49 protein-coding genes (1 of these 49 running past the window's edge) are annotated in these 57,671 nt (G+C 69.1%); 30 read left to right on the top strand and 19 right to left on the bottom strand.

Going from position 1 to position 57,671, the window contains the following annotated elements; all coding sequences use genetic code 11:
* Window positions 1-146, bottom strand: the beginning of a protein-coding gene (locus AB6N24_RS06370; RefSeq protein ID WP_412868583.1) for a hypothetical protein. The gene continues 148 nt to the left of window position 1, outside the view; only the first 146 of its 294 coding nucleotides appear in the window; its start codon is at window positions 144-146; the stop codon falls past the left edge of the window.
* A 975-nt stretch (window positions 147-1,121) separates the two neighbouring features.
* On the opposite strand from AB6N24_RS06370, the gene AB6N24_RS06365 reads away from it, so the two are divergent.
* The 3 genes from AB6N24_RS06365 to AB6N24_RS06355 all read left to right on the top strand — a co-directional run bounded on the left by AB6N24_RS06365 (window position 1,122) and on the right by AB6N24_RS06355 (window position 3,896).
* On the top strand, window positions 1,122-2,198 hold the full coding sequence (locus tag AB6N24_RS06365; protein WP_412868582.1) for a hypothetical protein: 1,077 nt from the start codon (window positions 1,122-1,124) through the stop codon (window positions 2,196-2,198).
* A gap of 361 nt (window positions 2,199-2,559) precedes the next feature.
* Window positions 2,560-3,486: a hypothetical protein gene (locus tag AB6N24_RS06360; RefSeq protein WP_412868581.1), complete on the top strand. Its 927-nt coding sequence runs from the start codon at window positions 2,560-2,562 to the stop codon at window positions 3,484-3,486.
* A gap of 80 nt (window positions 3,487-3,566) precedes the next feature.
* A complete protein-coding gene (locus tag AB6N24_RS06355) occupies window positions 3,567-3,896 on the top strand; it encodes a helix-turn-helix domain-containing protein (protein WP_412868580.1) in 330 nt (109 codons plus the stop codon).
* A 467-nt stretch (window positions 3,897-4,363) separates the two neighbouring features.
* Here the strand turns inward: AB6N24_RS06355 and AB6N24_RS06350 are convergent, their stop codons facing one another.
* Window positions 4,364-5,410, bottom strand: coding sequence for a 5'-nucleotidase (locus AB6N24_RS06350; protein WP_412868579.1), 1,047 nt, complete (start codon window positions 5,408-5,410; stop codon window positions 4,364-4,366).
* A 740-nt stretch (window positions 5,411-6,150) separates the two neighbouring features.
* Between AB6N24_RS06350 and AB6N24_RS06345 the strand changes: the two genes are divergently transcribed.
* From AB6N24_RS06345 to AB6N24_RS06320, 6 genes are all read left to right on the top strand, one after another.
* Window positions 6,151-7,314 carry an MFS transporter gene (locus tag AB6N24_RS06345; RefSeq protein WP_412868578.1) on the top strand — a complete coding sequence of 388 codons (1,164 nt, stop codon included), beginning with the start codon at window positions 6,151-6,153 and terminating at the stop codon, window positions 7,312-7,314.
* A gap of 62 nt (window positions 7,315-7,376) precedes the next feature.
* Window positions 7,377-11,135 carry a nitrate reductase subunit alpha gene (locus AB6N24_RS06340; protein WP_412868577.1) on the top strand — a complete coding sequence of 1,253 codons (3,759 nt, stop codon included), beginning with the start codon at window positions 7,377-7,379 and terminating at the stop codon, window positions 11,133-11,135.
* A gap of 3 nt (window positions 11,136-11,138) precedes the next feature.
* A complete protein-coding gene (narH, locus tag AB6N24_RS06335; protein WP_412868576.1) occupies window positions 11,139-12,944 on the top strand; it encodes a nitrate reductase subunit beta in 1,806 nt (601 codons plus the stop codon).
* A complete protein-coding gene (narJ, locus tag AB6N24_RS06330) occupies window positions 12,941-13,618 on the top strand; it encodes a nitrate reductase molybdenum cofactor assembly chaperone (RefSeq protein WP_412868575.1) in 678 nt (225 codons plus the stop codon). The genes narH and narJ overlap by 4 nt, the downstream gene beginning before the upstream one ends.
* On the top strand, window positions 13,615-14,373 hold the full coding sequence (gene narI, locus AB6N24_RS06325; protein ID WP_412868574.1) for a respiratory nitrate reductase subunit gamma: 759 nt from the start codon (window positions 13,615-13,617) through the stop codon (window positions 14,371-14,373). Before narJ ends, narI begins: the two co-directional genes overlap by 4 nt.
* A 432-nt stretch (window positions 14,374-14,805) precedes the next feature.
* Complete coding sequence (locus tag AB6N24_RS06320; protein WP_412868573.1) at window positions 14,806-15,903, top strand: diguanylate cyclase domain-containing protein; 1,098 nt, start codon at window positions 14,806-14,808, stop codon at window positions 15,901-15,903.
* A gap of 271 nt (window positions 15,904-16,174) precedes the next feature.
* Here AB6N24_RS06320 and AB6N24_RS06315 read toward each other — a convergent pair whose 3' ends face one another.
* Window positions 16,175-17,689: a sensor histidine kinase gene (locus AB6N24_RS06315; RefSeq protein ID WP_412868572.1), complete on the bottom strand. Its 1,515-nt coding sequence runs from the start codon at window positions 17,687-17,689 to the stop codon at window positions 16,175-16,177.
* A gap of 26 nt (window positions 17,690-17,715) precedes the next feature.
* Window positions 17,716-18,453: a response regulator transcription factor gene (locus tag AB6N24_RS06310; protein ID WP_412868571.1), complete on the bottom strand. Its 738-nt coding sequence runs from the start codon at window positions 18,451-18,453 to the stop codon at window positions 17,716-17,718.
* Between the two features lie 162 nt (window positions 18,454-18,615).
* Here AB6N24_RS06310 and AB6N24_RS06305 point away from each other — a divergent pair, with 162 nt between their 5' ends.
* The 5 genes from AB6N24_RS06305 to AB6N24_RS06285 all read left to right on the top strand — a co-directional run bounded on the left by AB6N24_RS06305 (window position 18,616) and on the right by AB6N24_RS06285 (window position 24,337).
* The gene (locus AB6N24_RS06305) at window positions 18,616-19,245 is read left to right on the top strand and encodes a DUF4956 domain-containing protein (protein WP_412868570.1); all 630 of its coding nucleotides are present in this window, start codon (window positions 18,616-18,618) and stop codon (window positions 19,243-19,245) included.
* A gap of 23 nt (window positions 19,246-19,268) precedes the next feature.
* Window positions 19,269-20,090: a polyphosphate polymerase domain-containing protein gene (locus AB6N24_RS06300; protein WP_412868569.1), complete on the top strand. Its 822-nt coding sequence runs from the start codon at window positions 19,269-19,271 to the stop codon at window positions 20,088-20,090.
* A gap of 139 nt (window positions 20,091-20,229) precedes the next feature.
* Entirely contained in the window at window positions 20,230-22,107 is a 1,878-nt protein-coding gene (locus AB6N24_RS06295; RefSeq protein WP_412868568.1) for a carbohydrate-binding domain-containing protein, read from the top strand.
* Between the two features lie 164 nt (window positions 22,108-22,271).
* Window positions 22,272-23,255 carry a phosphodiester glycosidase family protein gene (locus tag AB6N24_RS06290; RefSeq protein ID WP_412868567.1) on the top strand — a complete coding sequence of 328 codons (984 nt, stop codon included), beginning with the start codon at window positions 22,272-22,274 and terminating at the stop codon, window positions 23,253-23,255.
* 5 nt (window positions 23,256-23,260) lie between these two features.
* On the top strand, window positions 23,261-24,337 hold the full coding sequence (locus AB6N24_RS06285) for a GtrA family protein (RefSeq protein WP_412868566.1): 1,077 nt from the start codon (window positions 23,261-23,263) through the stop codon (window positions 24,335-24,337).
* Window positions 24,338-24,605: 268 nt separating this feature from the next.
* On the opposite strand, the gene AB6N24_RS06280 is transcribed toward AB6N24_RS06285, so the two are convergent.
* Window positions 24,606-24,803: a hypothetical protein gene (locus tag AB6N24_RS06280; RefSeq protein WP_412868565.1), complete on the bottom strand. Its 198-nt coding sequence runs from the start codon at window positions 24,801-24,803 to the stop codon at window positions 24,606-24,608.
* 116 nt (window positions 24,804-24,919) lie between these two features.
* Here AB6N24_RS06280 and AB6N24_RS06275 point away from each other — a divergent pair, with 116 nt between their 5' ends.
* Complete coding sequence (locus AB6N24_RS06275; protein ID WP_412868564.1) at window positions 24,920-25,564, top strand: ANTAR domain-containing protein; 645 nt, start codon at window positions 24,920-24,922, stop codon at window positions 25,562-25,564.
* 867 nt (window positions 25,565-26,431) lie between these two features.
* Here AB6N24_RS06275 and AB6N24_RS06270 read toward each other — a convergent pair.
* Window positions 26,432-26,914: an IS30 family transposase gene (locus AB6N24_RS06270; RefSeq protein ID WP_412868591.1), complete on the bottom strand. Its 483-nt coding sequence runs from the start codon at window positions 26,912-26,914 to the stop codon at window positions 26,432-26,434.
* A gap of 17 nt (window positions 26,915-26,931) precedes the next feature.
* Window positions 26,932-27,138 carry a DUF8691 family protein gene (locus AB6N24_RS06265; protein ID WP_412868563.1) on the bottom strand — a complete coding sequence of 69 codons (207 nt, stop codon included), beginning with the start codon at window positions 27,136-27,138 and terminating at the stop codon, window positions 26,932-26,934.
* A 486-nt stretch (window positions 27,139-27,624) separates the two neighbouring features.
* Between AB6N24_RS06265 and AB6N24_RS06260 the strand changes: the two genes are divergently transcribed.
* From AB6N24_RS06260 to AB6N24_RS06225, 8 genes are all read left to right on the top strand, one after another.
* Window positions 27,625-27,768, top strand: coding sequence for a hypothetical protein (locus AB6N24_RS06260; protein WP_412868562.1), 144 nt, complete (start codon window positions 27,625-27,627; stop codon window positions 27,766-27,768).
* 152 nt (window positions 27,769-27,920) lie between these two features.
* Complete coding sequence (locus AB6N24_RS06255; protein ID WP_412868561.1) at window positions 27,921-28,643, top strand: ATP-binding cassette domain-containing protein; 723 nt, start codon at window positions 27,921-27,923, stop codon at window positions 28,641-28,643.
* Window positions 28,644-30,233: 1,590 nt separating this feature from the next.
* Complete coding sequence (locus AB6N24_RS06250) at window positions 30,234-30,449, top strand: hypothetical protein (protein WP_412868560.1); 216 nt, start codon at window positions 30,234-30,236, stop codon at window positions 30,447-30,449.
* 437 nt (window positions 30,450-30,886) lie between these two features.
* Window positions 30,887-31,465, top strand: coding sequence for a substrate-binding domain-containing protein (locus AB6N24_RS06245; protein WP_412868559.1), 579 nt, complete (start codon window positions 30,887-30,889; stop codon window positions 31,463-31,465).
* Window positions 31,466-31,533: 68 nt separating this feature from the next.
* The gene (locus tag AB6N24_RS06240) at window positions 31,534-31,860 is read left to right on the top strand and encodes a PadR family transcriptional regulator (RefSeq protein WP_412868558.1); all 327 of its coding nucleotides are present in this window, start codon (window positions 31,534-31,536) and stop codon (window positions 31,858-31,860) included.
* Entirely contained in the window at window positions 31,857-32,729 is an 873-nt protein-coding gene (locus tag AB6N24_RS06235; protein WP_412868557.1) for a hypothetical protein, read from the top strand. Before AB6N24_RS06240 ends, AB6N24_RS06235 begins: the two co-directional genes overlap by 4 nt.
* A 114-nt stretch (window positions 32,730-32,843) precedes the next feature.
* The gene (locus AB6N24_RS06230; protein ID WP_412868556.1) at window positions 32,844-34,322 is read left to right on the top strand and encodes an outer membrane protein assembly factor BamB family protein; all 1,479 of its coding nucleotides are present in this window, start codon (window positions 32,844-32,846) and stop codon (window positions 34,320-34,322) included.
* A 1,100-nt stretch (window positions 34,323-35,422) separates the two neighbouring features.
* Window positions 35,423-36,037: an HAD family hydrolase gene (locus tag AB6N24_RS06225; RefSeq protein ID WP_412868555.1), complete on the top strand. Its 615-nt coding sequence runs from the start codon at window positions 35,423-35,425 to the stop codon at window positions 36,035-36,037.
* 173 nt (window positions 36,038-36,210) lie between these two features.
* Here the strand turns inward: AB6N24_RS06225 and AB6N24_RS06220 are convergent, their stop codons facing one another.
* The 6 genes from AB6N24_RS06220 to AB6N24_RS06195 all read right to left on the bottom strand — a co-directional run bounded on the left by AB6N24_RS06220 (window position 36,211) and on the right by AB6N24_RS06195 (window position 43,618).
* A complete protein-coding gene (locus AB6N24_RS06220) occupies window positions 36,211-36,552 on the bottom strand; it encodes an ATP-binding protein (RefSeq protein WP_412868554.1) in 342 nt (113 codons plus the stop codon).
* A 52-nt stretch (window positions 36,553-36,604) separates the two neighbouring features.
* Window positions 36,605-37,030, bottom strand: coding sequence for a GAF domain-containing protein (locus tag AB6N24_RS06215; RefSeq protein WP_412868553.1), 426 nt, complete (start codon window positions 37,028-37,030; stop codon window positions 36,605-36,607).
* Between the two features lie 722 nt (window positions 37,031-37,752).
* Window positions 37,753-39,288, bottom strand: a complete 1,536-nt coding sequence (locus tag AB6N24_RS06210) for a histidine kinase N-terminal 7TM domain-containing diguanylate cyclase (protein ID WP_412868552.1) — start codon at window positions 39,286-39,288, stop codon at window positions 37,753-37,755.
* A gap of 666 nt (window positions 39,289-39,954) precedes the next feature.
* On the bottom strand, window positions 39,955-40,401 hold the full coding sequence (locus AB6N24_RS06205; RefSeq protein ID WP_412868551.1) for an ATP-binding protein: 447 nt from the start codon (window positions 40,399-40,401) through the stop codon (window positions 39,955-39,957).
* 33 nt (window positions 40,402-40,434) lie between these two features.
* Window positions 40,435-43,041: a SpoIIE family protein phosphatase gene (locus tag AB6N24_RS06200; protein WP_412868550.1), complete on the bottom strand. Its 2,607-nt coding sequence runs from the start codon at window positions 43,039-43,041 to the stop codon at window positions 40,435-40,437.
* A 268-nt stretch (window positions 43,042-43,309) separates the two neighbouring features.
* Window positions 43,310-43,618, bottom strand: coding sequence for an STAS domain-containing protein (locus tag AB6N24_RS06195; protein WP_412868549.1), 309 nt, complete (start codon window positions 43,616-43,618; stop codon window positions 43,310-43,312).
* Window positions 43,619-43,842: 224 nt separating this feature from the next.
* Between AB6N24_RS06195 and AB6N24_RS06190 the strand changes: the two genes are divergently transcribed.
* From AB6N24_RS06190 to AB6N24_RS06180, 3 genes are all read left to right on the top strand, one after another.
* On the top strand, window positions 43,843-44,316 hold the full coding sequence (locus tag AB6N24_RS06190; protein WP_412868548.1) for an ATP-binding protein: 474 nt from the start codon (window positions 43,843-43,845) through the stop codon (window positions 44,314-44,316).
* A 157-nt stretch (window positions 44,317-44,473) separates the two neighbouring features.
* Window positions 44,474-45,262, top strand: a complete 789-nt coding sequence (locus tag AB6N24_RS06185) for an ANTAR domain-containing protein (protein WP_412868547.1) — start codon at window positions 44,474-44,476, stop codon at window positions 45,260-45,262.
* Window positions 45,263-45,619: 357 nt separating this feature from the next.
* Window positions 45,620-46,312 (top strand): GAF and ANTAR domain-containing protein, encoded by a 693-nt coding sequence (locus AB6N24_RS06180; protein WP_412868546.1) that lies wholly within the window; start codon window positions 45,620-45,622, stop codon window positions 46,310-46,312.
* Window positions 46,313-46,908: 596 nt separating this feature from the next.
* Here the strand turns inward: AB6N24_RS06180 and AB6N24_RS06175 are convergent.
* Window positions 46,909-47,457, bottom strand: a complete 549-nt coding sequence (locus AB6N24_RS06175) for a hypothetical protein (protein WP_412868545.1) — start codon at window positions 47,455-47,457, stop codon at window positions 46,909-46,911.
* A gap of 311 nt (window positions 47,458-47,768) precedes the next feature.
* Window positions 47,769-48,416 (bottom strand): hypothetical protein, encoded by a 648-nt coding sequence (locus AB6N24_RS06170; RefSeq protein ID WP_412868544.1) that lies wholly within the window; start codon window positions 48,414-48,416, stop codon window positions 47,769-47,771.
* 273 nt (window positions 48,417-48,689) lie between these two features.
* Here AB6N24_RS06170 and AB6N24_RS06165 point away from each other — a divergent pair, with 273 nt between their 5' ends.
* Together AB6N24_RS06165 and AB6N24_RS06160 are read left to right on the top strand one after the other, a co-directional pair.
* A complete protein-coding gene (locus AB6N24_RS06165; protein ID WP_412868543.1) occupies window positions 48,690-49,445 on the top strand; it encodes a GAF and ANTAR domain-containing protein in 756 nt (251 codons plus the stop codon).
* A 588-nt stretch (window positions 49,446-50,033) separates the two neighbouring features.
* Entirely contained in the window at window positions 50,034-50,297 is a 264-nt protein-coding gene (locus AB6N24_RS06160) for an ANTAR domain-containing protein (protein WP_412868542.1), read from the top strand.
* A 19-nt stretch (window positions 50,298-50,316) separates the two neighbouring features.
* Here AB6N24_RS06160 and AB6N24_RS06155 read toward each other — a convergent pair whose 3' ends face one another.
* Both AB6N24_RS06155 and AB6N24_RS06150 read right to left on the bottom strand, forming a co-directional pair.
* A complete protein-coding gene (locus AB6N24_RS06155) occupies window positions 50,317-50,997 on the bottom strand; it encodes a GAF and ANTAR domain-containing protein (RefSeq protein WP_412868541.1) in 681 nt (226 codons plus the stop codon).
* A gap of 146 nt (window positions 50,998-51,143) precedes the next feature.
* Entirely contained in the window at window positions 51,144-51,881 is a 738-nt protein-coding gene (locus tag AB6N24_RS06150) for a GAF and ANTAR domain-containing protein (protein WP_412868540.1), read from the bottom strand.
* A gap of 371 nt (window positions 51,882-52,252) precedes the next feature.
* Here AB6N24_RS06150 and AB6N24_RS06145 point away from each other — a divergent pair, with 371 nt between their 5' ends.
* Both AB6N24_RS06145 and AB6N24_RS06140 read left to right on the top strand, forming a co-directional pair.
* The gene (locus tag AB6N24_RS06145; protein WP_412868539.1) at window positions 52,253-53,359 is read left to right on the top strand and encodes a diguanylate cyclase domain-containing protein; all 1,107 of its coding nucleotides are present in this window, start codon (window positions 52,253-52,255) and stop codon (window positions 53,357-53,359) included.
* Between the two features lie 262 nt (window positions 53,360-53,621).
* Window positions 53,622-55,157: a diguanylate cyclase domain-containing protein gene (locus AB6N24_RS06140; protein WP_412868538.1), complete on the top strand. Its 1,536-nt coding sequence runs from the start codon at window positions 53,622-53,624 to the stop codon at window positions 55,155-55,157.
* 87 nt (window positions 55,158-55,244) lie between these two features.
* Here the strand turns inward: AB6N24_RS06140 and AB6N24_RS06135 are convergent, their stop codons facing one another.
* On the bottom strand, window positions 55,245-55,700 hold the full coding sequence (locus AB6N24_RS06135; RefSeq protein WP_412868537.1) for a hypothetical protein: 456 nt from the start codon (window positions 55,698-55,700) through the stop codon (window positions 55,245-55,247).
* Window positions 55,701-56,172: 472 nt separating this feature from the next.
* Entirely contained in the window at window positions 56,173-57,594 is a 1,422-nt protein-coding gene (locus AB6N24_RS06130; RefSeq protein WP_412868536.1) for a putative bifunctional diguanylate cyclase/phosphodiesterase, read from the bottom strand.
* Window positions 57,595-57,671: the final 77 nt, after the last annotated feature.

Raw genomic sequence — 57,671 nt, 5'->3', positions numbered from 1 at the left:
ACGCGGATCACGCCTACGCCTTCACCACGCACGGACTCCACGGACACCAGCGGCACCCATGTGCCGTCGGCGATCCCTAGTGACGATCCTGGACCGGTCTGCCGGAGCAGCGCCCGCGCGTCGGCGTCCACGTAGTACACCGTCACGCTGCTCGTCCGAACCGCCCAGACTCCTGACGCCTCTGTCAGATTCAGCACCTCGACGCCGGCCACGCTCATGGTTGCCGCCGTTCCACTCGGGTACGAACGGAGGGATGCCACGGTTCCGGGGTCGGGTCACCATGCACGATGGCTCGCACCTCGGCGCTGGACGGCCGACCTGAAGCACGCTCGACGATGTCCTTTACTGCGGTCGTGAAGCCCTCACGCCATCCGCGGCGGAACTCCTCCCGCAACCGCAGCGTCGAAGCTCCGCACGAGAGCGTCAGGCCAAGCAGCATGACCACGACGCCGGGGCGATCACCACTCACCCACGATGACGCAGCAGTCACCAGCCCGAGAGCGGTCACGACCAGCGCACCGCTCCACCATCGCAGACCAGCGAGACGGTCGCGCCGCACCTCGGCGCTCTCGTCTCGGCTTTCCGGAGCTGCAGGCACGTCGGCCGCCTTCCCTCGTCGGATGCGCCGCTCGCGACGGCGCTGTGCCGGATGACCGTCGCCACCGCACGACGGCTCGACTCTGAGTCTCATAGACCGTGGTCGCTTTGTAAACATTTCCGAGGAAGACGCGCGCAGGGGCGTTCACCATGGAGGTAGGCGGCGCCCGTACCGCTCGCCCTCGGACGCCCCGAGGGCAAGGCGCCCACTCCGGCCGCGTCCTGCGGGGCCCGCACCAGGCGGCGAACCGGCGCTGTAGCCGGCGATGGCACCCCTCATCACGGCCGTTCGGTTCGGGCGCTTCAACGTCCGGTGGACCTGGCTCCGCGCTCAGGTGGCGGTCGACGATGATCGAGCACGCGTAAGACGCGGACGTGGGCGCGCGTTCGGCGGTTGACCGCCTACCGTCACCTGGACGTCGTTGGTACGCACACTGTCGACCACACGACGTCCCTCGCAATGGCGGGTGACAGCCTCGTGCACGACTCGCGCATCCCGATCACTTGCGGTGGAGGTGTCATCCATGTCGACGACGCGACTCGTCGAGTATCCCGCCGTCATGCCGAGCGGCGACCCGGCTCCTGCACATCAGGCTCCGCTGTCGATCGCTCCGACGAGCTTCCACCCAGCGTTGTGGCCGCTGGCGAACTTTCACTACGCGTCGCCGTGGCGTCCTGCCCGCCTTCTCAACCTGCTCGCCGAGGGTGCCTACCTGCTCGCCTGTGTTGAGCATCGACCTGGCTACACCATGTCGTGGACGCCGTTCGGGATGGCGTCGCCGCCGCACCTGTTCCGCTTCATGTCGGAGTCGATCGGGCTCGCGACATGCCTGGAGGTTGCACATCAGCGCTACGGCTGGCGCCCCGTCGCGGACCCGATGGTGAACATCGACGACGTCTCGTTGACCGCCGATCCCCCGCTCTGGCGCACGCTGCACCCCAAGTCGGCGACGCCGCCTGCGCCCGTGGCCATCACCACATCTCGCTCGACGCGTCCGTTCACGCCGACCGGCAACGCCGTTCCTGACCTGCTGTTCCTCTTGGGGGGCCAGCACCTGCTCGCGGCCGAGGCTCGCGGCCGGTCCCGGCTCGCTGGCGTTCATCCGACCCCCGAACAGCAGGAGCGGTGCGCTCAACTGCAGGACTGGAGCATCCGGGCAGGCGGGATGCAATGGTTCATGTCCTGGACGGAGATGACTGGTACCGAAAGCCAGGTCACTCTCTTCGACCCAGGCGAGCCGCTGCTCCTGACGGAGGACCAGGCAGCCGTCGTACGCGACGCAGACAGGGCTCGCTACGACTACGTCTTTCTCTCCGCTGCCCAAGATGAGCTACCGGGACACGACGTCGCGGGAGTCGTCTTTCGCCTCGCACAACAGGCGGTCCCGGCAGGAGGACGCGATGAGTGGCTCACCCTGGCGGTCTCTGACCAGAACCTGCGCGGATCAGCGACTGTCATGGCCCCAAGTCGGGAAGCGCCGTGGGACGACAGCAACCCCGTCATCTCGACGGCATCCACCTCACGGATGGTGTCGTTGCTGACGCACGGGCGCCCGAGCCGCGGCCTGGTCGATGAGGTGCTGTCCCGGGCCGTCGGATGACCCGGGGTTGCCGGGGCAACGCCACTCGCCTGCCGTCTGCGTGCACCGGACGCCTCGGATGAGCCTCGCCGCGACGATGCGGTCGCGTCGCGCGCTCGCACTCAGCAATGGACGTCCGTCCCAACGACGGCGAATCGGCCTCGCTACAGTTGGCACGCGTTGAAGACCATTTCGCCGCCGGCGCCGTGACAACGCGATCGGATCGCAATCAGCCTGCGATTGAAGGCCCGCGATCACTCGTCGACTCGACGCGCTCTGAACCCAGCTTCCGCGGGAGCGTCATACGCGATTGCTCGCCACCTTTGAATCAGTCCGGCACACGGAAGCCCGGACGTACGCGACTCGTCAGCGAGGGGACCACGTGCCCGAGAACGGTGACTACGAGCGCTACTTCCCCACGTTCAAGCAGTTCTGCGGCTCACTATCGGACATCAAACTCGCTGCCGCGGGGCGGGTCGACGCGCTGTGGCTGCTGTACCACGAACACGTCCGGTCGATCATCGACCCGATGTGGGACGACCCGAACTGCCCGTGTTCTCCCGGCCGGCTGGTGGTTGCGATCCCTCACGCTGTGATCCGCGACCACCTCGGCGTGACGTGGTTCGAGCGGAACATCGCCAGCACGCTCGCGGCCGGTCGCGGAGACCACCTGCTCACCCGGCTCATGTACCACCACCGCGCCAGCACCCTCGCCCGCAGCCTGTACGAGCTGCAGAGTTACGACTGGTTCGACGGCCTTCTGAAGAAGTTGCGCAAGGACTCGTTCTCCGGCGTCGCATTCGAAATGGAGGTCTTATCGTTGCTCCAACAGATCCCGGCGGCGTCTGCACCTCAGGTCGAGACAAACGCCAAGGGCAAAGACTTCGACGTCCTGGTGAACTATAAGGGACACAGCGTTCCGATCGAAGCCAAAGCCAAGGCGGACAATACGCACTGGAACCCGCGCACCGTGATCGACACCCTGAAGAAGGCGTCGAAACAGCTCCCGCCGGGCGAAGCCGGGGTCGTGTTCCTCCGCATTCCACCCACATGGGTAGGTCCGCGGCTCGAGGCCGAGTACACAGACGCCCTGCATGAGGGAACGAGGCAGTCGCGCAGGATCGAAGTCGTCTTCAGCGTGATCGACAAGCCGCATCTGACGTCCGAGTCGACAGGCAACGTCTCGACCCGGTACCACCTCTTCCGCCGATCGGCGCCCGTGTCTGATACACCGTGGGAGATGTGTCTGCTGCTCGAAGAACTTCTCGGCTTCGAGGAGTTCCGACTCGGCCCTCGGGCGCCGTTCTGAGCAAAGATGACATCGACGAGCCGAACTCGGATCGCTCCTACCACCAAGCGCGGCGTATAGACATCGTGGTATGAAGTGACGTGCCCCGTGAGCAGCCCAACATCTCGTGGCCCGACGGTCCGCACCCTGCCGGGCCACCGCCCCCCGACTTCCCTGCGGCGTCCGCGGCTGAGTCCCAGCTCGCTCAACGCCGAGCTTTCGGCGCGAACCTTCGAGCGCTGCGCAAGGAGGTGGGCGTGTCTCAGGAACGACTCGCCCAGCTCGCCAACATGGACCGTGCGTACGTCGGCCATGTCGAAAACGGACGCCGGAACATCTCGCTGCACGCCATGTGGCAACTCGCCGCCGCACTGCGCGTCTCGCCTGCACTCTTCTTCCGTCAGCCTTCTGGAGCCGAAGAAGGGCAATGAACTGGATGGCCGATCGCTCTGGCACGGCGTACCGGTCGCGTAGAGGTTCAGCGACACGCGAGAAGCACGCAGTCGCGAAACGCGGCACCCGACTCTTCGTTACAGCGCGCACCCGTGGCGTACCGGGATGCCCGGCGTGTGTGCGCCGATGCGCCAAGACGGCCCGACATGCCAGGCGACGTTACCCTCGCTCCATGGCGAGCATCCCTGTAGCGTGACCACCGCGATGCCCCGGCGCCCGCCCCCCTGCGTGCCGGGGCATCGCGCGGCTTCCGGAAGGATGCACTCCCCAAGCTAGGCTCCGCACTTGACCGGGTCCGGTGCCCCGGTTCGGCGTGATGCCAAAGTCGCCGCGGGGCCCGCGTCGTCAGGTCACGCCCCGATACACGCGCTAAGGCGGCGCCTTCACTCGTGCCCTTGCCTCGCCGCACACCGCGACACCCGGGATATAAGCCTGCGAGCTCGATCTAGTGATCGAGCGAGGGGCTCATCGCGCCTTTGGCGCCCCCAAGGCCGGCCTCCCCGCGCTCCGGAGCACTGGCCGCTTGCGGCGAAAGGTCAGCGTCAGCGTCGTTCTGAGGCTCCGAACTGGCGCGCGCGGCGTAGGGGACGAGGACGCTAGCGACGGTAGCGCGTGCATGTTGGAGGTGATTGATCTGATCGTCGAAGTAGATGTGCGGCCTGAGCACCGCGAGGACGTGCGCCTTGCGGACCCCGCCAAGGAAGAAGGCGTCATTGACCTCAACGGCCCAGGATCGAAGCGTGCGGACAGCGCGCTCATGCGCCGGTGCCTGCCGGGCCGTCACCAAGGCAAGCCGCACTCGGGGCTTGTAATCGGTGAAGTCCTTGCTGTGCTGACGTTCAGCCTCCTGGATCCGCCCGAGCGCTACCAAGAATCGCTTCATCGGACCGGCACCCAGGGGTGTACTCGCATGGTCGCGCTCGTAGGCGAGGTACTCATCGAACGTCGTCGAAAGGTATCGCGCCTCCGCCTCGCCATCGGCGAGGACCTGGTCGAAGTCGAGAGCGACGAGTAGCCCGTTGGGGTCATCCGCGTCAGTCTCGAGCGCTGTGCGGCCCAGCACTTGCCCGGCGGGGTACCCCGCCGAGGACGCAGCCTCGGCGTCGGAGGCGCTGCCCGACAGGAACAAGCAGACGTTCAAAGCATCGATGTACTCGTACGGCGCCCTGCCACCCGTGAAGACCGCGCGGGTGATGTCGAGACCGTAGTGCGCGATGGAGTTCATGATTCGCAGACCGGTAGTCGCGTCGTCCTTTGCGAGGACGATGACTTCCACGAGCGGATCGCCGGGTCGCAGGTCGTTCAGACCGAGGAGGCGTTGTACGAACGGGAACGCGGCTCCTCGGGGAAGAGGATCGTCGATGTGCTCGTCCTGGTAGCGCCGGTACTCGTCGAGCCCGCGGGTGAACGCGTCATGAGAGTCGCGCACGTCGAACAGTGCACTCGGCGCGATGCCGACGACGAGCTTGTTGGTGAGGTCGTATTCCGCCACCGGCCCAGGCTAGAGCCACAACGCCGAGCGCGAGTGCTGGCGCGGCATTTCCGGCGTTTTGCGCGGGTCGACCGTTTCAGCTATCGCTGGCGTCAGATTGCTGGCGAGCACGCGCCAGCCACCGGCGCTTCTTCCCCATGATTCAGGCGGCGCCTGCCCGCAACCGCGTGCGCCACCACGAGCTGGCGCCGGCTTTGAGGCACTTCAACGAGCGTGCTCACGGCGGGCCGCCGTCAGCACCCGCTTGACATCCGCACCGCCCTCGCGGCACGGACACTCGCACCCCGGACGCGCACAGTGAACTCGGCCCGGCCTGCCGAGCAGTTCATGGCACAGATCAACCCGACACGGCACGTGAAGCGCTGGCCTGATGGGCCGGACCTCGCCAGCACAACCGCGGCGCCAGCCGGCCGCTGCACACGGCCCGCCGGGCACCCGGGCCTGTGACGTCGCGGTCCCATTGGAGCTGCCGGCGTAGGTCGTTTGCGCGCCCTGAGGCGAGCGCGTCAAGGGTCCTTCGGCCCGCTTTCGACCGAACTCGGTGCTACGTTCGCTGGATCCTGCCCAGGTGTCACGACGAGGTGACAAAGTTGCGAGGGGGCCCTATGTCGGGACGCAACGATCAGCAGCGCAGACGCGTCACGTCGGTCCCGCCAGCGCACGCTGGAGGTCCGGGCCGAGCCCGGACCACAGCCGCCGCATCGCCGCCCGCGACACCCACTGGGTCGACCCGCAACCTCGTGCTCGCGACGCTCGGGTTCCTCGTCAACTTCTGGGCGTGGGCGCTCATCAGCCCGCTCGGCGCGGCGTACCGGGAGCGGCTCGACCTGACCGGGTTCGAGCAGGCGGTGCTCGTCGCGGTGCCCGTCGTGGTCGGGTCGCTCGGGCGGATCCCGGTGGGCGCGCTGACGGACCGGGTCGGTGCGCGGGTCATGTTCCCGGCCGTGAGCATCCTGACGGTGCTGCCGGTGCTGGTCGTCGGTCTGGTCGCGGAGAGCTTCGCGGCGATGCTCGTCGGCGGGTTCTTCCTCGGGCTGGGCGGCACGGCGTTCGCGATCGGCGTCCCGCTCGTCAACGCGTGGTACCCGCCGGCGCGGCGCGGGACGGCCCTCGGCATCTTCGGGCTCGGCATGGGTGGGACGGCGATCTCGGCGTTCACGACCGTGCGGCTGACGAACGCGGTCGGTCCCGAGGCGCCGTTCCTCATCGTCGCCGGCGTGTTGACGGTGTACGCGGTCGTGTCCGGCCTGCTGGTGCGCGACGCCCCCGGCCGGGTGGTGCCGCAGGGCTCGTTCCTCGCGCGGACATGGACGACAGCGAAGCTCCCCGCCACCGCGCAGCTCGCCATCCTCTACGCCGTGGGCTTCGGCGGGTTCGTGGCGTTCAGCGTGTACCTGCCGACGTACCTCATCAACGCGTTCGACCTGACGCAGGAGGACGCGGCCCTGCGCACCGCCGGGTTTGTGGTCCTCGCCGTGCTCATGCGCCCCGTGGGCGGTGCGCTCACGGACCGATTCGACGCGACGACCGTGCTTGTCGTGTGTTTCGTCGGGGCAGCGGTGCTCGCCGGTGTCGCGGCGCTCGAGTTCCCGCTTATCCCGGTCGGCACGGTCGCGTTCCTGGGGCTCGCGGCGCTGCTCGGCGCGTCGTCGGGCGCGACGTTCGGGCTGGTCGCGAGCCTCGCGCCGCCCGAGAAAGTCGGCGCTGTGACGGGCCTCGTCGGCGCAGCCGGCGGGCTGGGCGGGTTCGTGCCGCCGCTCGTCATGGGTGCGGTCTTCGACCTCGTGGGCGACTACAGCCTGGGCCTCGCGCTACTTGCGATCGTCTGCGTCCTCACGGCCTGGTTCACGCGTGGGCCCGTCCGGCGCTCGGCCCAGGCGAAGCGCGCCGCGACCACGACCTGATACGCCCACCCGCGCGACCCGCACGACCCGCTGGACCCGACCACCCGGAAGGACCGCGCACCGTGACCCTGCAGAACGACCCGCCCCGACTCGACGGCGACGTGACGGAGGCCCTGCTGCGGACGCGGCGGTTCCTCACGAAGAGCTCGGTGTCGCCGGACCTGCGGACGCTGCACCAGATCGGCGGGCGCGACGCCGACACCTTCTACCGGGACCGGTGGAGCCACGACAAGGTGGTCCGCTCGACGCACGGGGTCAACTGCACGGGCTCGTGCTCGTGGAAGGTGTACGTCAAGGACGGCATCATCACGTGGGAGTCGCAGCAGACGGACTACCCGTCGGTGGGCCCGGACTCCCCGGAGTACGAGCCGCGGGGCTGTCCGCGCGGTGCGGCGTTCAGCTGGTACACGTACTCCCCGACGCGGGTCCGGTACCCGTACGTGCGGGGCGTGCTGCTCGAGATGTACCGCGAGGCGAAGGCGCGGCTCGGGGACCCGGTGCTCGCGTGGGCGGACGTCGTGAACGACCCGGTGAGGGCCAAGCGCTACAAGCGGGCCCGCGGCAAGGGCGGTCTGGTGCGGGCGACGTGGGACGAGGCGGTCGAGCTCGTCGCCGCGGCGCAGGTGCACACGATCAAGGAGCACGGGCCCGACCGGGTCGCGGGGTTCTCCCCGATCCCGGCGATGTCGATGGTGTCGCACGGCGCCGGCGCCCGGTACCACGCACTGATCGGCGCCCCGATGCTGTCGTTCTACGACTGGTACGCGGACCTCCCGGTCGCGTCGCCGCAGGTGTTCGGCGACCAGACGGACGTCCCCGAGTCGGGGGACTGGTGGGACGCCGGCTACCTGATCATGTGGGGCTCCAACCTCCCGGTGACCCGCACCCCGGACGCGCACTGGATGGCGGAGGCGCGCTACCGCGGGCAGAAGGTGATCGCGGTCTCGCCCGACTACGCGGACAACGTGAAGTTCGCCGACGAGTGGCTCGCGGTGCAGCCGGGCACGGACGGCGCGCTCGCGCTCGCGATGGGGCACGTGACGCTGAAGGAGTTCTTCGTCGACCGGGAGGTCCCGTACTTCCGCGACTACGTGCAGCGCTTCACCGACCTGCCGTTCCTCGTGCGGCTCGAGGAGCGCGACGGGCGGTGGGTCCCCGGGAAGTTCCTCACCGCGGAGGACCTGCCGGGCAAGGAGGCCCGCGGCGAGAACGCGGCGTTCAAGACGGTGCTGCTCGACGCGCGGACGGACCGGCCGGTGGTCCCCGGCGGCTCGCTCGGGCACCGGTACGGCGAGCAGGGCGTCGGGCGCTGGAACCTCGACCTCGGTGACGTCGAGCCGCTGCTCAGCGCGGGCGGTCCGGTGCTCGGCGAGGTCGGGTCGGCCGAGTCGGTGGTCGTCGACCTCCCGCGGTTCGACACGCTCGACGGGACGGCGGCGGTCTCCCGGCGCGGGGTGCCGGTGCGGCGGGTCGGCGACCACGTGGTCACGACCGTGCTCGACCTGCTGCTCGCGCAGTACGGCGTCGGCCGGGAGGGCCTGCCGGGGGAGTGGCCGACGGGGTACGACGACGCGTCGCAGCCCGGGACGCCCGCGTGGCAGGAGCAGTTCACGGGCGTGCCCGCGGCCAAGGCCGAGCGGATCGGGCGGGAGTTCGCGGCCAACGCCGAGGAGTCGCGCGGCCGCTCGATGATCCTGATGGGCGCCGGGACCAACCACTGGTTCCACTCGGACACGATCTACCGCACGTTCCTCACGCTCACGACCCTCACGGGCTGCCAGGGCGTCAACGGCGGTGGCTGGGCGCACTACGTCGGCCAGGAGAAGGTCCGCCCGGTCACCGGTCAGCAGATGTACGCGACCGCGAACGACTGGGCCCGGCCTCCGCGGACGATGATCCAGACCGCGTACTGGTACCTGCACACGGACCAGTTCCGCTACGACGCGTTCAGCGCCGACACGCTCTCCGCGGCGACGCCGGGCACGGGCGGGGCGTTCGCGGGGATGACCACCGCCGACGTCATCGCGAAGTCGGCGCGCATGGGCTGGATGCCGTCCTACCCGACGTTCGACCGGAACCCGCTCGACCTCGCGGCCGACGCCGAGGCGGCGGGGCTGCCCGTCGGGGAGTACGTGCCGCGCGAGCTCACGGAGGGCCGGCTGCGGTTCGCGGCGGAGGACCCGGACGCCCCCGAGAACTGGCCGCGCGTGCTGACGGTGTGGCGGGCGAACCTGCTCGGCTCGTCGGGCAAGGGCAACGAGTACTTCCTGCACCACCTGCTCGGGACGGACTCGAACCTGCTGGCCACGGAGGCGCCGCCCGGGGCGCGGCCCCGGGACGTGACGTGGCACGACGAGGCGCCGAGCGGCAAGCTCGACCTGCTGCTCTCGCTCGACTTCCGGATGACGAGCACGACCGTCTACTCCGACGTCGTGCTGCCCGCGGCGACCTGGTACGAGAAGCACGACCTCAACACCACGGACATGCACCCGTTCGTGAACTCGTTCAGCCCGGCGATCGCGCCGCCGTGGCAGACCCGCACGGACTTCGAGATCTTCCACACCCTGGCCCGCGAGCTGTCCCGGCAGTCCGTGACGCACCTGGGGGTGCGCCAGGACGTCGTCGCGGTCCCGCTCACGCACGACACGCCGGACGCGATGGCGAACCCGCACGGCCGGGTGCAGGACTGGAAGGCCGGGGAGTGCGAGGCGGTGCCGGGTCGCACGATGCCGAAGCTGGTCGTCATCGAGCGGGACTACCCGGCGGTCGCCGCGAAGCTCGCGACGCTCGGCCCGGTCCCGGACACCGCGGGCTTGACGACCAAGGGCGTGACGTTCGACGTCGGGCCCGAGATCGAGTACCTGCGGCGCAAGAACGGCGTCGCGCGGATCCCCGCCGGGGCGCCGGGCGCGGTGGCCGACGGGCGCCCGCTGCTGTCCCGGGACGTGCACGCGTGCGAGGCGATCCTCGCGCTGTCCGGCACGACGAACGGCCGGCTCGCGGTGCAGGGCTTCCACACCCTCGAGAAGCGCACGGGGACGCTCATGGCCGACCTGGCCGCCGAGCACGAGGGCAAGCAGGTTACGTTCGCCGACACCCAGGCCGCCCCGACGACCGTCATCACGTCACCCGAGTGGTCCGGGACCGAGCACGGCGGGCGGCGGTACTCGCCGTTCACCGTCAACGTGGAGCGGCTCAAGCCCTGGCACACGCTCACCGGGCGGCAGCACTTCTACCTCGACCACGACTGGATGACCGAGCTCGGGGAGGGGCTGCCGGTGTTCCGGCCGCCGCTGAACATGCAGGCGCTGTTCGACGAGGGTGCCCTGGGCGCGACGGGTCCGGCGGGACCGAAGGGCGAGCTCGGCGTGACCGTCCGCTACCTGACCCCGCACAACAAGTGGTCGATCCACTCCGAGTACCAGGACAACCTCTTCATGCTGTCGCTCTCGCGCGGCGGACCCGCGATCTGGATGAGCAACGTCGACGCCGCCAAGGTCGGGATCCGCGACAACGACTGGATCGAGGCCGTGAACCGCAACGGCGTGGTGGTCGCCCGGGCGATCGTCTCGCACCGGATGCCCGAGGGGACGGTGTACATGTACCACGCGCAGGACCGGCTCATCGACGTGCCGAAGGCCGAGACGACCGGGAAGCGCGGCGGCATCCACAACTCGCTGACCCGCCTGCTCGTGAAGCCCAGCCACCTCATCGGCGGCTACGCGCAGCTCGCCTACGCGTTCAACTACCTCGGCCCGACCGGCAACCAGCGCGACGAGGTGACGGTCGTCCGTCGCCGCTCGCAGGACGTGGAGTACTGAGCGATGCGAGTCATGGCGCAGATGGCGATGGTCATGAACCTCGACAAGTGCATCGGCTGCCACACGTGCTCGGTCACGTGCAAGCAGGCGTGGACGAACCGCACGGGCACCGAGTACGTCTGGTTCAACAACGTCGAGACCCGCCCCGGCCAGGGCTACCCGCGGACCTACGAGGACCAGGAGAAGTGGGAGGGCGGCTGGACCCTGAACAAGAAGGGCCGCCTCCAGCTCAAGGCCGGCGGCCGGCTGAAGAACCTGCTGACGATCTTCGCGAGCCCCAAGCAGCCGTCGATCGACGAGTACTACGAGCCGTGGACGTACGACTACGAGAACCTGACGAACGCCCCGCTGCAGGACCACGTCCCGGTGGCCCGCCCCAAGTCGCTGCTCACCGGCAAGGACATGCAGGTCGGCTGGAGCGCGAACTGGGACGACGACCTCGGCGGCGCCCCGGAGCTCACGGTCCACGACCCGGTGCTGAAGAAGGTCTCGGACAAGGTCAAGCTCGAGTTCGAGCAGACGTTCATGTTCTACCTGCCGCGGATCTGCGAGCACTGCCTGAACCCGTCGTGCGCGGCGTCGTGCCCGTCGGGGGCGATCTACAAGCGCGCCGAGGACGGCATCGTGCTCGTCGACCAGGACGCGTGCCGCGGCTGGCGCAAGTGCGTCACGGGCTGCCCGTACAAGAAGGTCTACTTCAACCACAAGACCGGCAAGGCCGAGAAGTGCACGTTCTGCTTCCCGCGCATCGAGGTCGGGCTGCCGACCGTCTGCTCGGAGACGTGCGTCGGGCGCCTGCGGTACATCGGGCTGGTGCTCTACGACGCCGACAAGGTGCTCGCGGCGGCGTCGGTCACCGACGAGAAGGACCTGCTCGACGCGCAGCGCGGGGTGTTCCTCGACCCGGACGACCCGCAGGTGCAGCGCGAGGCGGAGGCCGCGGGCATCCCGCACGACTGGGTGCAGGCCGCGCAGCGGTCCCCGATCTGGGCGCTGATCAGCACCTACGAGGTCGCCCTGCCGCTGCACCCCGAGTACCGGACGATGCCCATGGTCTGGTACATCCCGCCGCTCTCGCCCGTCGTCGACGTGGTGCAGGAGACCGGCGTGGACAGCGAGGACACCTCGAACCTGTTCGCCGCGATCGACACCCTGCGCATCCCGGTCGAGTACCTCGCCGAGCTGTTCACCGCGGGGGAGACCGCGCCGGTCACCGCGGTGCTCAAGCGGCTCGCCGCGATGCGGTCCTACATGCGCGACCTGAACATGGGCCGCCCCGGCAACCCGCGCATCCCCGAGTCGGTCGGGATGGACGAGGCGACGATGTACGAGATGTACCGCCTGCTCGCGCTCGCGAAGTACGACGAGCGGTACGTCGTCCCCGCGGCCCACGCCGAGCAGGCGCACGGCCTCGAGGAGCTCGCGACCGAGTGCAGCCTCGACTACGACGGCGGACCCGGCATGGGTGGCTCGGGGCCGTTCGGCGAGGGCTCGGGCGGCAACGACCCCATCGCGGTCGAGAACTTCCACATGCTCAAGCAGCGCCAGACGACCGACACCGTCGCCGAGCCCGAGTCCAGGAAGGCGCGCGTCAACCTCCTCAACTGGGACGGCAAGAGCGCGCCCGCGGGGATGTTCCCGCCGCGACCCGGACCCGACGGAGCGAACCTGCGCGAGCCCGAGGGCGACGACTCGGCCGCGCTCGTCCAGCCGCTGCCCGCCGGGGGGTCCGTCCCCGGACCGGCCGGCACGGGCACCGAGCCCGTCGCGCGGATCGACGAGGACCCGACGACCGAGGTCCGGCCGTGAGGCGGCTCGCGCGCCGGGACGCCGCACGGAAGGCGGCGACCCGCGAGACCGCGCTCGTGCACCGCGTCGCCGCGCTCGTGCTCGACTACCCGGGCCCGGAGCTGCTCGCGCTGCTGCCCGACCTCCGGGCCGCCGTCGGGACGCTCGACGGGTACCTCCGCGCCCCGCTCGAGCAGGTCCTCGACCACCTCGACGCGCACCCGCCCGTCGAGCTGGCCGCCCGGTACGTCGAGACGTTCGACCTGGCCCGGCGGCGCTCGCCCTACCTCACGTACTACGCGTACGGCGACACCCGGAAGCGCGGGGTCGCCCTCGTCGAGTTCAAGCAGGCGTACCGCTCCGCGGGCTTCGAGGTCTCGGCGGACGAGCTCCCCGACCACGTGGCCGTCGTCCTGGAGTTCGCGTCGACCGGCGACGAGACCGCGCAGGAGTCGGGCCTGCGCCTGCTGCTCGCGCACCGCGCCGGGCTCGAGCTGCTCCGGCTCGCCCTGCTCGACCTCGGCTCCCCGTACGCCGGCGCGCTCGTCGCCGTCTGCGCGACCCTCCCGCCGCTCGCCGGCGACGACCGCGAGGCCGTCGCCCGGCTCGCCGCCGAGGGCCCGCCCGGCGAGGAGGTCGGCCTCGAGCCGTTCGCGCCGCCGTCGTACATGCCCGGAACAGGAGCCCGTCGATGACCACGACCGCCGACACCCTGCTCTGGGTCGTCATCCCCTACGTGTGCCTCGCGTTCTTCGTGCTCGGCCACGTCTGGCGGTACCGCTACGACAAGTTCGGCTGGACGACCCGCTCGTCGCAGCTCTACGAGCGCCGGCTGCTGCGCTGGGCGAGCCCGCTGTTCCACTTCGGGATCCTCGCCGTGTTCCTCGGGCACGTCATGGGCCTCGGCATCCCCAAGGCGTGGACCGAGGCGGTCGGCATGAGCGAGGAGGTCTACCACTTCCTCGCGGTGTCGATCGGCGCCGTCGCGGGGTTCAGCACCGTCGTCGGGCTCGTCCTGCTGATCTACCGCCGCCGTACCGTGGGCCCCGTGTTCCGCGCGACGACCCGCATGGACAAGGCCATGTACCTCGTCCTCGCGGTCGTCATCTTCCTCGGGATGTGGAACACGGTCGCCGGGTCGGTGCTCAACCTCGGCGGGCACTACGACTACCGCGACGGCGTCTCGGTGTGGTTCCGCGGGATCTTCCGCTTCGACCTGCACCCCGAGCTCATGGCCGATGCGCCGCTCGGCTTCCAGCTGCACGGCATGGCCGCGATGCTGCTGTTCGCGCTGTGGCCGTTCACGCGGCTCGTGCACGTCTTCAGCGCCCCCGTCGGCTACCTCTGGCGGCCCTACGTCGTGTACCGCTCGCGCTCCGACCGCCTCGGCGCCCGCCAGGCCCGGCCCGGGTGGGAACGGGTCGAACGGAAGGAGCCATCGCACCGGTAAGCGCCCGCGTGTGTGCAGGGCCATCTTGTCGAGAGCGGGCCGAGAACCGGTAGAGGCCACGTCACCGCCATCGACGACCAGCACCGCCGCACCGCCGCGACACAGCGCAACGATCCGCATCCTGCTCGCCGGGTCTACTCGACGCACCCAGTCCCGAGCACACCGACCTCGTCACCGACGTCACCATCCGAGTAGCCGCGAGCTCCTCCGCAACCCCGGTTCGGAGTGTCTCGTAACCCATCCGTACGGCACTCCAGCGGTCGGCAGCGGATTGCGCGATATCCGGACACTCCGGGTGCCAGCGAAGCTGAACCGCGCGAGCCTGTGCACGGACCGCCACTCACGGACGGGGCCCGCTGTCGCTCGGGGTCATCGATGCCCCGGGTTGCGCGGCGACGGTCGGTGTGGGGATGCTGACGGCCGGGGGTGGAGATGGGTCCGGACGTCGCGGTGCGCCGTGAGCAGGCCGATCTGCTCCTCATCGTCCTGTTGCTGGTGACCGCCCTGGTCCAGGCGATGGTCATGGCCTTGCCCGCGCCGGCAACGTTCGACGTCGCGGAGGCCGCATCCATTCTCTTCCGGGTCGGCGCCGCGATCTGGCTACTCACCACCCGCGGGCACGCCCGTGGCCCCCGGACGTTCGGCGCGATTCTCACGCTCGACGTGCTGATGTTCCTGATCAGCTTCGCACTGCTTGGACGCGCCGGGAACGCCGGGGCTCCCCTGGCCCTAGTGAGTCGGGTGCCCTTCATCTTCGCGGTCCTCCCGCTCCGCCAGATTCAGTTTCTGACCGCCCTCATCTTGATCGGCTGCGACGGGATTCTTTTCTGGCAGATCAGCCAGGGCAACCCGTACCCGATCGGCCTAGCGCTGCTCTTCACCACCGTCGTGCTCGTCACCGGGTACACCGTTCGGGCTCTGACCTCCTCCCTCGCCGCGAGCGCCCGCGGCGCACGTGAGCTCGCTGCCAAGCTCGAGCACGCCGCGCTGCACGACCCACTCACCGGGCTGCCGAACAGGGCTCTGTACGCCGACCGCCTCGAGAACGCCGTGGCCCACACCAAGCGCACCAGCCGCGACGTCGCCGTCCTCCTCATCGACCTCGACCGGTTCAAAGACGTCAACGACACCCACGGCCACCCCACCGGTGATGCCCTCCTCACCGCTGTCGCCGCGCGACTGCGCGCAGCGGTACGCGCCGGAGACACCGTCGCGCGCTTCGGCGGCGACGAGTTTGTCGTCATCGTCGACGACATCACCGCCACCACGGACGCCCTCGACGTCGCCCGCCACCTGCGCGACGCCCTGGCCCGTCCCTTCGCCATCGGCAACCTGCAGATTCGGTCCAGCGCGAGCATCGGCGTGGCCTTCGCACGGCACCGCACCCACGAGCTCGGCAAGGTCCTGCGCGAGGCCGACATCGCCATGTACCGCGCGAAAGCTCAAGGCCCCGGCCGTCTCGAGATGTTCGACCCAGCGACCAGCGCCTTGCCACCCCCGGCCCTAGAAGGCCCTTCGGCACAGATTTGACGGTTGCACGTGTGCGCTCAGTCGACGTTGCCAGCAGGACGCGACGTTCGAATGAGGCCCGCAGCGAGCACCAGCGGACGAAAACCGAAGCGGCCGCCTATGTGGACCCGGGCGGCACGCAGAAATCACGTTCGGCGGCGCCACGAATGCGGCACCCCGCTCCACACCGAGCACTGCCATCGGTCCAGCGTCGACCCGCTCCCCCGCTTCCGTCGCATCAGAACCCGACCCCCTGGGTCACCCGGTTGCCCGTGTCAACGCGACCGGCCGTCTAAGCGGGTGTTCGTGCTGACTCTGCGACCGCCGGTAGGTGCACGGTGAACGTCGTGGCCCCCGGTCGGCTCTCGACGGCGACGGACCCGCCATGGCTGCGGACGATGGCGTCGACGATCGCCAGCCCCAGCCCCGTGGAGCCGCTGCCCGGGGACCGGGCGGCGTCGCCGCGGCTGAACCGGTGGAACAGGTGAGGTTGGAGTTCGTTTGGGATGCCGGGCCCGTCGTCGGTGACTTCAAGCTGGACCGTACCGGCGTGACGTCGCACGGTCGTCGTCACAGTTGTGCCGGCTGGGGTGTGCACGCGCGCGTTCACCAGGAGGTTGGACAGAATCTGGCGGAGCCTGTCCTCGTCACCGAGAACGACTGTGCTCGTGCTGTCGCTGTCGGTACTCGCGGCGTCGTCGGGATCGGGGACGTCGGGAAGGCTAAGCCTCCAGACGTGGCCCGGCCCTGCGACATGCGCGTCGGCGACGGCGTCGACGGCGAGTGCCGCAAGGTCGACGGGGGCCGCGTCAAGGTCGCGTCCTGCGTCGAGTCGGGCGAGGAGCAGCATGTCTTCCACGAGAGTTGTCATGCGGCGCGATTCGGACTCGACCCGGTCGAGGGCGTGCACGGCAGTGGGTGGCAGGTCCTCAGGAATCCGGCGGACAAGCTCTGCGTACCCGCGGATCGACGCCAGGGGCGTGCGTAGTTCGTGACTTGCGTCGGCGACGAACTGGCGGACCTGGGTCTCGCTCGCGTGTCTGGCGGCGAGTGCGCCTTCGACGTGGCCGAGCAGGCGGTTGAGCGCAAGCCCGACCTGTCCGACCTCGGTCGCGGGGTCCGTGTCGGCTGCGGCGACCCGCTCGGCAAGTGCGACCTCTCCGGAGTGGAGGGGGGTTTCCGACACGCGCGTCGCTGTAGCGGCGACGCGCTCGAGGGGGCGCAGCTGCCGCCGCACGAGGGCGCCGCCCGCGAGTGCCGCCAGCACCACCCCGAGCGCGACGATAACGAGCTCGACGACGAGGAAACGCTGGACGGTGGATGTCGCGTCGCCCGTCGACAGCCCTGTGACGACGCGGTCGCCGTCCGCGGCGGTCACCGCAAGTACGCGATACCGGCCGAGCTCGCCCAGGTCGACCGTCACGGGGTTCGCGGTCGGCTCGACGGCGGACAGAGCTGCCACCTGGGCGGGGCTGAGCTCGCGATGCGTGCCCTGCTCGTCGATCCACCCGGCGATCGGTACGCCGTCGTCGATGGTCAAGTTCACCGTTCCGGCGGCTTGGCCGGGCGCACCGAGGCCGGGTGGTGCTGGTCGATCACCGCCGGGCTCGTCGAGGGCCGCCTGACCGCCGGCGACATCGTCGTCGAGTGCGCCCCGAGGAGGTCGTTCCTGCGCCATGAGTGCCCGCACGCTGGACTCCTCGACCTGGTCGTCGACCTGTTCCAGGAGCGACTCGCGCAGCGCGAGGGTAGAGACGGCGGAGATAGTGGCGGCGACGGCGACGAGGAGGCCGACGAGGACCAGCACAAGCCGGCGCCGGAGGGTCCAGCGCCTCACAGCGCGTCGCTCTCGGCGGCCTTGAGCAGGTAGCCGGCGCCGCGGAGGGTGTGGATCATCGGTGAGCGCCCGGCGTCGACCTTGCGCCTCAGGTAGGAGACGTAGAGCTCGACGATGTTGGCCTGGCCGCCGAAGTCGTACTGCCAGACGCGGTCCAGGATCTGTGCCTTGGACAGCACCCGTCGCGGGTTGCGCATGAAGAACCGCAGAAGCTCGAACTCGGTCGCCGTCAGTGTGATGAGGTCGCCGCCTCGCGTCACGTCGTGGCTGTCCTCGTCGAGGGTGAGGTCCCCGACGACCAGGAGGTTGTCGTCCGTGGCTGCGGTTGCGCCGGCGCGGCGCAACAGGGAGCGCAGCCGCGCGATGACCTCCTCGAGGCTGAAGGGCTTGGTCACGTAGTCGTCACCACCAGCCGTCAGGCCCGCGACGCGGTCCGCGACGGCGTCCTTCGCGGTGAGGAACAGCACGGGGACGTCGTGGTGGATCTCGCGCAGCCGGCGGAGCACCTCGATGCCGGTCAGGTCGGGAAGCATGACGTCGAGCACGATGACGTCCGGCCGGGCGGTGCGAGCTGCACGTAGTGCCGACTGCCCGGTGAGTGCGGTCTCGACCTGCCACCCCTCGTACCGCAGCACCGTCGAGAGCAGTTCCCCCAGAGACGGCTCGTCGTCGACGACGAGCGCTCGGATCGGGGAACCGTCGGGGCGGGTGAGGGGCTCAGCGCGCGTGCTCATGAGTCCATCGTGCGACCGCGGACCACACGCTGCCTGAGCGCCGCCTGTGCGGTGGCTGTGCGCGTCGGGCTCACAGGGGCCCCACAGGGACGGCGAAGGGGTGCCACAGCGCCGGCCCGCACCTTTGAGGTCGTCCCACCCGACGCACCACTGGAGAACCCCATGACCACCACCGTGCTGGCCTTTGCGATCGACCTCGTCGCCATCATCATGCTGACGTTCGCTCTGTACTTCCCGCGTCACCGACGCCGTGAGCTCGTCGTCGCCTACCTCGGCGTGAACGTCGGCGTCCTTGCGGTCTCGGCGGCTCTGTCCTCGGGCGCCGTCGCGGCTGGTCTGGGCCTGGGGCTGTTCGGCGTGCTGTCGATCATCCGGCTGCGCTCGGACGAGCTCGGCCAGCACGAGGTCGCCTACTACTTCTCGGCGCTGGCGCTCGGACTCATCGGCGGGCTCGGCGCGACGTCGCCGGCCCTCGGTGCGGCGCTCAGCGTGCTGGTCCTGCTGGCTCTGTTCCTCGGGGATCACCCTCGCCTGCTGTCCCGCCACCGCAGCCAGCTCATGCACCTCGATGCCGCGTTCACCGACCACACGGCTCTCGTCGCGCACCTCGAAGGGCTGCTCGGCGCGCGCGTCCATGTGGCCGCGGTCCAGAAGGTCGACCTCGTACTGCAGACCACGCTGGTGGACGTCCGCTACGAGACTGGCCGGAGTCAGCAGGTCGAGCGCTCGACGTTCCCAGAGCGCGGCGCAGTCGCGACCGGGCGAATCGCGACGACGGGCCCCGCCCGATGAACGCGGACCGGGTGGACGCCTCGATGGATGGCCTCGCGCCGGTGACCCTCGCCGAGCTCGCCGAGCATGCCGCACTGCAGACGCGGGTGGACCGCAAGTACGTCCTCCCGACGTCGGCCGCCAGGCACTTCGTCTCCGACCTGGCCGGGTCGGCTCGCGTCCTGGAGATCAACGGCAGCCGGGACTTCGGCTACGCGTCGGTGTACTTCGACACCGCGGACCTCGACTGCTACCGGATGGCGGCGCACCGTCGACCGATGCGGTTCAAGGTCCGAACCCGCACCTACGTCGACTCCGCCCAGTGCTGGCTCGAGGTCAAGACCCGGGACCGGCGGGGCCGCACGGTCAAGCACCGCCAGGCGCACGACGTCGACCACCGCGACCACCTGACGACCGCGGCTCGGGCGTTCGTCCTGGAGGTGCTGGCCGCTGCGGCCATCGACGTCGGCCCACTGGACCTGCGACCCGCGCTGGTGACCGAGTACCGACGCGCCACCCTGTACCTGCCCGGTGACGAGAGCCGCCTGACGCTCGACACCGGTCTGGTGTGCCGGCAGGACGGTGCAGGCGCGGTGCTCTTGCCGGGGCGCGTCGTCGTGGAGACCAAGACCGCGTTCCACGCCTCCGCCGCGGACCGGCTCCTGTGGCGATCGGGGTACCGCCCGACCCGCATCTCGAAGTACGGCACCGGCATCGCCGCCCTGCGCCCCGAGCTGCCGGCGACCCCGTGGCGCCCGATCCTGCGCCACCACCCGTTCACGCCCGACGGCGCCGAGCCCTGGGACCGCCCTCTCCCCCAGCACCCGCACAGGCACCTCACCGCGGCGGCCCGGCCTGCCGGATGAAACTCCGCCCGGCAGACCAGCACCCGGACCGCCGGCCTACGACGCACGATCGCGGCTCGCGTTGAACGCTGGCCATCCCCACCCACTCACCCATCGGAGATCCACCATGCGCGTCCCCCGCTCTGCCCGTGCCCTTTCCGTGGCGGCCGCCCTGGCCCTGCTCACCGCGTGCAGCACCACCACGACCGGCACCACCGCCAGCTCATCCACGGCCGAGGTGGCGGTCGCCGCCGCCACCTCGGAGAACGCCGTGGACCACGACGAGCCTGCCGACCACGTTTGGGACGCCTCGGTCGAGGAGGCCGTGGCGCTCAACGGCACCGATGCCACGAGCACGTCGGACGCCGTGAGCGTCGCCGACGGCGTAGTGACGATCACCGCCGCGGGCACCTACCGGGTCAGCGGCACCCTGACCGACGGCAGCATCGTCGTCGACACCGCCGACGAGGAGATCGTCCGGCTGGTTCTCGACGACGTCGACGTCACGAGCTCGACCGGCAGCGCGCTCGTCGTCACCGACGCCGCGGAGGTGGTTCTCGAGCTCGCCGAGGGCACCACGAACACCCTCACCGACGCTCAGACCTACGCCGACACGGCCGAGGATGCCCCCAACGCGACGATCTACTCCACCGCCGACCTCACGATCGCAGGAACCGGTGACCTGGACGTCGTCGGCAACGCGAACGACGCGATCGCCTCCCAGGACGGCCTTGTGATCACCGGTGGCCAGATCACCGTCGAGGCGGTGGACGACGGTGTGCGCGGCAAGGACTACCTGGTCGTCGACGACGGCGACCTGACCGTCGAAGCCGGCGGTGACGCCCTGAAGTCCGACAACGCCGAGGACGCGACCATGGGCTACGTCTCGGTCGCCGCCGGGACCCTCACGCTGACCGCGGGAGGCGACGGCATCGACGCGGCGACCGACGCCATCCTCACCGGCGGCACCGTCGACGTCACCGCCGGCGGGGGGGCCGCCGGCACGGTGTCGACGGACACCTCGACCAAGGGAGTCAAGGGTTCTGTCTCGGTCCTCGTCGAGGACGGAACCCTGACGGTCGACTCCAGCGACGACGCCGTCCACTCCAACGGAACCGTGACGATCTCCGGCGGCGAGCTCACGCTCGCCACGACGGACGACGGCATGCACGCCGACACCGCGCTAACCATCAGCGCCGGCACGGTGAACGTCACGACGTCCTACGAGGGCCTGGAGAGCGCCGTCATCGACATCAGCGACGGCACGGTCGACCTCACCGCGACCGACGACGGCATCAACGTCGCCGGCGGGGCGGACGGGTCGGGTACCGCCGGTCCCGGTGGGGGTGACGACGTCGCGATGCCCGGCGCCGAGCGACCCGACGGTGCACGCTCGAGCGGCATGCAGCGGCCCGGGCGGCCGGACGACATGGGCGCCGCACCGGGCACGGCCCCCGGCGGAACGCAGGGGACGACCACCTCGGGTGAGATTACCCTCACCGTTCCGACGACCGAGGGTGGGCAGATGGGTGGAGGCGAGGCCGCAGGCGCCGGTTCCCTGACCATCTCCGGGGGTACCGTGACGGTGGACGCCGCCGGCGACGGGCTGGACTCCAACGGCAGCGCGCAGATCAGCGGTGGGGTCGTCGTCGTGCACGGGCCGACGTCGAACGGCAACGGCCCGGTCGACATCGCTGGCTCCTTCACCGTCACCGGGGGCACGCTGCTCGCCGCGGGAAGCGCCGGCATGCTCGTCGCACCCGAGAGCACCGACCAGGGTGTCCTGACGCTCGGCTTCGGCTCTGGCGTGCCCGCAGGTACCACCGTCCAGGTCGTGTCCCCGGACGGCGACGTCGTGGCGGCGTTCACCACCAGCAAGGCGACGGCCGCGGTGATCCTGTCCTCCGCAAGCGTGGTTCCCGGGACGAGCTACGAGGTCCTGCTCGGCGGACAGCCGGCGGGCCAGTCCGTCGCCGGCTACAGCACCGACGGGGACACTGCCGGGGCCACGTCGCTGGGAACCGCGGCGGCCGAGTAGGACCACGGCCCGCCCGGTGACGGGCTCTGACGACCGGTGCCCCCGGGGTCCTCCGCGACCTCGGGGGCACCGGTCGTTCCCGCCGACGCGACCGTCGCGCGCCTCTTAGCGGGCGCACAGCAGCGCCTCACGAGCGACCTACGCGGCGTCCGTAGACATGGCGCATGAGACGAACGACCATCCCCACCCCGCGCTGGCGGCGGCCCCGCACCGCACTCGTCGCCGCAGTCCTCGCCGTGTCCCTCACCGTGGCAGGCGGCTCCGCCTGGGCTCTGGACCGCTTCGTGATCGAGCACGTCGAGATCCGTGACGTCGACGCCTACGAGACCGCACAGACGACCGACGCCACCACAACGGCGAGCACCGCCACCCCGGAAGACACCGCCGCCACCGAGGCGACCCTCACCGACACCACGTACGAGTCGGACGACGCCAGCATCGCCCTCTCCACCGTGATTACCGGCACCGGCGAGAGCACCGTGACGTACTACGTCGCCGACGTGGTCCTGTCCGATGCGACCGTGCTGCGTTCCGCATTCGCGCAGAACGCCTTCGGCACCAACATCACCGAGACCACATCCGACATCGCCGCCGACAACGACGCCGTCTTCGCCATCAACGGCGACTACTACGGCTTCCGCGACACCGGCATCGTCATCCGCAACGGCGTCGCCTACCGCGACGAGGGTGCACGCCAGGGCCTGGCCTTCTACACCGACGGACGGGTCGAGGTGTACAACGAGACCACCACGACCGCCGAGGAGCTCCTCGCCGACGGGGTGTGGAACACCCTCTCGTTCGGCCCGGCGCTCCTCGAGGACGGACAGGTTGTCGCCGGCGTCGACGAGGTCGAGGTCGACACCAACGTCGGCAACCACTCGATCCAGGGCGACCAGCCCCGCACCGCCGTCGGGGTCCTCGACACGAACCACCTCGTGTTCGTCGTCGTCGACGGCCGCAGCCCCGGCTACAGCGCCGGGGCGACCATGACCGAGCTCGCCGAGATCATGCAGGACCTCGGCGCGACGACCGCCTACAACCTCGACGGGGGCGGCTCGTCGACCATGGTCTTCGACGGTGCGGTGGTCAACCAGCCCTCGCAGGGTCGAGAGCGCGGCACCTCCGACATCCTGTACGTGGCGGGCTGAGCACCATGGTCATCCTTGTTCCCGCACTCGAGCCCGACGACCGCCTCCTCGAACTGCTACGCGCACTGCGCACTGCCGCCCCCCAGGACGCGCTCGTCGTCGTCGACGACGGCAGCGGCCCGAGGTACGCCGGCGTGTTCGACGCCGCCCGCACGCTCGGCGCCACCGTGCTGACACACCCGACCAACCGCGGAAAGGGCGCGGCGCTGCGCACGGGCATCGCCCACGTGCTCAGCGAGCACCCCGGTCAGGACGTGGTCGCCGCCGACTGCGACGGCCAGCACACGGTCGCCGACATCCTGCGGGTCGCCGCACGGGTGGACCGAGGACAGGCCATCGTGCTCGGCGCCCGACAGTTCACCGGACCGGTTCCGGCGCGCAGCCGCATCGGCAACGCCACCACCCGGGTGCTGTTCGGCCTGGCGACGCGCCACCCGCTGCAGGACACCCAGACCGGCCTGCGCGGATACCCCGCACACCTGCTCGAGTGGCTGCTGTCGGTCCCGGGCGACCGCTTCGAGTACGAGCTCGCCGTCCTCCTGCGCGCGCCGGCCGCCGGGCACGTCATCGAGGAGATCCCGATCTCCACGGTCTACCTCGAGGGCAACACGTCCTCGCACTTCCGACCCCTGGCCGACTCCGCCCGCGTGTACGTGCCCCTCCTGCGCTTCTCCGTCTCGTCCCTCGGGGCGTTCCTGCTCGACGCCTGCCTGCTCCTGACCCTGCACGCCCTCACCGGCTCCCTGGCCGTCTCCGCGATCGCAGCACGCGCGGCCAGCTCCTCGGTCAACTACCTCGTCAACCGCACAATCGTGTTCCCGACGTCGCAGCGAACCTCCCCGCGCCGATCCGCCGCCCGCTACGGAGCACTCGTCGTCACGATGCTCGGCGTCAACCTCGTGCTCCTGACCGCCCTGACGCACGCCGGAGTGCCGCTCGTGCCGGCGAAGGTCGCGACCGAAGCTGCACTCTTCCTCACCAGCTACGCCGTCCAGCGTCGGGTCGTGTTCCGCCCGCAACCGAGAACGGTGACGCCGGCCAGCAGACCTGCACCCGCGACCCCCGCCGGTGCCGTGCCCTGAGCGAGACGTGCCGGCACGCCTGCGGTGAGCGCGGCGCTCACCGATGTCGGCACAGACCCCGAGTGGCCGGTGTCCTCCCCGCACCCGTGCGTCGGGTGTCACGTGACTTCTCCGGACGGCGCTCAGCGACCCGGAGATGGGTACGCGGGTTCCGAACGGCTGATGCGGGCGCCGAGACCATGCACACGCTGCCGCTCAGGGATGCGACTGGCTGTCGCTCGTGGGCGTCGACAACGGCCGGGGTGGTGCGAGACGCATGGGGCGTCGATCAGGCGGCCAGCGCGGTTGAGCGGCGCATCGAGTCCCCGAGCTTGGTCGCGATGAGACCGGCACTCGCAAGCGCTGGGACGAGCAGGAACGCGGTGTGCACACCAACCATGCCGGCGAGCACACCGAGCGCGAAAGGTACAACCCCTACGGCGCCGATGGCCAGCATGATCACGCCTTCAGGCACGATGCCGATCATCAGGGCCGAGAGCGGTGCCTGAGCCGACTACCGGTCGGCCAGCGCGACGCCAGGACAGCCTCCACACTGGAGGGCCCGCAGGCCGAGCGGGCTCGTCAACTCACCTGCGGACTCCCATGCGCTTCATCTCCCCCAGCGTCCTGCTCTTGGACTACCTCGAGGCGACGACCCCTGCACTCGGCGCCGTCCTTCAGACGCGTGCACGACTCATCGCGAAGCTCGTGCCGTCGTGCATGGCCGTCAGCGCCGTTCTAACCCCCACGGGCCTGACCCTGGCGCTGCTGGCCGACGATCACGCCGACCCTTCTGCACCCGGCCCTGAGTGGACCACGTCATCGACAGGAGGAGCGCTCGACGAGCTGGCTTGGCACCAGCAACGCGCCCGCGACCCTGACGCCCGCTGTGCCGCCAGCCTCGCCCTGCCGCTGCGCACCACGGTCGGCGCCACCGGCTACCTCGCGATCTACTCCACCGACCCTCGCGCCTTCCAAGATCTCGTCACCGTCCTCACCACCGCTGGCGCACCCGGTGAAACAGCGGTCACCAACCACGACCTGCCCATGCGCACCCTTGACGACGCCTACCGCGGCCCCGCAGCCCTCGGCGAGCTCGACGACATCGAACTTGCCGTGGGCTTCCTCGTAACCACGCTACGAGTCAGCCCAGACGACGCACGCCACATACTTCGCCTCGGCGCCCTACGCCGAGGCGTCACCCTCGCCGCCCACGCCCGAACCATCCTCAACCCTTTCGACCTCTGACGCTCCGCTCCCCGTCGCGACGCGACATGTGCTCAAACGTTGGCGCGCTCCATTGGTGGCCGCACCACCTGTGGCGTGGGGACGTCGAAATAGGAGTGCGTGGTCCGGCTTCATGAGATCGTCGACGACAGAGCGTGTTTTCCGACGGAGATGGCGAGGAGGGCGAGCGTCGATGCAGCTCGCGGGAGTTCTAGGCGCACTCGCCTTCTGCGCTCTGATCGTGCTCGGATGCGTTCTAGCCCGGCGCACCCGAGACGCACCGCCGGGCGCGCGGTGGGCAGTCGGAGTCCTGGTCACGATCGCTGTCCTCATCACGGCAGGCTGGGCGCTGAGCCCCAGGACGGTGACCGACGGCGACCGCACGTATTCCTGTCTGGACGGTCCGGCCATTGGGTGGACCGCGGCGGCTGGGGACAGTGCTCGTTGTGAAGAGGTCAATCGCGAGCAGCTCGCGCTGAGCCTCGCTCTTGGCGTGGGTGCGGTCTGCGCCGGCGTAGGAGCGCTGGCCGGCCTCGCGCGGCGGCGACGACTGCGGGCGCCTTAGTCGGCGCAGCGTCGGCGGCTCGATGCGTCGTGCCTAAGTAGCTCCCGCAAGCGGAACAGCTGTACCTGATGGGCGGAGTGAGTCGTGGCGCCTGGAAGGGGTCGAGCCATGCCCTCTCACCTGGGCGACGCCTTCTGCGAGGCCGGGCGCGCGAGGATTGCATGCTCGTAGCGGTCGACGGCGCTGTCCCACCGCAGGACACGACGAGGTCGGCTGTCGATCCGGACGACGATATCGTCAAGGTCACGCTGGGTCAGGGCGCGTAGGTCCGCGCTCTTCCCCAGGTACTGGCGTAGCAGCCGGTTGGTGTTCTCGTTCGACCCTCACCGCCAGGGGCTGGCCGGGTCGCAGAAGTACACCGCTGTCCCCGAGTCCGCGGTCAGCTCCTGATGCTCGGCCATCTCCCGGCTCCTGTCCCATGTCAATGACAAGCGCATCCATGCCGGGACCTGAGCGAGCTCGGCGGCTACCCGCACCCGGACCTGATCGGCCTTGTACCCCGCGGGCAGCCGAACGAGCCGCACGAACCGGGTCTGGCGCTCGACGAGCGTCACGACAGCGCGAGGTCGTCGCCCCGTCACCAGGTCGCCCTCCCAGTGCCCGACGACGGTACGGGCGGCGACCTCGAGCGGGCGGGCGTGAACGGACGTCATGTTTCGCAGTTGGCCTCGCCCGTCCGGGCGGCGCGTCAGCCGCGGCTGACGCAGAGCCCGCCCCGTTCGTAGGTGCCGCGCAGGGCGGTCTTTGACTTCGCTGCGCCCCGTGACGGAGACGGTTCGGTAAATGGGGTCGTGGCTGTAGTCCAGCCGAGCGTGCGGGCCGCTCAGTGGTCGTCGGGGATCGTCATGACCTCGACGATCCCGACCCCGAGCTGCGCAAGGTAGTTGAGGATCCCCTGCAGCTCGCCCTGGTCGCGGACGGCCCCGGTGAGGGTCGTCTGCATCACCTGCACGGTCGGCGTCAGGTGCGGGAACGGTGCGAGCATCTCCTCGGAGATCTCGGCGCTAACCCGGATCAGCATGCGTGGCATCGCGCTCCCCTCGCCGGCGTCCGGCCCGCGGTCTGTCGCCCGATCGGGCCACGCTGGCGCCGCGTCGTCCTCACGCGGCATCGGCATCGACCGTAGATCCGGGCGGTCGGGCGCGTGTCACCCGGGTTGGGTGAAGGCCCGGGGTCTTCGAAGTAGTTGCGGTCACCGACCATGTGACGCTGCGGTTGCGTAGCAGCGAGAGAGGACATGAGCATTGCATCGGTTCTCACCTCTTGGGCGTCAGCGCACTAATCGGGCACGACAGTGACGCTCTCGAGGTGATCTACCGCGCGCATGTACGCGACCTAGAACGATTCGTGGCTCGTCGAACTCGTGACCGCTTCGTCGTAACGGACCTGACAGCCGACGTTCGTGTGCGCGATTGAGTCTGCGGCTCGGCATCGCCAGGCATCTCGTCGCGGCTCTCGATCGCGCCGTTGGCAAGAGCGCTAGGCGATGAGCCGGGGCGCGTTGGTCTGTGCATATGTGTACGAGCGGCTACAGGAACAGGTCGACGATGCGGCCATGGCGCGGGGTTACCCGACGGGCTTGGCGGCCTTGCCGGACGCCCTTCGCGATCTCGTCGAGCTGGTTGCCGTCGACGAGTTGCCCTCCGAGGTGAGGCAGTGACGCTCGGAGCAAGCTGCAACCGCCGTTGCCGCATGCGCTCACCTCCGTCGCGTTCGACCTCTGACGCGCTTCGCGCTTCCCGCTCGAGCCGACGACGTGGTACATGTACAGCCGCACACCGTGGTCGAGCACTCCGAAGAAGCGGCAGACACGTGAACCATCGAGTCGAGATCAACGACCTGCAGTTCTCGTACAACCTTCGACGTGCGCCAGCGGTGGACCTACCGTCCCTGCATCTCGCGAGTGGAATCCACTTCGTAGTAGGATCGAACGGTTCGGGAAAGTCGACGCTCCTGCGAATACTGGCCGGCATTCTAGTACCGCAGTTCGGGTCCACAACGTTCGATCACACCCCTCTACCGCGCAGCGGGGCCGAGCGGCAGGGGATAGCGCCGACTGCATACTTGAAACAAGACCACACGCTGCGCGGCCGGACCTCATCCCTGGCGTTCTTACAATACTCCCTATGGATGCACGGCATTTCGCCGAGCCAGATTGAGGCTCGCAGCATCGCCTCGCTCCGCGCGGTCGGCCTTGACGAGATGCGCGAGACACCCATCGGCCGCCTGTCTGGAGGAATGCAACGACGCCTCGGCCTCGCCGCCGAAGTGGCGCACGACCCTCGGCTCGTGCTCCTCGACGAGCCGACATCTGGCCTCGACCACGAGGCGCGCGAAGCGGTCCACAACATAGTTTCGAGCCTCGCCGAGGCAGGTGCCGTCGTCGTAATATCTTCACACGACGAATCTGAAATCGATCGCTACTCGAGCGCCGTGCATGTGATGTCGCAAGGACGCGTGATCAAGACGGTCCACAACAGCCCAGGCGGGAAACTATCGCTCGCGAACATCGCCGACATCTCTCCGTTAGCATGACGACTCGAAGAACCGTCGCCATCCATATTGCCAGCGCGACTACCGTTCTACCCGCCACCCTAATCGCCGCGGCCGGGTCCATCATCGCATTCGTTTCTCAACCCACGGACAACACCTGGGTAGGAAGGCCGCAGAACACCGCCCTCTATGTCAGTGTTTTTGGGTTTGCTGTTGCCGGATGCCTCTCGCTGATGGGAGGGTATGTCAGTGGAAGCCAACTGGCGCGGGACCCTCTGTCCCGTATTCGTAGGGGCGTCCGGCCGGCCGCAACCATCGTGGCCTGGCGTGGGTTCGCTGACATCATGTGGCTGTGGGGCGGCCTGGGTGTCGCCGCTTTCGCCGCGTTTGCACGAACCGCAACAATCCAGGGTCCCCCTCGAGCGGACTCATGGTCGCTTATGTTGCTAGCCATGTCGTCAGTCGCCGCCACCTACTCAATAGGATTGTTGTTCGGGGCTCTCCTTCGCGCTCCGGCGCTCGTCATACTTGTTGCCCCCCTGCCTTACGTCGCAACTCTCTACGCGAGCGGAATCATAGCCGCCTCCTCGGCGCCGCAGTGGCAGCACGTTGTGGCGCCCTTTGTCGATCAGTCCTGGTACCCGCACCTGATCCCAAACCATGCGGCCATCCTCCGCCTGTGCGCGTACGTTCTGTCGGTGACAGCGCTGGCGGCCTGCGCAGCGACGAAGGTGATCGATTCTCGACACAGCGACGGCAGTTTCAGCCCGTGGATCCCAGCTGCGGCACTCATCGCCACCCTCATTCTCGCGTCAAACGTGGCGTCGGCGTGGTCCCCGAACTCCTTCGCGCGGACGAATGACAGCGGCACATTGTGTTCGCAGTCCGAACCCGTGTGCGCGTGGGGCGACCAGGCGCGCGTTTTGCCCGTCTGGGAAGCGGCAGCGGCAGCGGCCACCGCTGCGGCACGCGGACTTCCCACATCAGAGGTCACATTTGTTCAACAAGGAATCCAGCTGAACGACGCAGCGTCGAGGGAGATTCAAATATTCGACCCCCGACCCGCCGCAGAACCTCTGACGTCCGCAATGCTAGACAGCTACACTTCGGAACTGCTCAAGAGCTGCGAATCATCCCCCGAGTACCCAGATGCGCTCATGTCCGTTAGGACAACCCTAAACGACCGGCTTGCTGGATCGATCGACGAGGCTGGGGGGCGGGAAGCCCTTGAAGCAGCCATGGCGTCACACTGTGAGTAGACCCTGGATGACCTGGGTGACGCGCCGACATGCGGTGAATGGGCTCTACGTAAGCATCCTGGCGTCGGTGATCTTCTCGCTTATATCGAGCGAGTCGGTGTGGACGCCTCAGCTGCGAGGTCCGTCGGTAGCGCTCGGGATGGTGACTGCGCATGCGATCACGGCCGCTTGCGTAATCGCATTTTGCGCCAGAGCCAAGGATCCGACACACGAGCTCATGGCTGCGCGTCCTATCCGACGCTACAAGAGCTTCCTTGCAGCAGTATTACTGCTTTCGAATGCTGCACTCTTGGTCTGGAGCCCTTTGCAGGGCGGACTCCCTATGGAATCCTGCCTTGCAGGCGTGCGCACCATGCTTTTGACAGCAGGAGCGATGAGCCTCATCGCCGTCTGGTCCACTTTCGCCAGCGCCGCTATGGTCTTCTTTGCGTATCTCGGATGCGTGTTCTTCGCTGGCGTGAACGGGCTAGGTCAGGTCGAGTGGTGGGCGTGGGTACTTGCGCCCTGGCAACCGATCGTTGACATCGGCGTCGTTGCGGCCTCGGCCGCATTGACCATCGCGGGATATGCCATGCGGCCGCGGTCCTAGCATCCACGCAGCGTCCTGCTTGGTAACTGCCACGGGACGCCGGGTGGACGCAGGAAGCACGTCGGTCAGCTCGCGCTGAACGCGTGGACGCGAACGGTGCCAGCATTGAGGCTGTACCAGTTCGCGTCTACGGTCGTGCTGCCGAAGTTGAGAGCCGCCAAGGCAAGAGCGTGTCGCTCACGGGAAGCCTTCACCCAGACAAAGTATCACTCGGGAGCATGCTCGGTTACCTTACAATCGAGCCAGGCCCGCGGCGGCTGCATCAGGGCTGGCCCACGGCGATCGAGGCGGAAGAAGCACCGGTCAGCGATGACGTGCCGCTCATCATCGAACCTGGATGCTGACGACGTCGGCGCCCACGACCGACCTGATGCAAGTTCTCGGATGATCACTGGACGAGCCGGTAGCGCTCGTCGAGCACGGCGCCGCGGTGCGGCTTGTACAGGGCACGCGTTCGTCCCGAGCGTCGAGGGCGTGTTCTCGTTCGACAGCGGCGAAGCCGCGGCCACGCTGCTCCTCGAGCAGAACCCGCTCTCGACGGGATCTTCGCGACCAACGACCTCATGGCGCAGGGTGCGCTCCGGGCGCTGGCCGCGGCGGGTCGGCGCATGCCCGACGACGTCGCCGTGGTCGGGTTCGATGACAGCGCCGCAGCGGAGCAGGCGCGCCCGCGGCTCACCACCGTGCGGCAGCCCGTCGAGCAAATGGCCGCGGAGATGGCCCAGCTGCTGCCGCCCAGATCGACGCGGGCGAGCCGCTCGTGCAGTCGTCGATCTTCGAGCCGACGCTCGTGGTGCGCGAGTCCGCCTGATGCACCTCGCGTTCAGCGCGATCGCCTGAGCGCCGACCGGCGCTGGAAGTCCGCGATGACGTGGCTCCGGTCGAACCCGACCGAAGCCCCTCCTCGGCCACGCCGGCCTGAGCTCGACCGCGCCCGCCCGTCGAGGGTGTCGCCACGTGCCGCAAACCCGATGCGAACCACGAGGCGCCTGAGCCATGAACTTGAAGGTTCTTGAGGGACAGGCAGACACCTGATCGTACTAGAGCGTTGACGCCAGATTATTTGTTCTACATAGTAGAGCACATGGGTGAGCTGCTGGGTGGGTTGGAAGCGTCAGTGCTGCGCGCTGTCTCGGCGCCGGACGACGGACCGGCGTACGGGCTGTCGGTACGCAGGGCCGTGAGCGTGGAGCGTGGCCGGGAGTACTCGATCGGGGCGATCTACACGACGCTTGCCCGGCTGGAGGCCAAGGGCCTCGTGGCGTCGGTCGCGAGCGAACCGGTAGCTGTCCGGGGCGGTCGTTCCCGGCGGGAGTACCTGATCACAGCCCTCGGGCAGCAGGCGATGGCGCGGGCGCGGACCGCGGCGGCGCGCACGTGGGGCTTCGGCATCACGGAGGTGACCCCGTGAGGTTTCTGACCCAGCTCACGCTCGTCGGGCTGCTGCCCTCCCCCGCCGCCCGGGACGAGGTCCTCGGTGACCTCGCCGAGGCGGAAGCGCACCACCGCGAAGAGCACGGCCCGCTGCGCGCCTCGGTCTGGTACCACGCTGAGGCGGCTCGCACCTCGACGCAGCTGATCATCCGCGGGATGACAGCCCACCCCCGCGCTGTCGTCATCTCGCTCGTCGCCGGAGCACTTGTCACGCTCGCCGTCTACGCCTCCGGGACGGTCCTCGCGATCGCCACGATGGTGGGTTGGCCCTGGGGTGTCAGCCTGGGCTCCGGTGGGCTGGTTCCTGTGGTGGCGACCGCTGTTGTCTTGGCCGCCGTCGCCGGCGGCACCGCATCCGCGCTCGTCGCCCGCCACGCACCTTTGGTGCCCGTCGCTTGGCTGGCGATCCTGGCGGCTCTGAGCAGTCCCCTGCTCGAACGCGTCACGGTGGCGCTCGCCTCAGCCCCTGAGCTGGTCGGCTGGCCGGCAGCCCTCCTGCCCTCATCAGCCACGACGACGCTCACGCTCGCGATCGCCCTGCCCGTCGCGATCCTGTTGGGCGGTCTGGGCGTCCACCTCTTCCTCGAGGCACCGCACGAGCCCGGAACCCTGCCCGCCACCTTCAGTCGTCTGCCGATGCATCGCCTCGGTGTCGGCGTCAGCGTCGTGGCGGTGCTGCTCCTCAGCGCCCTGCTGGCGATCGCGCTGAGCCGCGACTTCGGCGGCTGGACCGGGGGTGGGTTCACCATGCTCGCCCTCGCCCTCGCGTTGGCCACAACCGGCGTTGCGCTTCTCGCATACCACCGCCGATCAACTCTGCGTCGACAGCTCGATCTGAGCCGCTGAGCGCCGGAGAACTCGTAGACGCGCATCTGAACAATCACTCGGACCCACCGATAGCAGACGTTGCAACTAGGCAGCTAATCGGTGAGTCGGGGCGACGGCTGTAGCCTCGCGATCGTGCGTACGCCGGGGCGGGGACAGGTCGATGTCGAGCTTGTCGAGGTCGCGGGCACCGCGGCGCCGGGGGTCGAGCGCCGTGCCGACTGGCGGGAGCTGGTGAGCCGCGTCCCGCGCCGCGCCTGGATCGTCGTGGCGGGCGCCGCGGTGCTCATGCTCGTCGCGAGCGGCCTCGTCGAGTGGCGGGCCGAGCGAGCCCAGACGAACCGGCTCGAACGCACCGAAGGTCTCACAGGATCACTCGCAGCGCCGGTGACTGACGTCTGGGAGGCTCCGGGCGAGGGTGTGATCGGCATCATCGGTGACGTCCTGGTGCTGTACGGCCCGGAAGGTGAGGGGGTGCTCGGTGTCGGCCTGGACGACGGCACTACCCGCTGGGAACGCAGCCCCGGCGGCTCGTTCGGATGCTGGTTCGTGCGCCGCGACGGGGGTACCCGCGCGGGCTGGTGGCAGGGGCCGGTGGACGTGCTCGAGCCGGGGTCCGCGGTCCTGGCCTGCGTCGACTCCGTTCCGTTCGAGGGCGTGAGCTTTCCAACCGTCGTCACCGGGTCCGGCGGAGCCTCCGCTTTGGGCCCGCAGTCCGAGGTCAGCGTTCTCGACCCCGCGTCTGGTGCCATTCTTCGGCGGGTCGTCCTTCCGGGGTCGGGCCACCCGACGCAGATCGAGGACAGCGTCGTCGCAGTGGGTGTAGACGCACAGGATCGTCTCGTCGGTAGCCGGTGGTCGTTACTTACCGGTGAGCTGGTCTGGGAGTACAAGGGCCCGCGCGTTGGCCGCGTGGCCGGTGCGAGCTTCGCGTCGGACGCCGAGACCATGACCTGGGAGGCCGGCGATGTCTCGGTGACGCTCGACTCTCGGACAGGCGAAGCGATCGACCGCCAGAGTGAAGCCCACGCGGGGATGGAGCTCGACCGCTTCACCCTGCCGGACGGCGGGACCGCGGTCTCCTCCGTCATCGACGGCACGGGCGTCGAGCTGACCGTGACGGACGCCGACGGCACACGGCGCTTCACGACCACCGGGCACGCGTTCGAGCCGCTCGTCGACGACGGCACCGCCCCGCACACGATGCTCGTCCAACCCTCGGGCGGTGCAGGGATCATGGCAGTCGACGCACGCACGGGCGAGGATCTGTGGCGTTCCCCGACCCCCCGATGGGCCAGTCCGGTCGTCCTCTCCGGGCGCGTCCTCCTGCGCGAGAAGGACCGGGTCGCGGCGGTCGACGTCCGCACGGGCGAGACGGTCTGGGAACACGATGACCGTGAGCCTGACGGAGGCGGCGGACTCGTGACCGACGGCCGCACCGTCCTCGTCCTGGCACGGGTGGACGGGCACACATCCTTGGTCGCGCGAAACGTCGAAACCGGCGTGCAGATCTGGCGCATCCCCTCCCCCGTCGACTGGGGCGGCCTGCAGCCACTGAGCGACGGCCGCGTACTCCTTTCCGGCTCGAAGCGGACCGTCCTCTTAGCGCCGTGACCCGGCCTACGGCTCGTTTCGTCTTTCCCAGCCCGTCTGGCGCTTGGGCGTGCCGCTGCTTCGCTCGCGCGCCGCCCAAGTACGGCTCACTGCCTATGTCAGCGACTGCACCCGGCGCGCACGGAAGTTGCCGCGCGGGCTGGGCCGTCCTAGTGAGTCCGCGTTGGGTCGCTTCCGCTGAGACGAGCCAACGCGACGGTGGCACCGACGGCCAGCTCGACGTACACGACAGGGTCCCGCCCCTCGGCGTACTGCTCAACCCAAGCCCATACCTCGTGGGCGTCGCGCGCGTCCTCCAGCCGCCATTCCGACGCGGTGTTGCCGTCCCAAAAATCGACCCGATACGCGGGCTGATGCGACTCCATCGTCGTGTAACGAGGATCGACTGGTGATGCCTTCATCTCATGACCCCGTCCCGTGTCCGCCGCCGTCGGCTACCTGCATTCGGCGCCTTCCTGCAGTCACGCGCAGCACTCATCGCAGAGCACGTGCCGTCCTGCCCCGCCGTCGGCGCCGTCCTCACCCCCACCGGCCCGCCTCTGGCGCTGCTGGGGGACGGTCACACGCCCCCCTGCACCCGGAACCACCGTCGGCGCCACTGAGTGGCTCGCGGTCGACTCCGCGACCCCCGCGCCTTGGTGATCTCGCCACCGTGCTCGCCGCCGCCGGCGCACCTGGCGGAACTCCGGTCACCAGCCACCGCCTGCCCGAGCGCACCCCTCGCTTAGTTCGACGACAGCGAGCTCGCCGTGGTCGTCCTCATCGCTGCCCCTGCGTCAGCCCGGACGAGGAGCGACGCAAACCCCGCCTCGGCGCCTAGTGCCGAGGCATCACTCTCGCCGCCCCACGCCAGGATCTTCCTCAATCCCATCGACCACTGATGCTCAGTTCCTCAGCGCGACGCGACGCGCGACGTACATGTGCTCGAACGTTCGTGTGAGCGTCACCCGTGACCGGCGTCCCGGAACACATGTCTCGGACGCGTCACCGTAGGTCCCTCGTACAGGCGCCGCGTCGCTCGGCGAGTCGAGGCGGACGGCCCCCGGTGAACCGCTCTTCGGTCCCTCATGATCGTCAGAACCAGTCCTAGGCTACTTCGCATGGCGCACCTGGTCTGGGATATGGATGGCACCCTGCTCGACTCCACGTTGGTGGTGCCTGACGCGTTCGTCGCGACGGTGCAAGATCTCGGGGTCGCCGACGTCGACCGGGAGAAAGTCGTTGCGGCCTACTCCCTCGGGGTCCCAGAGGTGATGCTTGAGCACCTCGTCGGGCGACCACTCAAGAACGGCGAGGTCGACGCCTACTACGACCGGCTGCACGCCAGCTCCGTAACGGCTTATGCCGGTGTGCTCGAGACCCTCGTGGCACTACGAGCGCGCGATCTGCCGGTCACCATCTTCACGGGGGCCAGCAGCCGCGCGGCGCGCACGCTGCTCGCCTCGGCCAGCATCGAGTACGACGTCTTAATCGGTGGAGACCACGTGGCGCGGCCGAAGCCCGCACCAGACGGCATCTTGGCCGCAGCGTCCCGGCTTGGCGTTGATGTCGCTGACGTCGTGTACATCGGTGATGCGCCGACGGACTTGCGGGCAGCACGATCCGCCGGCGCACGCGGCGCAGCGGCGACCTGGGGCCACCTGTACCGGGCGGAGGAACCCGCCGACGCTCGGCTAACCGAACCCATGGGCGCGCTGGCTCTGCTCGAGACGTGAGGAGGGCGCTCCGCTCATTGCGGTACGGCAACCGCGTGACACGCGCGAGGCCGACTCTCGTGGCCGCGTGGATAGAACCCGAACCGTAACTACTCGTCCGGGCGTGAACTCCGCCGTCGCTTGTCGTGCAGCACCTCGACGGACACTGAAACGCTGCAGGCGTGCCGGGGTCGTTACTCGTCGGTGCTGATGCTGGCCCAGACCGTCTTGCCGGTCGGGTAGTTGCGGTCCGCTCCCCACTGGTTGGCCAGGCGCTGGACCACACGGCCCGCGCGCGCACCGGGCAGGTCGTTGCTTGCATCGGTGACGGAGACGATGAACTGCCCGTCGAGACGGTTGGCGTGAACGCCGATGTCGCCGTCCCCGAAAAGGACGGCGTCGGCGACCAACTCACCGGTCAGCAACTCCACGACGGACGCGAGCTCGGCGTCCAGGCCGGTTCGAAACGCGACATCGGTAGCCCACCGTCGCGCCTGCGAAACCGCTTCACGGCTACCCGCAACCAGCATGTACATCAATCCGCCCCGCTCCCCAACGACACCGACCTCAACATCTCCGCTGCTGTACTCACAAGCGTTTTCGCACCGCCCCGGCGATCTCCTGGACGTAAGCGTCCATCCCGACCAGCATCTCCCGCGTCCAGGGGTCGAGTGCGTCGGAATACAGGTCCAGGGCGACCGTGGTCTCCTCGTCGACGTATGCCGGGAGCCCGGCCGCCGAGCGAAACCCCGCCGCGATGGACACCTCCCGCCACTTGCGCCAACGCGTCTCGAACCGAAGGTCGGGAATCAGCACACCGCTCAGCTGCTGCATCGCCGTTACGCACGGCCCGACCCCCTCAGCGACCTCCACCGCATCACACCGCTCTGCGCGCTCATCGCTGCTGCCCACGTACTCCAGCGACCCCGCACGCATCACGATGATGCTGCAGTGCGTGTCCATGCCCAGCCGGGCCGCGGCCCCCGAGGCAAAGTCGTCCAAGTAGTGATGCACAGCCTCTGACATGGTGCTCCCCTACCTCCACCGTCACGGGCTCCACCAGCCTCGCACGCACCCCCCGCCCACCGCTTCGGCCGAGACCAATATCACGTACGCCGATCAACGCGGGTGTACACGGCTCAGGCCGCGCAGCGGGTGCATGCATCGGGGAGGGGCCCGGAGCACGGGCGAAGGCCACCCGAGAAGTGGTCATGGCAGCGCTCGAGGAGATGCCCACCACCGCTACTCACACGCTGCCGCCAGCAAAGGCCCTGTTCTGGCCGCCGGCCATGTCACCATCATCCGCACCAGCACGAACGTCACTTCAGCGGCCCTGGTGCTGCGCGTTTAGCACTCCTCCTCGCAGCGCGGGACGCGGCGACGCTCGGGCGGGAGAGCGTCCGTCCCAGTGTGGTCGCGTACCCGTCCTGCCGGATCTCGACGCTGTACGTCCTTGACCCGACGTGCACCCGCAGCAGCGCGAAAGGCGTGTGCGGAAGGTACACCCGCTCGATTTCGATGGCCCCCGTCGCCGCGTACAAGTCCTTCAACCCAGCCGCGACACCGAGAGCCACCTCATCCGCGCGCTTCGGCGGGATGAGGCGCGCCTTCGCCGAAGCGGCATCACCCGTCGAACGGCGGCGCGTCTACCCGGGAGTGCGACGAAGATCTCGGCGGCTTCCAGGAGGCCACAGCACGTTGAACGCACGCAGCGCCGAAGGCGTGCCCGGAGGAACTCAGCGCCACGCGCTGAGTCCTGCCGCCTGCTCAACTCGATCGCGGCCTTGCGCCTTGGCGGCATACAGCGCGTCGTCAGCGGCGCGGAGCAGGTCATCGACGGTCTGGTCCGGGGCCAGTGCGGCCACACCCGCGCTGACAGTGACCCGAATCTCGCCGTCACGAACGGGGACAGCGGTGCGCGCGCACTGGGAGCGGGCCTCGTCTGCGCGTCGGGCCGCATCGCGTCCGGTGACCCCTGGAAGCAGCAGTGCGAGCTCTTCGCCACCAATCCGCGCGACTAACTCGCCGGGCCATGCCGATTCGGTAAGGGCCTTCGCCACCGCTACAAGCACCCGGTCTCCGGCGGCGTGCCCGTGGGAGTCGTTGACGGCCTTGAAGTGGTCGAGGTCGAGCAGGGCGACGCTCAGGTGAGCTCCGTTCTCGCGTGCCGCCGCCGCCGACTGTGCGAGATGCTGCTCGAACGCGCGGCGGTTGTGCAGCCCGGTGAGCGCGTCCCGCGTCGCCTGGTGCGCGAGCTCGGTACGCAGGCGCTCGATCTCGGTGACGTCGCGCAGCGCCACGACTGAACCGACGGGCGTGCCGCGCAGGTCGGCGATCTGCGTGACGCGGACGTCGAGCACCCTGCCGGACGGCATCGTCAGGATGCTCGTACCACCGTGCGAAAGTGCGTTGCCGAGCTCGGGAGCTAGGCGGTCGCGCCATGTCGCCTCGAGCGCATTGTCGTCGGGTAGGGAACCCTCCGGATCTCGGAGCAGCGCCCGCGCGGCACCGTTGACATCGAGGAGCCGGCCGCACGGATCGAGAACGACCACGGCGTCGGTCAGCGCGTCGAGCACCTGACGCGTCGTGACTGGCACGCCGCGGCTCTGTTCCCGGAACCGTTCGACCCACCCCCAGATTGCCGCACTGATGAGGAAGAACACTGGAGTGAGGTGCAGGTTCTCCGACCGCGTGGCGATGACCGTGGTGAGCACGTTGCCGATGGCGGGAATGGTCGCGGCGAGGGCGGCAACGATGTAGACGTGTCGGTGTCCTGGGACCGCGCGGGGTAGTGCGCGTAGCGCAAGGGCGATGCCGACGACCAGCAGTGTGTAGCTGTACGCCGTGTGCACCCAGTACAGCGGCCCGAGCCCGATGACGACGGTGTCACCCGTGGTGTCGATTCGGAGGAAGGCGTGGTGCCACGGGTTGGTCGTGAGCACCACTGCGAGCAGCGCCGGATGCACGAGCAGGAGCAGCGCGACTCGCCGCGTCAGGCTGCGCCCCGAGAGCACGACGAAGTACCAGAAGGCGGCGCCGACGACGACAGCCGCCCCGGGGAAGACCGCGTAGTGCAGAGTGACGGTCGCAGCGACCGACGATTCTGCGACGTGCAGCAGCCCTCGAGCGACGGCCCACTCAGACGCGCCGACCAGCATGAGTACCAGTGGGACCGCGAGCGGCGATGTGCGGCGCCGACTCAGCACGCGCACTGCCGTGACGGTCGCCACAGCAGCCGCGATCAGCGACAAGACCTCGACTGGCGTGGGCACGAACACCTCCTCCCCCCGTATCGACTGTCGCCCCGAGAATGTGACCGCTCACGAGGACGGCTTTTGGAGACGGCGACGTCGGTTTGAGGGCGATGAACGCGTTCGTCTTGGTCCAGGGAGACTCATGCTCGAAGCGCTCATCGACGTAGACATGCTGACTCGCACCGGAGGGCGCCCCGCACGCCGTCGTACGGTCAGGCACGCCCATGCGCCCGCGGGCCGCCGGGAGCACGTTCGCGTCCCGCCGATCTCGACTTCTGTGAGCCGGTTCTCCGGGCGCAGCTCACCGTGCCGGTTGGCTTGGCACCGCAGCCAAGCTAACCGGACGGCTTCGGCCTTGACCTCGGGGCGCAGGCCGGGCCCGGACTCGCTACACACGCGCGCCGGCGCGTCTCCAGCAACGCCGCCTGCCGCTGGGCCACGCCCGACGAAAGCCTTGTAATCGAGCTCCTTGCCCGTGAGATCCGCGCCCGTTACTCACCTCCGGACGCGGCCTCCACGTTGTAACTGACGTCGGGGGTCGACCCCTGCACCGCGGCCAGGGCGGTTTGGATCACCTTCGAGCTTGCCCGCGGGTACGGAAGGCACGCCAGCCAGCGCTGAGGTCTGGCTCAAGCGCGCCTTCTCGACCGTGAGGCGGAACCGCTTGAGTAGAGGGGCAGATGTTCAGGCGGCGAAGCGGGCCCACACATGCTTGGTCGATGCCCCGGCGTACCACCCGATCTCCTGCGCGAGCTGGCGGGCGATCAGCAAGCCAAAGCCACCGTCGCCTGCGCCTCTGATTCCCGCGAGAACGGGACCGGTGCCGGTGGCGTTGTCGGCGACGTCGAGCAGGTAGGACGTCGCGTCGGTGCGCAGCTCGACGACAGCGGGCGGGCCAGCGTGCCGCAGGGCGTTGGTGGCGAGCTCGGAGACCACCAGCGCGATCGCGTCGCAGAGCCGGGCTGGGGCAGGTGCGGACCCGGCGTGGCCCGTGACGGCGTCCACCACGCCGTGGCGGAGGGCGGTGAGCTCGGCGGGGGTGTCAAGCACCCACCGCTGGATCGCGCGGTAGGTGCCGGTCGGCGGGCCCGCGGGCATGCCGTGGTCGTGGACTGAGCGTCGATCAGCCACGCGTCGCTCCTGCGGGCGCGTGAGGACGGGGGGTCATAACTGCTCCTGCTGCGCCGCCTCGCGCGACGTGCGCCGAGGGCCGGCTGAGGCGGGGCGGGCCCGGTCCTCGCGGTGGGCGCGCACTGCGAGGAGCGCGACGTCGTCCTCGGTATTTGCTGCCAGGTCCTGGATCAGGCGGTCGCACAGGTCGTCGAGTGGGAGGTCGGCGAGGCTCTCGATGTGCTGTCGCAGTCGCTCCAGTCCGTGTCTGAGGGGTTCGCCGCGGCGCTCGACGAGCCCGTCGGTGTAGAGCAGGACGGTCGACTCCGGTGGCAGCTCGTGGGTGTGGTCGTGCCGCTGGGTGTGGGCACGGATCCCGAGCAAAAGGTCGGCTGGGCGTTCGAGCAGCTCGGCGTGTCCGTCGGGGTGCAGCAGCACCGGGGGCAGGTGCCCGGCGTTGGACCATCGCAGCATCCGCAGGCCCGCCTCGGCCTGCTCGGGGGTCTGCTCGATCTTGGCCAGGATCGCGGTGCTGAACGATCCGACTGCGAGGTCGTGCATGGCCCAGTCGAGGGAGGACAGGATGTGCGCGGGTGGCTGCACGACGGCGTGGGCGCCGCCGCGCAGGACGTTGCGGACCTGGGCCATGGTGACGGCGGCGCGCAGGTCGTGGCCGGCGACGTCGCCGATCACCAGGCAGGTGCTGCCGTCGCGGACGACGAACGCGTCGTACCAGTCCCCGCCGATCTGCGCGCCGGTCGCGGCCGGCACGTACCGGGCGGCCAGGTGCAGGTGGTCCGGCTCGGGCAGCGCCGTCAGCAGGCTGCGCTGCAGCTCCTCGGCCAGGTGGCGCCGTGTGGCGTGCAGGTGCGCGTTGTCCAGGGCCAGGCCGACCTGCGCGACGACCTCCCGCATGGTTGTGAGTTCGCCGTCAGTGAACGCCCCGCGTCCTGTTCCTCGGTAGAGGGTGAGCAGTCCCCGGGTGTGCCCGCGCCCGCGTAGTGGCAGGGCCAGGCTCGCGTGCGGGGCGAGCTGGTCGAGTAGTTCCCGTGCGGGTCCGGGGCCGACGATGCCGGCGTGCTCGGAAGGGCTGGTCAGTGTGATGGGGCGGCCGCTGGTCAGGGCGCGCGCGATCGGGGATGTCTCGCTCAGTGCGGGGAGCCGTGCGCGCAGGTAGTTCTCGAGCACGGCTTGCAGGGCGGGGTCGGCGTGCAGGGCGGCGACGTCACGCAGGCGTTGGCGCCATGGTCCGTGGCCCTCCTCGAGCAGGCTGACGATCGCGAAGTCCCCGAGCTGCGGGACCAGGTGCGGGAGCACTGCCTCCAATGCCGCCGTGGGGTCGAGGACTTCAGCGAGGTTCGTGGCGACGTCGGCCAGGAGCGCGGACCGGGCCCGCGCGCGCTCGGCGACCGCCAGAGCCCGGTGCCGGTCGGTGATGTCGGTGAAGTACGCCGCGACCCCGCCGCGCTCGGGGACTGCCCGCACCTCGTACCAGGCGTCGAGCGGCGCCGGGTAGTACGCGTCGAACACGACCGGCTCACCGGTCTGGGCCACGGCCCGGTAGCTCTCTTCGAAGACGGTGCCGACCGCTGCCGGGAACAGCTCCCACAGGTCCCCCCCGATGAGGCGGTCGCGGGTGCTGCCCAGGACGCGCTCGGCCTCGGCGTTGACGTAGGTGAACCGCCACACCTCGTCGAGGTGGAAGTACGCGACGGTCATGTCCTCGAGCACCTGGTGGACGCGCTGCTCACCCTCGCGCAGCGCCGTGACGTCGGTGGTCACGCCGATGATCTCCTGCGCCGTCCCGTACGGGCCGGGCAGCGCCTGCCCCCGCGCCACCAGCCAGCGCACCGCCCCGTCGGGGCGCTGCACCCGGAACTCCGCCTCGTACACCCCACACGCAGCGATCGCCGCGTTGAGCGCCGCAGTGACCTGCGTCAGGTCGTCCGGGTGGACGCGGGCGTTGAAGGCCCGGATGGTTCCGCCGAAAGACTCTTCGTCGTACCCGAACACCTCCAGCAGAGCCGCGTCCCACCGCAGCGCCCCCGTGCGCAAATCCCACTGGAACGTACCGATCCCGGCCGCCTGCGTAGCGGCCGCGAGCAGCTCGCCGCGGTCCGCGGCGGCGAACTCGGCGTGCAGCGCGGTGATCTCCAGCTGGGCGACCGCGGCGGCGGCCAGGTGCTCCAGGGTGTGCGCGTCGTGCTCCGACCACGCGCGCACCTGCGGGTCGTACGCGCACATCGCCCCCACCACCCGCCGGTCGTCGCTGAGCAACGGCACCCCGAGATAGGCACCGATCTGCCCCGACGCCAGTCCCGCGGCGCCGGCAACCCGAGTGTCATGAGCAGCGTCATGAACAACTAGCCGCTCTCCGGCGGCCGCCACCCGGGCGCACAGTGAGCTCTCCAGTGCGGTGCGGGTCCCGGCGGGGCCCGGCACGGCGTCCACCGCCGCGACGATGACCCGCTCGTCGGTCAGCAGTGAGATCTCCGCCGACTGGACGCCCAACAACTGAGTTGCCAGCACGGTGAGGGACTGCAGCGAAGCCTCGGTGTGACCGGCCCGCAGCAGCCGGTACGCAGCAGCGGTCCGGTCACCGTCCGCGGCCAGCGCACGCGCCGCCGCCACATCCTTCGAACCGCCTGCCGGGTTCGTCATACGTCTTTCCCTTCACCGAGGCCGCGTGCGGCCCGCCCAGCATCCGGCTTTCCGGTTCGGATCGCAGGTCGATGCGCTGCCGGGCACCCGCACGCACGCCCTCCGCATGCAAAGCCGTGTACTACCCGACAAGACGATTATCAGTCGTTGCGCCGTGCGACGGCGCCGCAATCGAGGAAGTCAGCCGCCGAAGACACGGGCTGTCGCGCGGTCGCCAGCAGAAACCGCAACTGCCGGGGCAGAACATCCAGCCCGCGGCTGGCGCCACCTAGTGCGAGCCGGTGAGGACTTCGTCCATCCCGAGGACCAAGAGCAGGAACCGGGCCGCCGGTGACGCCGCGACGGTCAGGGGCCCGTAGATGAAGCAGCGGGACATGAACCGTGCGCCGTTGGAGTCGATAAACGTCACGCCGAGCGCGTCGACCATCACCGGCAAGCCGAGTTCGCGCACCATCCGGGCGGCATCGTCGAGATCCTCGGCGAGCTCGGTGTCGATCTCGCCGGTCAACGTGACAAGCACTGCATCGGGACCCACAGCCACCTGGACCATGCCGATTGGAGCCTCGTCATCCCGCATGAGATCGCCACCGCTCACGACCTGCGCCGCCTCTCGAGGGCCAGCCAACGACACGTTCTTGTCCCGCAGCGCCCGGCAGACGCGCGAGCCTCGGCGACACGGGCCCCATCGCGTACGTCCGCACTCTACGGCCCGGACACCGGGCACCACCCGAAACTGGGCCGCTTCCGAGCAGCGAAGGCGCCGCCAGGCGGACACCGGCCCCCTCCCCTACGGTCGAGCCGGTGACCCCACCCTCGACCGCCAGCTCAGACGAAGACACCGAGCACGATGCTGGGCTGCGATCCTCCCGTCCGCCGCCGCACTTCGCGCCGGTGCGTCGATGGGAGCTGGACTCCCTCGCTGAGCTGCATGCCCTGCGTGACGGTCTGCGCCAGGAAATCAACGTGCGCGCCCGAGCGCGCGACGACCGGCTCCTCGACGGTGTGACACACCACCTCGTGCTCGTCGCCTCCGAGCTTGCAACGAACGCGATGCGCCACGGACGCCCGCCCACGTTCATCGAACTCTTTCAGCACGACGCCCTGCTCCTACTCACCGTGGCCGACCATGACCTGAGCCGCGAGCCCCGCATCGCCGGAGGCCGCGCACCAGGTAAAGGTGGCTTCGGGCTGCAGATCGCACGACGCCTGTCACTGGACGTCGGGTGGTACCGCAGCGACAACGTCAAGGTGGTCTGGGCTGAGATCGGCGCTTGACGGCGACCAGACCCGAGGGTTCGCGGTGACGGTAGGAACCGGGCAACGGCGGCATGTTGAGAACAGGGCACGGCCGAAGCTGGTGGGCGGGTGCAGCCGGTCGCGGTGCGCGAGATGCTGGCGGCTCACCGTTGTCCAGTCGAAGAGGGAGGTCCGCATGGACCGGTCCGTCGATCGCGTCGAGACGATCCTCGAGCTGCAGGACCTCGCTCTGTCGACGACAGGCGTCCAGGACTTCATCGACGGCGCAGCCGAGGTGGCCGCGCGATACGTGCCTGGCGGATGCCACGTCGAGATCACGGTGCACCACCCCGAGCGCGCCACCCTCACAAGCCGCCCACGGGCAGCGGACCCGGAGACGGTCGCCCCGATGGCCGACGACACACCGGCCGAGGCAGCAGCCCGCGCCGGTGCGCCGATCATCGTCGGCGACCTCACCCTCGACCCCCGGTGGGATGCATGGTCGCGGGCGGCCCGCGCCGCGGGGTTCATGTCGGTGGCCGTGCTTCCCGGACCCGTCGGAGACTGTGCGCGGCTCGCCCTGACGCTGTACGGCCTGTCACCGGACGTCGGCGATGCGGCGACGCTGCGACTCGCCGAGATGTGCCTTACCGACCTCCATGGTGCGCTGCGCGTGGCGCAGCGCCTGGCCGACGTCGAGCAGGCCAACGAGGACCTGAAGACCGCAATCGCGTCCCGTGCGGTGATCGACCAGGCGATGGGCGTGATCATGGCCCAGAACAGATGCTCCGCCCCCGAAGCGTTCAAGTTCTTACGCCGGGCTTCCCAGAACCGAAACATGAAAGTCCGTGAGCTCGCCGCTGACCTCATCACCGGCGTCACCCACGTTGCCCCCGTGCCTCCCGCACCGTTCTACCCCCGCGGCACCGCTCCCGCGGACCGCACCCGGCGAACCACCACACCGGACGCGGCGCACGCCGTCTGAGACCAGAGCCCGGTTCGCGTAGATGAGGCTGCTTCTACCGAGGGCCGATGACCGACCCGGCCGAGACGTTGCGCCAGGACCCGCTGCTCTCGCCCCGCCCCACTTCCTCTCCTGCATCAGCGGAGCCCTTACTCAATCCAGCAGCCCTTTCCGTTTGCCGCGCACGCCAGACGAGGATGACGCGCCCGGGACTCGCGCGCCTGATCTCGTCGTCGTGCATCGCTTGCAGTGGAGAGCCGAATACGGCGAGGCCCTTCGCGGGCCAGCCAGCGTGCAGATGCGTAGCCGCATCGCGTGGGTCAGTCTTGACAGACCGTCTAGTGGCTACGGTCGCACCACGAGCACCAAGGACCACCCATGGAGCCTGTCCCCTCGACCGCGGCAGTCCTGCAGCACCTCGCCCAGACCAGCGACGCCGACCTCGACCTTGACCGGCGTCTTCGCGAACTGGCCGACCAGGTGGGCGCCGTCATTCCCTCGTGCGTCGGGGTGAGCATCACCATCCTGGACGAAGGGCTGACGTTCACCCTCGCGGCATCCTCGGCGGTCGCTGCCGCGCTCGACGCCGCGCAGTACGCCTCGAGCGGTCCGTGCGTGGATGCCGCACGCGTCCAGGGTCAGTTCACCGTCGACGACGTGCTCGACGAGGACCGCTGGCAGCAGTTCGCCCTTTCCGCCGCGGCCGCGCACGTCCGCAGCTCGCTTTCCCTGCCGCTGATGCTCCACGGCGAAGTGACCGGCGCTATCAACCTGTACGCGGCCGACCCCCGCGCGTTCGCCGGTCATGAGCCCGAGTTGCGGGCCCTGCTGGGCGACGGCGTCGCGCACGCCGTACGCAACGCCGACCTGTCCTTCCACAGCCGCGATCAAGCACACCAAGGACCTCGCGTGCTCGCCGAGCGCGACCTCATCGAGCAGGCCGTCGGCTACCTCATGGGCACCCACCGCATCAACGCCGACCAGGCCCGACGACGACTCCACGACGCCGCCGACCGCTCCGGCACCGACCCCCTCACCACCGCCCACACACTGCTCAGCTCCGAACGCTGACAGCCGAGGCGGCGAGGCCCCGGCGCACGGGGCGAGCAGCGGGACCTCACCCGCAGGCTGAACCTCAGCGCGGACACCCCCGCGACCCCGAGCTGCACACCAACCCTGTGCATCGAAGCGCGGAGAGCACCACCGCCTGAAGGCCCCGCGACCGCAGGTGCCTGCGTCCGCAGATGTGCCGGTCCGCTCGACGTAGCGCTTGCGCAGCCGACGCCCGACGACTCTCCCGCGCCATGGGTTTGTTGCCGAGCCGGAGCCGCACGAGGCTGCCGGTCTCGCCCAACAGAACTAGTCGCCCCACCGGGTGACGCTGTGCACGACGCGGGCTACGCCAGCAGATCGAGGTGAGCATCACGAGACGGCCTGGTCCCGACGCCCGCCCGCGCGCGGGCGATGACGTCGTCGTGCGTCGCTTCGCGACCTCCCACATCTGAACCAGTCCTCGCCGGTGCGCACATCGAGCAAGCAGCTGGGCCGGCTCGACATTGGGCTGCCGACGGCACGCCAGCACCCCTCTTGCTCGCTGCAGCGGCCGTTGCGTACACCGACCGCAGGCTGCCGGCTCCTTCGTCTGCTAGCACCACGAAGCGTGTGCGCTAACCGCGGACGAGTTCACGAAGACCGGGCGTGGAGTTGCGTTCGCGCAGCCATACATCGAAGTCGTGCAGGGGCTGGACGCGACGAGCGGTGATCGGGTCTGCGTCGCGCCAAGAACGAAGCCGGGCGAGCGCGTAGCAGAAGTACTCTTCGGCGTTGGTTGACCATATCGGGCACGGCGCTGGCACGGCGGTATTGGAGTCATGCACAAGGCGATCCGCGAACGCCATCGTTCCTGTGGCTTCTCCGATCGCGGCGCGGACGCTTCGGCGCAGGTGCCTCCACGACATTGGAAGGCGATGGGTCTCAGCCTCTATCGCGTTGAGTGCCGCCTCTGTTACCTCCAACCATCGGGCTCCGCCCGCATCACGGTCCCACTTTCGCACCAGTCGCATCAGTTCATCCAGGCGCAGCACGATCGCATCAGCTGCCTCCCGGCGACGGGATGTGCGCTCCTTGCTGCGGTAGGCGAAGGTGGTTGCCGCCCAGGCGATGATGCCGCCGGTGAACGTGGGGATCGCGTCGGCGAACGAGTCCAGAAGGTTCATGGGGAAAGTTTGGCGTCCGGGTCTGACACGTGGCGCACCATGCGGGTCCCGTTGAAACGGTCCTCCGAGCCGCACGCGAGCCACGCTCCGCCGCGTCGATCGGACTGGACGACGCGTGCGCATGCTGCGTGATGCAGGCGGACGACTTGGGACACGCTTCGGCGCGCGACACCTGCAGACCCCCTCGCGGCAGACCGCACGGCCGCCGCTCATCAGCGAGCGGCCGTGCGGTCTTCCACAGCGGATCACCGCGGCGTCTCGAGGCCGCGCGTGTAACCCGCCGTCGCGACGACGTGCGCCTGCGGCCAGGGTTACGCGGTAGCCGCGATGAAGACTGCGTCGTTGGCCACGTTGGTCACGACCCATGTCCCACCCTGTGCGACGGCGCTGGGAACGGAGACGCAGAAGTTTCCCGCTACGGTCGCCGAGTCGAAGACGGCCTGCGTGCTCGACCAGTCGTCGGGCACAACGCCGCAGTAGTCGTCCGGGCCCGAGCCGTAGGACGTGCCGTCGCTCCCGACGTACTTGACGGTCAACGACCACATGGGGTTGATGCCCGCGTCGATCTCGGCGAGCCCTTCATCGGCCTGCTTCTGAATCGTCGGCCAGTCGACAGCGACTGTGAGGGGGAACATCACGAACTGCCGACCTTCAACGGGCGGCTCGTTGAACTCATTCTCGGCTTGGACGGCTGGCCAGGCGTCGAACGTCGTCACACCACCAGAGACCGTGAAGGCGCTGTCGGCGCCGACGAGTCGGGCCTCTCCGGGGGCGAGCGGATTCGCGCGCGACCCGCGTTCCGACTCGGGGGCGGGTGTCGGAGTCGGTGTGGAAGTCGGCTCAGCCTCCTGCGTCACCGACGGAGTGCTGACGGGCAACGCGTCGTCCTCGGCAGCGGAGCAGGCCGTCAGAGCCAGCATGGCGACGGCCAGGGTTACGACGGTAGTGCGTCGATTCACGAGTACTTGCTCCTAGTTCTTGCTACATCGACTGAGCCGAAGCACATCTGTCGATACAGCGGTGTTCGAAGGTTGTGGCCACGCCAGAGTTGCGCCGCAAGACCTCACGGCGCCCCACCGTCGAGCGAGTGCCTTCTCGTGTATCGGCACGATCTCGCCAGCACTCAACGGCTTGATGTTCGACTCGTGGACACGGTGCGCCGAATCGTTGTGTCCGGTCGGTGCGCGGGAGATGCTTGCTGTCCGCAGTGTCCAGCCGGGGGGGTGGTCCTGATGGACCTGACATCAGCGCGCGCACGCACCGTCCTGGATCTTCACGAGCTGGTGCTCTCGACGGCGGACATCGCGGAGTTCGCCGAGGGCGTCGTTCGCGCAGCGGAGCGGCACGTGACCGGTGGCACGCATGCCGCTGTCACGTTGAAGCGTCGCGGCGTAGTCGCCGGCGTGGCCAGCAGCAACCCGCGCGCCGCGGCGTGCGATGAAGTGGAGTACGGCGCAGGCGAGGGACCGTGCCTGTCCTCGATCGAGGAGAGCCGCCGGGTCCTCGTGTCCGACATCGCCGCTGAGGTGCGCTGGCCCGCGTGGTGCGAAGCCGCTCGTGCTGCGGGTTTCCGCTCAGCGGTCGCCTTGTCGCGAAAGGTTCCCGGCGGTGTGGAGTTTGCACTCAACCTGTACTCCACTGACGTCGACGCCTGGGATGCCAACGCGCTGCTGCGAGCCGAGATGTACACCGAGGAACTTGCCAGGACGCTGACCCTTGCCCTCCGGTCAGCCAACCAAGCGCACACGATCGAAGATCTCCGCGCCAGCTTGGCCTCTCGGGCAGTGATCGACCAGGCGATGGGCGTGATCATGAGCGAGAACCGGTGCACCGCGGAAGAGGCGTTCCGCATCCTGTGTAGCGCCTCCCAGCACCGCAACATCAAGGTCCGCGACATCGCTACGGCCTTGATCACTCGCGTTACTGGCGCCGCTCCCACCGCGCCGATCGTCACGATGGGTTCCCGAAGCGAAGGTGAACGCACCTGACCGCCGTCCGTTTCTGCCCGGATTGCTCCTGGGTGCATTATTGGACATACGTCAGCACCGACGATGCCGTCCTTGCCGGGACGCGCTGCGGTCGGGCGCCGGCTCGGTCGGGGGGCCCAGCATGACTCGCATCACCGCACGCACCACTCAGAAGGCGCCGGCGGGTCTACCGTGGGATCCACGCCACGACCACCTGCTCGCCTCCCTGGCCAGCACCGCCGCCCACGCGATCGGCAGCGGCACGCAGGTGCAGATCACGGTCCGGGTCGACGGCACCGATCTGTCAGCCGCATGCACGGATCCACGCCTCGACGCCTGCGCCGCGGCCCAGGACCTTCATGCGGAAGGTCCGCGCCTGCACGCCCTGACCACTCTGGAGCCGGTGCTCGTCGAGGACGTCGCCGCCGACGTCCGCTGGCAGGGGTGGCAGAACGCCGTCATGAACGCGAGCTTCTGCTCCGTAGCCGTGCTCGCCACAGCGAGCGGCAACGGTTGGTCCCTCGCGCTAGCCGCGTACGGTGACCGACCCGCCCGCTGGGGCCCTCAGCGTGTCGCCGTGGCCCCGAACACCTGGTCCTGGCCGTCCACGTGGGCGAGCTGTGCCAGGCCCTGGATGCCCAGACCCGTACCAGCGACGACCTGTGGTCGGCGCTGGCGACCCGGCCCGCGATCGACCAGGCCATCGGGGTCATCATGGGCCAGAACCGGTGCGGTCACGATGAGGCGATGGCGATCCTGCGCAGCGCATCGAGCAACCGCAACATCGCCGTCCGGGACATCGCCGCTGACATCGTCGAACGACTGACCGGCCATCGCGCCGCACCCGAGGCACCATTCACTCCACGCCACTAAAACTAACTTTACGTACTGGTCAGAGCGCGCTGATGAGCGTGCGGGCCAGGGTCAGCTGGTCGATACCGGCGCGCTCGGCAGCGTCCTGGAGATGTTGGCGCGCCCGGTCGGGGTCGAGCCCTTCCTGGGCCATGAGCATCCCGACGGCCTGCTCGATCAGGTCCAGGTCGCCCAGAGACCGAGGCGCGTCGGTTGCGTAGGTGCGGGTGCGGAATGGCAGGTCGGCGTTGGTCACGGCGACGTCGATGCCGGGCCCGACGATCGCGCGCAGCTCCTCGAGGTCACCGGTGAAGGCACGGGGGTCAGCGGCGTAGAGGTTGATCGACCCGTGCCAGCCGCCGACGAGCAGCGGAAGGGACAGGCTGCTGCGGACGTTCTCGGCGGCCGCAGCGGCGGCGAACCGCTGCCAGCGGTCCTCATTGAGAACGTCCTGCACGGTGAGCTCGATCCCCTCGAGCGCGGTCTGGACGCACGGTCCGCTCGTCGCGTACTGCACACCGTCCAGGGCCGAGGTCTGCTCCGAGGTGGACACGAGGGTGAACGTCAGGCCGGCGTCGGCGACGCTCAGGCTCATGCCGGTGCACGACGGCACGACGCGCGAGACGCGCTCGGCCATGTCACGCAGCATCGCCTCGAGGTCGGGTCCACCGGTGGTGCGCAGCTCACGCAGCACTTCGGACGTCTGCGGTATGGGCTCCATGACTCTCCTACGACGATCGCGGTCGCGGCTGCTCCATGCGGACGGTCCGCCCGACACAGGAGCTCGGCATGGGCTTGACCGGGTCCTTGTTCCATCGTGCCGTTCGGGCACACCCAGCGCAGCGCGACCCGCTTTCCGGTGCCGGCTCAGTCGCTCGACGGGTGCGGTGACGGGGGCTCAGGCAGGTAGGTGGTGACGTCGAGAGTGCGCAGGACGAACCGGGCGACCTGCTCGACGTCGAGGTCGGTACCGGTGCTCATCTCCAGCAGGCTCGCCATCGCTTCGTCCGGGGTGCAGGCGTTGGCGTGCATGAGAACCCCGACGGCCTGCTCGATCACCGCGCGCGTGCTCAGTGCCTCGCGCAGGGCGATGTCCATGAGCTGCGTCGGGCTGTCCAGTCGGGCGCGGATCGCGTCGGCGATGCCCTGGGCGTGGGTGTCGGCGTCGGCGAGGGCCTGGGCGTCCCACGGGTCGGTGACCCGGGAGTACAGGTTCAGCGCCACGTCGAGGCCCGGGGCGACGCGGGCGGGCATCGCGAGAGCCGAGACGAATCCCTCGACCGTCGCCTGCGCGCGCCACTCAACCCAGGTCGCGTCCAGGACACGCGGAACCAGCACGGCGTGCAGCTGGCCCATCGCCTGAATGCAGGGCCCCGCACCAGTGCGGGCCTCGACCTGGTCGCAGCGTGCCGAGCGGTCGTCGCTGCTCGCCGGACGCACAAGCGCACCGTGATGGGCGAAGGTGATGCTCGCCTGCGTGTGATCCCCGAAGTGGGCCGCGGCCTGCACGACGAGCTCGTGCAGGTACGGCGAGAGCTCGGTCACGCCGGCCGGGCCTTCCCGGTGGCGGTCGGCCACCCGTACACCGGTGACGCGCAGCTGCATCAGTCAGCCACGTCGACATGCCATCGACGCTCTCATCTTCGCATGGCACCGCTTGCGTGGGCGAAGGCTGTACGTCCTAGTTCGGTATGAAGCCCGCTGGTCCGATGCGGACGTGGATCCCTAATCCTTGGGCGCGCTACGGCAACCGTCACGCTCGGCGCCTCCTCACCTGTCGCCTGGTCTGGCTCCTCGCGCTGAAGCGGGCGTTCGCATCTCGCCCATCGAGCAACGACCCGAAGCGGTCTGAACCGTCCGTCAGGGCCGAAGCGCCGCGGATGCCCGTGGCATCGGGTGGGCGTAACGTTTTACGAGACCGGGCCAGCCATTTCCGGGCCAGACACCGTGCGTGATGTGCAGGTCCCGGGGGCGCCATGGTCGACGACCGGATGCTCGTCGAAGCCGTAGCGCGTCTCGCGTCGCTCGCCACGGCGGACTTCGATGCTGATGAGATGCTCCGGCAGTTGTGCCGGGTGGCGTCCCAGGTTGTGCCCGTCGATGGCGTTGGAGTCATGGGCGTGCCCGACGATCAAGGGCACCGGCCGCGTGCGCGATTCGTCGACGCCGTGGGACCCGTCAACGCAGCGGAGGAACTACAGGAATCCTTGCAGGAAGGCCCGTGCCGGGACGCGATCGACTCCGGCGAGATCGTCGTGATCGACGACCTCGCCGGGATGCAGCGCGTCTGGAGCGGCTTTGCGCCCGCAGCCGTGCGGCAGGCGCTAGGCGCCGTCATCGCCATCCCGCTGCGCAGTCGCGGACGAGTGTGGGGAACGTTGGACTTGTACCGGCACGAGCACGGGCCGTGGACCGTCGATGAGATCCGCGCCGGGCGCATGCTCGCGGATGTCGCCGTCTCCTATCTCGTCATGGCTTTCGATCGAGACCAAGCGCGCTCCGACCGCCTCGAGGTCGAGCATCGATCTCTGCACGACCCGCTCACCGGTCTGCCCAATCGCAGGCTGCTGTTCGACCGCATCGAGCACGCCTTGGCCGCGGCTCGCCGCACGGGCGGCCCGATCGCCGTCGCGTTCATCGACGTCGACCGATTCAAGATCATCAACGACACCTATGGCCACGCCACCGGCGATGGCGTCCTCAGCGAGACCGCGCACCGACTGGCTGCGACCGTACGGGCGTGCGACACCCTCGCACGCATCGCCGGCGACGAGTTCGTACTGCTCATCGAACAGCTCCCTCGCAACCCTGAGGAAGCCCGCCCGATCGTCGACGCCATCGCAAAACGGCTGCACGCTGCCCTTGACCCTCCCCTCACGGGGCTCTCGGCGACGCCTGTCACCATCAGCGCCGGAATCACCATCACCCCAGCGGCAGGCGGCACGTCGGCCGACGACCTGCTACATGTTGCCGACGCCGCGATGTACGAAGCGAAAGCTCGGGGCGGCAGCACCACGGTCATTCACGACACCATCGACCGGGCCACTACCCCGTCCCCGCCTCTTGACGGGCCAGACGGGTAACTCGTCGAGCGTTGCAGGTAGTACCGCGCCCACGGGCGTGGCGAAGTCCAACGCAAGCGCTCCGCTTAGGCCCGCAGACACCCTGGTCCACCGAGCTCCTCGTTCCTAGGCAGCGGTGCGGCGCCGGAGACCCGATCGGGTGACCACTGATGATGAGCCGCGCGAGCTCCCGGACTTGCCGACCGCGGCAACGCTGGCCGAAAGCACCGCTTTCACCCGGTCGAGACTGAGCCGTACCGGCCACCATGCCGATGGATCACCCGTGAGCCACGACCGGTCCGAGCGCGCCAGTCTTGCTGCACACTCGGCGTTCTTGGTGACCGCGACGGGCATCTCCGTGGCCTACGGGCTCACCGACGGCGCGGCGCGCAGCGTCGTCTTCCTCGAATCGACTTTGGTGCCGGGCGCGGCGGTTGTGCTCACGCTTGTCGCTCGTAGGCCGCCCCGTCCGCAACCGTGGTGGTGTGCGAGTGCCGCACTCATGCTGCTCACGGTCGACAACATCGCGTGGTTGGTGCAAGTAGGCATCGGCGGAGCGACCCACGCGACTGGCATCATCCCCGCGGTCACCGTCCCGCTGGGATATCTCCTTCTTCTCGCCGCCAGCATCTTCGTCGTCATGCCGACAGCCCGCGTCGACGGTGGTCGCGTCATCGACACGTCCATCATGGCGCTCAGCGGCGCTGGCCTTCTGTGGTCTTTCGTCCTCTTCCCGGCACTCGCTGAGCGCGACGCGGATGTTGCAGAGCGGGGATACACGCTGTTGATCGTGCTGTTGGTCAGCGGCACATTCGGTGCCGTCTTGCGGGCGGTGGTGGACGCACCGCGGGGACGCGCCACGCTCGGGTACTTGCTCCTCGCGAGCGGCAGCGCCCTGGTCGGCAACGTCGGTAACGTCATCGCCGTAGACCCGGCCACTGGAGCAAGCGCGCACTGGGTGGGCCTGACGTGGATCATCGCGTATGCCGCGACGGGTGCGGCGGTAGTACATCCGGCAGCGCGGTCGCTGGCAACCCCGGCGCCGCGACCAGCGCGTCGGCTCGGTCCCGGCGCCCTGACCTTCCTCGGAATCGCGCTTGCGGTGAATCCCGCGATCGCAGGGCTACGTGAACTCGCAGGAGGCGGTGCCGACCTCCTGCTCCTGAGCCTCGGCTCGCTGCTGCTCGTACCCCTCGTCCTAGTCCGGGTGTCTCAGCTAGCCCTTCTCCACGCGCGCGCCGAACAAGAACTCGTTCACCAGGCAACGCACGACGAGCTCACCGGGCTGCCCAACCGTCGGGCCGTCGACCGCCAGGTTGCCGAAATCGTCGACGCGGTCCGCACCGGCCAGGCGCCGGGCGGGCTTGTTTGCTTCCTTGACCTGGACGGCTTCAAGAACGTAAACGACCAGTACGGTCACCACGTGGGCGACCGCCTCCTTGCGCACGTCGCATCCCGGCTACGCGCCGCCGTGCGAAGCGACGACTTCGTCGCGCGCTTCGGCGGCGATGAGTTCATCATCGTCCTCATCGGGGATCCAGATCGGCTCCAGACCGAGACGGTGCAGCGCCTCGAGGACGCGCTGGCGCACGAGATCGACCTCGGACCACTTGCCACGATCGCCAAGGCAAGCATCGGCACGGTCGTACTGCGCCCCGGCACCCACATCACCGCGTCCGAGGTTCTCTCCGCAGCCGACGCCCGCATGTACGCCGCCAAGCGACGGCGCATTTTCACCACGGGCGACATCGTCCACCAACGAGGCACGGCCTCGGACGTCAGTGGACCAGAAAGCTCCCCACTGCAGTGGGCCGAGTGACACTCAACGTCCCGTCGCGCTATGTGGGCGAAGACGTCCAACTTTTGATCGTATGAGTCGTCGCAGTGAGAGAACTGGTCGGCCAAGCTACCCGCGCGCCATCAGCACTCCCGCTTCCCAGCCGGGCGCGCGATGACCGGCAGGTGGCTCGAGGGTCGACACTCCAGAACGCTCAAGCAGCCAAGCGACGACTGAGTTGGACGTCCACATCTCCCCTGTCCCAGCATCGTCACGCCCCCAGGTGTAGGCCGGCACCTCGGCGAGGTCGTCAAGCACACATCCCGGCAGAAGGAAGCGGTCGCTGACGTGCACGGGTGCCGACAGACCGCCGACGCCGTGAACCACACGCACCTCGTAGCGGAACAGCGGACACCACTTGAGGCTTCGCGATCCAACGGGGCCGACTGCCACGACGACGTCGCGCCGCTCGGCGACCTTGCCCCATATCGGACTCATATCGACGGTCCTGACGACCTTGCCAGTCATTACTTCGAGCACGGCATGGACGAGTAACTGCGGCTCCCTGCCCTCGCGGGCGGCCATCGCCCGTTCCCACCAGGCGCTTGTACGACGCGAGACGTACCCGCCCGCACCGACCGGAAACCACCACACTCGCGCGACTGCGTCCACAAGTCGATCTCACCGCAGCGGCGACAACACGTAGCAGGGCGATGGTCCCAAGTCGCAAGCGATGTCCACTCCCGACGTGCGCCTTTGCGCTTCCACTAATGGCGGAAAGGCGGTGCGCATCGGAACTCCTCCGCATCCTCGCTGCAGTCGCGCCCCTACCGCTGCGGTTGGAACCGCAGCGTCTTTCGGACCATCCATGTCGACATGGCACCTGCACGATCAAGTCGAGTCGCTCGCGTCTCCGCAGCGCGCAACGACCGGAGCGATCAGTCGAGCAGGTGCAGGCGCCGGTCGTCCATGAGCAGTCGTTGACTACACACCGCAGAGATGTTCGATGCACGTTGTCATCACGAACGTGGTGGTAACGGTGGTTCAGAGCCGGGGGCTACAGCGCGCTAGTGACCAGCTGCATGTACTCGTCGGCCGGCACCGGCCGGGAAAACAGGTACCCCTGCCCGTACCGCACGCCCATCTCGATGAGATGGTCGCGTTCGGCAATGGTTTCCACTCCTTCGGCCAGGAGATCCAAGTTCAAGGTGCCGGCCATCGCCACCACACCAGCCACGAGCAAGGACCGTCCTGTGCCCGCACCGGTGACCAGCGACCGGTCGAGTTTGAGGGTGCTGACCGGGTATCGACTCAGGTAGTCGAGGGAGGTGTATCCCACCCCGTAGTCGTCGAGGTAGATGACGACACCGGCAGAGGCCAGAACAGCCAGGGTGTCAACGGCGGGGCTGTCGTCGGGCAGCCGCTGGTGCTCGGTGATTTCGAGACGTAGCGCACCCGGCGCCACTCCCGTCTCGTCGAGAGCTGTCAGCACTTGCTCGGCCAGCAAGGGGTCGGCCAAGCTGTCGGGTGTCAGGTTCACGCTGATGGGCCGCGGTTGCAGTCCTTGCCGTTGCCAGTGCGCGATCTGGCGCAAGACGGCGTGAAGCACCTCACGGTCAAGGCGCGCGTCCAGGCCACTGGTGGAGACCAAGCTGAGGAACGCGTTGGGGGCGAGGAGGCCGTGTTCGGGGTGTCGCCAGCGCACCAGCGCCTCTGCAGCGACGTGTTCCTCGGTGATCAAGTCCACGACCGGTTGGTAGTGGATCTCCAGCTTGCCCACGTCCGGGGAGCGCGCGCCTAGCAGCTGGCGTACCTGGCTGGTGAGAACGAACCGGGAAGCCACTTCCTCGCGCATACCCGGTTGGAACGCGGCCACGGTGTTGCGGCCGCTGGTCTTGGCCCCGTACATGGCGACGTCCGCGTTCGTGATCAGGTCGGAAAGCGACATGTCGTCGGTGGCGTCGGCGACGCCGATGCTTGCGCTCACGCGCAGTTCCAGCTGGTTGACAGTGACCGGCTCTTGCATGGACAGCAGTACCTGCTGAGCCAACCGGTGAGCGTGCGGTGTAGCGGCCAGCATGACGAACTCGTCCCCGCCAAGACGAGCCACCAACTCGAGTCCTGGGCGGGGTTCGATCAAGCGATCGCGTATCTGGAGCAGCAGCGCGTCTCCGGTGTCGTGGCCGTAGGTGTCATTGACCTGCTTGAACTCGTCAACGTCTATCAGCAGCATGCTGCGTCCGCCGTCTAGTAGCGGGTTGGTGAACGCGCGGTCGATGCCTCGGCGGTTGGCCAGGCCGGTGAGAGGGTCGTGCTCAGCCAGATGCTCGCTACCGCGCAGCGCCAGGGTCGCTCGCACCAGGCACAAGCCAGCCACGAGGGACGCCGAGACGAGCAGCACCCAGGTCGGCAGTCCCGGTGCGTGACTCACTTCAGCCGCCCACCACAACGCGACGGGCACGACCACGAGCGGCAGCAAGGGACTGCTGCAGGGCTGGTTGACACTCCATCTGTGGGACGAGGTCCCGCTGGAAGGATGTCGCTGTGCCCAAGAAG

It is taken from the genome of Cellulomonas jepli, assembly GCF_047229345.1.
Lineage (GTDB): Bacteria > Actinomycetota > Actinomycetes > Actinomycetales > Cellulomonadaceae > Cellulomonas_A.
Note: the sequence above shows the minus strand (reverse complement) of the source record. Positions and strands in the feature narration are given on the sequence as shown.

Coding starts and splice junctions, on each gene's coding strand:
- AB6N24_RS06365 (WP_412868582.1), top strand. CDS start 1,122: ATGTCGACGACGCGACTCGTCGAGTATCCCGCCGTCATGCCGAGCGGC.
- narH (WP_412868576.1), top strand. CDS start 11,139: ATGCGAGTCATGGCGCAGATGGCGATGGTCATGAACCTCGACAAGTGC.
- narI (WP_412868574.1), top strand. CDS start 13,615: ATGACCACGACCGCCGACACCCTGCTCTGGGTCGTCATCCCCTACGTG.
- AB6N24_RS06320 (WP_412868573.1), top strand. CDS start 14,806: ATGGGTCCGGACGTCGCGGTGCGCCGTGAGCAGGCCGATCTGCTCCTC.
- AB6N24_RS06310 (WP_412868571.1), bottom strand. CDS start 18,453: ATGAGCACGCGCGCTGAGCCCCTCACCCGCCCCGACGGTTCCCCGATC.
- AB6N24_RS06305 (WP_412868570.1), top strand. CDS start 18,616: ATGACCACCACCGTGCTGGCCTTTGCGATCGACCTCGTCGCCATCATC.
- AB6N24_RS06300 (WP_412868569.1), top strand. CDS start 19,269: ATGGATGGCCTCGCGCCGGTGACCCTCGCCGAGCTCGCCGAGCATGCC.
- AB6N24_RS06290 (WP_412868567.1), top strand. CDS start 22,272: ATGAGACGAACGACCATCCCCACCCCGCGCTGGCGGCGGCCCCGCACC.
- AB6N24_RS06285 (WP_412868566.1), top strand. CDS start 23,261: ATGGTCATCCTTGTTCCCGCACTCGAGCCCGACGACCGCCTCCTCGAA.
- AB6N24_RS06280 (WP_412868565.1), bottom strand. CDS start 24,803: ATGATCGGCATCGTGCCTGAAGGCGTGATCATGCTGGCCATCGGCGCC.
- AB6N24_RS06275 (WP_412868564.1), top strand. CDS start 24,920: ATGCGCTTCATCTCCCCCAGCGTCCTGCTCTTGGACTACCTCGAGGCG.
- AB6N24_RS06265 (WP_412868563.1), bottom strand. CDS start 27,138: ATGCCACGCATGCTGATCCGGGTTAGCGCCGAGATCTCCGAGGAGATG.
- AB6N24_RS06250 (WP_412868560.1), top strand. CDS start 30,234: ATGAGCCTCATCGCCGTCTGGTCCACTTTCGCCAGCGCCGCTATGGTC.
- AB6N24_RS06240 (WP_412868558.1), top strand. CDS start 31,534: ATGGGTGAGCTGCTGGGTGGGTTGGAAGCGTCAGTGCTGCGCGCTGTC.
- AB6N24_RS06225 (WP_412868555.1), top strand. CDS start 35,423: ATGGCGCACCTGGTCTGGGATATGGATGGCACCCTGCTCGACTCCACG.
- AB6N24_RS06220 (WP_412868554.1), bottom strand. CDS start 36,552: ATGTACATGCTGGTTGCGGGTAGCCGTGAAGCGGTTTCGCAGGCGCGA.
- AB6N24_RS06200 (WP_412868550.1), bottom strand. CDS start 43,041: ATGACGAACCCGGCAGGCGGTTCGAAGGATGTGGCGGCGGCGCGTGCG.
- AB6N24_RS06195 (WP_412868549.1), bottom strand. CDS start 43,618: ATGCGGGATGACGAGGCTCCAATCGGCATGGTCCAGGTGGCTGTGGGT.
- AB6N24_RS06185 (WP_412868547.1), top strand. CDS start 44,474: ATGGACCGGTCCGTCGATCGCGTCGAGACGATCCTCGAGCTGCAGGAC.
- AB6N24_RS06180 (WP_412868546.1), top strand. CDS start 45,620: ATGGAGCCTGTCCCCTCGACCGCGGCAGTCCTGCAGCACCTCGCCCAG.
- AB6N24_RS06175 (WP_412868545.1), bottom strand. CDS start 47,457: ATGAACCTTCTGGACTCGTTCGCCGACGCGATCCCCACGTTCACCGGC.
- AB6N24_RS06165 (WP_412868543.1), top strand. CDS start 48,690: ATGGACCTGACATCAGCGCGCGCACGCACCGTCCTGGATCTTCACGAG.
- AB6N24_RS06155 (WP_412868541.1), bottom strand. CDS start 50,997: ATGGAGCCCATACCGCAGACGTCCGAAGTGCTGCGTGAGCTGCGCACC.
- AB6N24_RS06150 (WP_412868540.1), bottom strand. CDS start 51,881: ATGCAGCTGCGCGTCACCGGTGTACGGGTGGCCGACCGCCACCGGGAA.
- AB6N24_RS06145 (WP_412868539.1), top strand. CDS start 52,253: ATGGTCGACGACCGGATGCTCGTCGAAGCCGTAGCGCGTCTCGCGTCG.
- AB6N24_RS06135 (WP_412868537.1), bottom strand. CDS start 55,700: ATGGCCGCCCGCGAGGGCAGGGAGCCGCAGTTACTCGTCCATGCCGTG.